The sequence below is a fragment of the Sphaerimonospora thailandensis genome, from assembly GCF_016863115.1.
GTDB classification, from domain to species: Bacteria; Actinomycetota; Actinomycetes; order Streptosporangiales; family Streptosporangiaceae; genus Sphaerimonospora; species Sphaerimonospora cavernae.
On sequence record NZ_BOOG01000026.1, the window covers coordinates 1 to 57671 of the forward strand.

General features: G+C 69.6%; 49 protein-coding genes, 1 tRNA gene, 1 pseudogene and 1 riboswitch. Of the genes and pseudogenes, 33 read left to right on the forward strand and 18 right to left on the reverse strand.

Annotated elements, in window-relative coordinates; genetic code table 11:
* Window positions 1–667, forward strand: a pseudogene (locus Mth01_RS15255) (hypothetical protein); the annotation flags it as partial.
* Window positions 668–961: 294 nt separating this feature from the next.
* Here the strand turns inward: Mth01_RS15255 and Mth01_RS15260 are convergent.
* Entirely contained in the window at window positions 962–1147 is a 186-nt protein-coding gene (locus tag Mth01_RS15260) for a DUF5703 family protein (protein ID WP_055482469.1), read from the reverse strand.
* Window positions 1148–1428: 281 nt separating this feature from the next.
* Between Mth01_RS15260 and topA the strand changes: the two genes are divergently transcribed.
* The 7 genes from topA (at window position 1429) to Mth01_RS15295 (ending at window position 12117) form a co-directional block, all read left to right on the forward strand.
* Entirely contained in the window at window positions 1429–4137 is a 2709-nt protein-coding gene (gene topA / locus Mth01_RS15265; protein WP_204016519.1) for a type I DNA topoisomerase, read from the forward strand.
* A gap of 134 nt (window positions 4138–4271) precedes the next feature.
* Window positions 4272–5651 carry a metallophosphoesterase gene (locus Mth01_RS15270; protein ID WP_239089682.1) on the forward strand — a complete coding sequence of 460 codons (1380 nt, stop codon included), beginning with the start codon at window positions 4272–4274 and terminating at the stop codon, window positions 5649–5651.
* A gap of 124 nt (window positions 5652–5775) precedes the next feature.
* The gene (tmk, locus tag Mth01_RS15275) at window positions 5776–7851 is read left to right on the forward strand and encodes a dTMP kinase (RefSeq protein ID WP_204016520.1); all 2076 of its coding nucleotides are present in this window, start codon (window positions 5776–5778) and stop codon (window positions 7849–7851) included.
* A 57-nt stretch (window positions 7852–7908) separates the two neighbouring features.
* The gene (locus Mth01_RS15280; protein WP_239089683.1) at window positions 7909–9102 is read left to right on the forward strand and encodes a DNA polymerase III subunit delta'; all 1194 of its coding nucleotides are present in this window, start codon (window positions 7909–7911) and stop codon (window positions 9100–9102) included.
* Window positions 9103–9224: 122 nt separating this feature from the next.
* Entirely contained in the window at window positions 9225–10061 is an 837-nt protein-coding gene (locus Mth01_RS15285) for a PSP1 domain-containing protein (RefSeq protein WP_204016589.1), read from the forward strand.
* Window positions 10062–10257: 196 nt separating this feature from the next.
* Entirely contained in the window at window positions 10258–11952 is a 1695-nt protein-coding gene (locus tag Mth01_RS15290; protein ID WP_204016522.1) for an alpha/beta hydrolase, read from the forward strand.
* Between the two features lie 88 nt (window positions 11953–12040).
* Window positions 12041–12117 (forward strand) — tRNA-Thr (locus Mth01_RS15295).
* Window positions 12118–12230: 113 nt separating this feature from the next.
* Here Mth01_RS15295 and Mth01_RS15300 read toward each other — a convergent pair.
* Window positions 12231–12383, reverse strand: a complete 153-nt coding sequence (locus tag Mth01_RS15300; protein ID WP_204016523.1) for a hypothetical protein — start codon at window positions 12381–12383, stop codon at window positions 12231–12233.
* Between the two features lie 216 nt (window positions 12384–12599).
* On the opposite strand from Mth01_RS15300, the gene Mth01_RS15305 reads away from it, so the two are divergent.
* Complete coding sequence (locus tag Mth01_RS15305; protein WP_204016524.1) at window positions 12600–13043, forward strand: hypothetical protein; 444 nt, start codon at window positions 12600–12602, stop codon at window positions 13041–13043.
* A 189-nt stretch (window positions 13044–13232) separates the two neighbouring features.
* On the opposite strand, the gene Mth01_RS15310 is transcribed toward Mth01_RS15305, so the two are convergent.
* From Mth01_RS15310 to Mth01_RS15325, 4 genes are all read right to left on the reverse strand, one after another.
* The gene (locus tag Mth01_RS15310) at window positions 13233–14627 is read right to left on the reverse strand and encodes an aldehyde dehydrogenase family protein (protein WP_239089684.1); all 1395 of its coding nucleotides are present in this window, start codon (window positions 14625–14627) and stop codon (window positions 13233–13235) included.
* On the reverse strand, window positions 14628–15707 hold the full coding sequence (locus tag Mth01_RS15315) for a phenazine antibiotic biosynthesis protein (protein ID WP_239089685.1): 1080 nt from the start codon (window positions 15705–15707) through the stop codon (window positions 14628–14630).
* A gap of 206 nt (window positions 15708–15913) precedes the next feature.
* A complete protein-coding gene (locus Mth01_RS15320; protein WP_204016526.1) occupies window positions 15914–16327 on the reverse strand; it encodes a PIN domain-containing protein in 414 nt (137 codons plus the stop codon).
* Entirely contained in the window at window positions 16324–16590 is a 267-nt protein-coding gene (locus Mth01_RS15325) for a CopG family transcriptional regulator (RefSeq protein ID WP_204016527.1), read from the reverse strand. Before Mth01_RS15325 ends, Mth01_RS15320 begins: the two co-directional genes overlap by 4 nt.
* A gap of 288 nt (window positions 16591–16878) precedes the next feature.
* Here Mth01_RS15325 and Mth01_RS15330 point away from each other — a divergent pair, with 288 nt between their 5' ends.
* From Mth01_RS15330 to Mth01_RS29735, 6 genes are all read left to right on the forward strand, one after another.
* Window positions 16879–18132 carry an ATP-binding protein gene (locus Mth01_RS15330; protein WP_204016528.1) on the forward strand — a complete coding sequence of 418 codons (1254 nt, stop codon included), beginning with the start codon at window positions 16879–16881 and terminating at the stop codon, window positions 18130–18132.
* A gap of 310 nt (window positions 18133–18442) precedes the next feature.
* Window positions 18443–20053, forward strand: coding sequence for an ABC-F family ATP-binding cassette domain-containing protein (locus tag Mth01_RS15335; protein ID WP_204016529.1), 1611 nt, complete (start codon window positions 18443–18445; stop codon window positions 20051–20053).
* Window positions 20054–20186: 133 nt separating this feature from the next.
* The gene (locus Mth01_RS15340; protein ID WP_239089686.1) at window positions 20187–20966 is read left to right on the forward strand and encodes a hypothetical protein; all 780 of its coding nucleotides are present in this window, start codon (window positions 20187–20189) and stop codon (window positions 20964–20966) included.
* 83 nt (window positions 20967–21049) lie between these two features.
* Window positions 21050–22150: a saccharopine dehydrogenase NADP-binding domain-containing protein gene (locus Mth01_RS15345; protein ID WP_204016531.1), complete on the forward strand. Its 1101-nt coding sequence runs from the start codon at window positions 21050–21052 to the stop codon at window positions 22148–22150.
* A gap of 184 nt (window positions 22151–22334) precedes the next feature.
* Window positions 22335–24416, forward strand: a complete 2082-nt coding sequence (locus tag Mth01_RS15350) for a sigma-70 family RNA polymerase sigma factor (protein ID WP_204016532.1) — start codon at window positions 22335–22337, stop codon at window positions 24414–24416.
* Between the two features lie 141 nt (window positions 24417–24557).
* Window positions 24558–25748 carry a C40 family peptidase gene (locus Mth01_RS29735; RefSeq protein WP_239089687.1) on the forward strand — a complete coding sequence of 397 codons (1191 nt, stop codon included), beginning with the start codon at window positions 24558–24560 and terminating at the stop codon, window positions 25746–25748.
* Between the two features lie 41 nt (window positions 25749–25789).
* Here Mth01_RS29735 and Mth01_RS15360 read toward each other — a convergent pair whose 3' ends face one another.
* Window positions 25790–26293, reverse strand: a complete 504-nt coding sequence (locus tag Mth01_RS15360; RefSeq protein WP_204016533.1) for an inorganic diphosphatase — start codon at window positions 26291–26293, stop codon at window positions 25790–25792.
* Between the two features lie 86 nt (window positions 26294–26379).
* Here Mth01_RS15360 and dacB point away from each other — a divergent pair, with 86 nt between their 5' ends.
* The 11 genes from dacB to Mth01_RS15415 all read left to right on the forward strand — a co-directional run bounded on the left by dacB (window position 26380) and on the right by Mth01_RS15415 (window position 36435).
* Window positions 26380–27897: a D-alanyl-D-alanine carboxypeptidase/D-alanyl-D-alanine endopeptidase gene (dacB, locus tag Mth01_RS15365; RefSeq protein WP_204016534.1), complete on the forward strand. Its 1518-nt coding sequence runs from the start codon at window positions 26380–26382 to the stop codon at window positions 27895–27897.
* Between the two features lie 51 nt (window positions 27898–27948).
* On the forward strand, window positions 27949–28998 hold the full coding sequence (locus Mth01_RS15370) for a zinc-dependent metalloprotease (protein WP_204016535.1): 1050 nt from the start codon (window positions 27949–27951) through the stop codon (window positions 28996–28998).
* A gap of 36 nt (window positions 28999–29034) precedes the next feature.
* Window positions 29035–30129 carry a tRNA lysidine(34) synthetase TilS gene (gene tilS / locus Mth01_RS15375; protein ID WP_204016536.1) on the forward strand — a complete coding sequence of 365 codons (1095 nt, stop codon included), beginning with the start codon at window positions 29035–29037 and terminating at the stop codon, window positions 30127–30129.
* Window positions 30130–30141: 12 nt separating this feature from the next.
* Entirely contained in the window at window positions 30142–30699 is a 558-nt protein-coding gene (gene hpt / locus Mth01_RS15380; protein ID WP_239089688.1) for a hypoxanthine phosphoribosyltransferase, read from the forward strand.
* Between the two features lie 269 nt (window positions 30700–30968).
* A complete protein-coding gene (gene ftsH / locus Mth01_RS15385; RefSeq protein WP_204016537.1) occupies window positions 30969–33002 on the forward strand; it encodes an ATP-dependent zinc metalloprotease FtsH in 2034 nt (677 codons plus the stop codon).
* A 2-nt stretch (window positions 33003–33004) separates the two neighbouring features.
* Window positions 33005–33589: a GTP cyclohydrolase I FolE gene (folE, locus tag Mth01_RS15390; protein ID WP_204016538.1), complete on the forward strand. Its 585-nt coding sequence runs from the start codon at window positions 33005–33007 to the stop codon at window positions 33587–33589.
* A gap of 100 nt (window positions 33590–33689) precedes the next feature.
* Entirely contained in the window at window positions 33690–34592 is a 903-nt protein-coding gene (gene folP, locus Mth01_RS15395) for a dihydropteroate synthase (RefSeq protein ID WP_239089689.1), read from the forward strand.
* Between the two features lie 6 nt (window positions 34593–34598).
* The gene (locus Mth01_RS15400) at window positions 34599–35048 is read left to right on the forward strand and encodes a nuclear transport factor 2 family protein (RefSeq protein WP_204016539.1); all 450 of its coding nucleotides are present in this window, start codon (window positions 34599–34601) and stop codon (window positions 35046–35048) included.
* Window positions 35038–35403: a dihydroneopterin aldolase gene (folB, locus tag Mth01_RS15405; protein WP_204016540.1), complete on the forward strand. Its 366-nt coding sequence runs from the start codon at window positions 35038–35040 to the stop codon at window positions 35401–35403. The genes Mth01_RS15400 and folB overlap by 11 nt, the downstream gene beginning before the upstream one ends.
* Window positions 35400–35900: a 2-amino-4-hydroxy-6-hydroxymethyldihydropteridine diphosphokinase gene (folK, locus tag Mth01_RS15410; protein ID WP_204016541.1), complete on the forward strand. Its 501-nt coding sequence runs from the start codon at window positions 35400–35402 to the stop codon at window positions 35898–35900. Before folB ends, folK begins: the two co-directional genes overlap by 4 nt.
* A 67-nt stretch (window positions 35901–35967) precedes the next feature.
* Window positions 35968–36435, forward strand: a complete 468-nt coding sequence (locus tag Mth01_RS15415) for a DUF3180 domain-containing protein (RefSeq protein WP_204016542.1) — start codon at window positions 35968–35970, stop codon at window positions 36433–36435.
* Window positions 36436–36437: 2 nt separating this feature from the next.
* On the opposite strand, the gene Mth01_RS15420 is transcribed toward Mth01_RS15415, so the two are convergent.
* Window positions 36438–37652, reverse strand: coding sequence for an NADH-quinone oxidoreductase subunit D (locus Mth01_RS15420; RefSeq protein ID WP_239089690.1), 1215 nt, complete (start codon window positions 37650–37652; stop codon window positions 36438–36440).
* Window positions 37653–37716: 64 nt separating this feature from the next.
* Window positions 37717–38229: an NUDIX domain-containing protein gene (locus tag Mth01_RS15425; protein ID WP_204016543.1), complete on the reverse strand. Its 513-nt coding sequence runs from the start codon at window positions 38227–38229 to the stop codon at window positions 37717–37719.
* A 296-nt stretch (window positions 38230–38525) separates the two neighbouring features.
* On the opposite strand from Mth01_RS15425, the gene Mth01_RS15430 reads away from it, so the two are divergent.
* Window positions 38526–40169, forward strand: coding sequence for an ABC transporter substrate-binding protein (locus tag Mth01_RS15430; protein WP_204016544.1), 1644 nt, complete (start codon window positions 38526–38528; stop codon window positions 40167–40169).
* 89 nt (window positions 40170–40258) lie between these two features.
* Here the strand turns inward: Mth01_RS15430 and Mth01_RS15435 are convergent, their stop codons facing one another.
* From Mth01_RS15435 to Mth01_RS15465, 7 genes are all read right to left on the reverse strand, one after another.
* Window positions 40259–41683: an amidase gene (locus tag Mth01_RS15435; protein WP_204016545.1), complete on the reverse strand. Its 1425-nt coding sequence runs from the start codon at window positions 41681–41683 to the stop codon at window positions 40259–40261.
* A gap of 51 nt (window positions 41684–41734) precedes the next feature.
* On the reverse strand, window positions 41735–42736 hold the full coding sequence (locus Mth01_RS15440) for an ABC transporter ATP-binding protein (protein ID WP_204016546.1): 1002 nt from the start codon (window positions 42734–42736) through the stop codon (window positions 41735–41737).
* Entirely contained in the window at window positions 42736–43857 is a 1122-nt protein-coding gene (locus tag Mth01_RS15445) for an ABC transporter ATP-binding protein (protein ID WP_239089691.1), read from the reverse strand. The genes Mth01_RS15440 and Mth01_RS15445 overlap by 1 nt, the downstream gene beginning before the upstream one ends.
* A complete protein-coding gene (locus Mth01_RS15450) occupies window positions 43854–44882 on the reverse strand; it encodes an ABC transporter permease (protein WP_204016547.1) in 1029 nt (342 codons plus the stop codon). Before Mth01_RS15450 ends, Mth01_RS15445 begins: the two co-directional genes overlap by 4 nt.
* Window positions 44875–45828, reverse strand: a complete 954-nt coding sequence (locus tag Mth01_RS15455; protein ID WP_204016548.1) for an ABC transporter permease — start codon at window positions 45826–45828, stop codon at window positions 44875–44877. The genes Mth01_RS15450 and Mth01_RS15455 overlap by 8 nt, the downstream gene beginning before the upstream one ends.
* A 160-nt stretch (window positions 45829–45988) precedes the next feature.
* Window positions 45989–46678 carry a pentapeptide repeat-containing protein gene (locus tag Mth01_RS15460; protein ID WP_204016549.1) on the reverse strand — a complete coding sequence of 230 codons (690 nt, stop codon included), beginning with the start codon at window positions 46676–46678 and terminating at the stop codon, window positions 45989–45991.
* A 66-nt stretch (window positions 46679–46744) separates the two neighbouring features.
* Window positions 46745–48067, reverse strand: coding sequence for an aminotransferase class V-fold PLP-dependent enzyme (locus Mth01_RS15465; RefSeq protein ID WP_407695950.1), 1323 nt, complete (start codon window positions 48065–48067; stop codon window positions 46745–46747).
* A 50-nt stretch (window positions 48068–48117) separates the two neighbouring features.
* Window positions 48118–48233, reverse strand: a riboswitch (SAM riboswitch).
* Window positions 48234–48398: 165 nt separating this feature from the next.
* Here Mth01_RS15465 and Mth01_RS15470 point away from each other — a divergent pair.
* On the forward strand, window positions 48399–49598 hold the full coding sequence (locus Mth01_RS15470; RefSeq protein WP_204016550.1) for a cytochrome P450: 1200 nt from the start codon (window positions 48399–48401) through the stop codon (window positions 49596–49598).
* On the opposite strand, the gene Mth01_RS15475 is transcribed toward Mth01_RS15470, so the two are convergent.
* Window positions 49588–50565: an SAM-dependent methyltransferase gene (locus Mth01_RS15475; RefSeq protein ID WP_204016551.1), complete on the reverse strand. Its 978-nt coding sequence runs from the start codon at window positions 50563–50565 to the stop codon at window positions 49588–49590. The genes Mth01_RS15470 and Mth01_RS15475 overlap by 11 nt on opposite strands.
* 158 nt (window positions 50566–50723) lie before the next feature.
* Between Mth01_RS15475 and Mth01_RS15480 the strand changes: the two genes are divergently transcribed.
* From Mth01_RS15480 to Mth01_RS15500, 5 genes are all read left to right on the forward strand, one after another.
* Entirely contained in the window at window positions 50724–51614 is an 891-nt protein-coding gene (locus Mth01_RS15480; RefSeq protein WP_204016552.1) for a Rossmann-like and DUF2520 domain-containing protein, read from the forward strand.
* Window positions 51605–52516 carry a pantoate--beta-alanine ligase gene (panC, locus tag Mth01_RS15485; RefSeq protein ID WP_204016553.1) on the forward strand — a complete coding sequence of 304 codons (912 nt, stop codon included), beginning with the start codon at window positions 51605–51607 and terminating at the stop codon, window positions 52514–52516. Before Mth01_RS15480 ends, panC begins: the two co-directional genes overlap by 10 nt.
* Before the next feature lie 101 nt (window positions 52517–52617).
* Window positions 52618–55332 carry an L-aspartate oxidase gene (locus Mth01_RS15490; protein WP_204016554.1) on the forward strand — a complete coding sequence of 905 codons (2715 nt, stop codon included), beginning with the start codon at window positions 52618–52620 and terminating at the stop codon, window positions 55330–55332.
* A 7-nt stretch (window positions 55333–55339) separates the two neighbouring features.
* Window positions 55340–56122 carry a type III pantothenate kinase gene (locus Mth01_RS15495; protein WP_204016555.1) on the forward strand — a complete coding sequence of 261 codons (783 nt, stop codon included), beginning with the start codon at window positions 55340–55342 and terminating at the stop codon, window positions 56120–56122.
* Window positions 56123–56241: 119 nt separating this feature from the next.
* Window positions 56242–56502 carry a helix-turn-helix domain-containing protein gene (locus Mth01_RS15500; protein ID WP_239089692.1) on the forward strand — a complete coding sequence of 87 codons (261 nt, stop codon included), beginning with the start codon at window positions 56242–56244 and terminating at the stop codon, window positions 56500–56502.
* 16 nt (window positions 56503–56518) lie between these two features.
* Here the strand turns inward: Mth01_RS15500 and Mth01_RS15505 are convergent, their stop codons facing one another.
* A complete protein-coding gene (locus tag Mth01_RS15505) occupies window positions 56519–57535 on the reverse strand; it encodes a patatin-like phospholipase family protein (protein ID WP_204016556.1) in 1017 nt (338 codons plus the stop codon).
* Window positions 57536–57671 lie beyond the last annotated feature (136 nt).

Here is a 57671-nt window from a genome sequence, read left to right on the forward strand (position 1 = left end):
GTTGGTGGCGCCGATCACCGCGCCGATCAACGTCTGCGGCAACGCGGTCGCCGTTCTCGGCGACGCCGCCGCCGGATGCCTGGGCGGCGCCCGGGTCGGCGGCGACGCGGGGCGCGGTGGCCACCACTACTGGACCAAGGCAGCGAGCTCCAAGCGCGCCGGGATCATGCGTGAGACGCCCGCACTGCCGATGCTGTCCGGCCTCAAGGAGGCCAGCGGCCTTCGCCAGGCGATGAGCTCGGCCGCCGCTCCGTCGGCGCCGGTCCTCGGCGACCTGCCGAACATGAAGGGCATGTCGGGCCTGCCGAGCCTGCCCGTCGCCGACACCGTGCTGGCCAAGTCGGGCACCACGAAGGGCAAGACCTCGGTCGCCTCGCAGCCCACTGGTTCGCTCCCGACCCGCGACGCGCTCGGCCAGGCGACCCAGACGCTGCAGGCGAACAAGACGGTCCAGAACGCCACCGGCACGCTGCCGCTCAGTGGCGTGACCCGCAACCTGCCGACCGGGGGTCTGCTCGACAACATCGGGCTGATGAGCGCCGAGCAGCCGGTCGGCCTGACCGGCATGAACTCCGGTTCGCTCGCCGCGCTGGTCCTGGGCTCACTGTTCGCCGCCTCGGCGAGCCTGTTCGCCCTCACCCGCCGCGTCCGCTTCCGCCGCAAGTAGTCCCGCCGCGAGCAGTCCCGCCGCGAGCAGGACGCCGCAAGCAGGACGTTCGGGAAGCGCACGTCTGATCTGCTGCTTCCGCTTCCCGCGGAAGCAGCACCCATCCGCACACTCACCCCCGGCCTTCGCCGCGGCGGAGGTCAGGAATAACACTCGCCCACGCCTGGTGCCGGCGGGGTGACGCTGGACGCTCCTCCCTCCGGGGGTGAGCAAGGATGCTTTGCCCGTTCCGGGGGCGCGGCCCGGAGCGGGCAAAGCGCTTTTGACCCACGACTCGCACCGGAGTGGTGTCGCTCACATCGTCCGCGCGGCGCGTATGATCTTGCGGCGTAGTCGGACACGCCTGCTGCCATCGGGATACAGGCGCAGGCGCTCCAGCTCCCAGTTCCCGTACTCAGCGTGTTCCGTCAGCATTTGCCGGGCCACCTCCCGCGAGGTGCCCCGGGGCAGATACAGGTCCAAGTAGGAGTAGTCGAGCACAGCGATTAGTCTCCGAGGGCGTGCCAGAGAACCTGATGGGCTCTATTCTGCGTCCTCGTGGATAACAGGTCCAGGCGGGTTAGATTCCCGGATATAACCGGGTAGCCCGAGGGGAAGGGACTTGCGGTGGCAGGTACCTTCAAAAACGGCCCTCCGGGGTAGCGGGACCGACCCGGCCTGGTCCAGACGGACCGGTGCCGAGCCGGGAGGACGCGGGCCACGAAACCGGGGAGCACTCGGAAGTACGGGGAACGACAGCGGACAGCGAGGTAGGAAGCAGCGTGCCAGCCAACAACGGCAACGCCGGCGGAACCCGCCTGGTGATCGTGGAGTCGCCTGCGAAGGCGAAGACGATCGCCGGGTACCTCGGGCGCGGCTACATCGTGGAGTCGAGCATCGGTCACATTCGCGATCTTCCGGAGAAGGCCGACGACATCCCGGAGAAGTACAAGGGACAGACCTGGGCGCGTCTGGGCGTGAACGTCGATCACGAGTTCGAGCCGCTCTACATCGTCAACCCGGACAAGAAGTCCCAGGTCTCCAAGCTCAAGCAGCTCCTCAAGGAGGCCGACGAGCTCTACCTCGCCACTGACGAGGACCGGGAGGGCGAGGCCATCGCCTGGCACCTGCGCGAGGTGCTCAAGCCCAAGATCCCGGTCCACCGCATGGTCTTCCACGAGATCACCCCGCATGCGATCCAGGCAGCCGTGGCCAACCCGCGTGCCCTGAACCTGCGGCTCGTCGACGCCCAGGAGACCCGCCGGATTCTCGACCGCCTCTACGGCTACGAGGTCAGTCCGGTCCTGTGGAAGAAGGTCAAGCCGCGGCTGTCGGCCGGCCGGGTGCAGTCGGTCGCCACCCGTCTTGTCGTCGAGCGCGAGCGGGAGCGCATGGCGTTCACCGTGGCCAACTACTGGGATCTGCAGGCCGTGTTCGACACCGGCCGCGCGCAGGACGATCCGAGGACGTTCGGCGCCACGCTCACCGGTGTGAACGGCAGGCGTGTCGCCCAGGGCCGCGACTTCGCCTCGACCGGCAGGCTCAAGAGCGCCGATGTTCTCCACCTCGACGAGGCCGCCGCCACGGCGCTGGCCGCAAGTCTCGGCGCCGCCGCCTACTCCGTCAGGTCGGTGGAGCGCAAGCCGTACACGCGTAAGCCGTACGCGCCGTTCCGGACGACGACCCTGCAGCAGGAGGCGAGCCGCAAGCTGGGCTTCTCCGCCAAGTACACGATGCAGATCGCGCAGCGGCTGTACGAGAACGGCTACATCACCTACATGCGAACCGACAGCATCACGCTGTCGGAGACCGCGGTCGCGGCCGCCCGCAGCCAGGCCGTCAAGCTGTACGGCTCGGCGTACGTGCCGGACAAACCGCGCGTCTACGCGAGCAAGGTGAAGAACGCGCAGGAGGCGCACGAGGCGATCCGCCCGGCCGGGGAGGAGTTCCGCACGCCGGGCGAGACCGGCCTGAGCGGGGACATGTTCCGGCTGTACGAACTGATCTGGCAGCGGACCGTCGCATCCCAGATGAAGGACGCGGTCGGCGAGTCGGTCTCCGTGAAGGTCGACGGCGTCGTCGCCGGCGCGGAGAACGCGACCGCCGGGTCGCAGACCTTGAACGCGCAGTTCAGCGCGAGCGGACGCACGATCACCTTCTACGGCTTCCTGAAGGCGTACGTGGAAGGCGCCGACGACCCGGCGACCGACCGGGACGACTCGGAGAAGAGGCTGCCCACGCTCGCCGAGGGCGACCGGCTCACGGCGGCGGACCTGACGGCGGTCGGCCACTCGACGAAGCCGCCGTCGCGTTACACGGAGGCCTCGCTCGTCAAGGAACTGGAGGAGCGGGAGATCGGCCGGCCGTCGACGTACGCGTCGATCATCGGGACGATCCTCGACCGGGGATACGTGACCAAGAAGGGCACCGCGCTGGTGCCGTCGTTCCTCGCGTTCGCCGTCGTCAACCTGCTGGAGCAGCACTTCGGCAACCTCGTCGACTACGACTTCACCGCCGAGATGGAGAAGGTCCTCGACGACATCGCCAACGACCGGGCGGAGCGGCTGCCGGAGCTGCGCCGGTTCTACTTCGGGCAGGACGGCGGTGAGGGCCTCAAGGAGATGGTCACCGACCTCGGCGAGATCGACGCCAAGGAGATCAGCTCCTTCCCGATCAGGGGCACCGACATCGTGATCAGGGTGGGGCGCTACGGGCCGTACCTCGACCGCGACGGCGCCCGGGTGAACATCCCGGAGGACATGGCACCCGACGAGCTGACCGCCGAGAAGGCCGAGGAGCTGTTCTCCCGGCCCAGTGGTGATCGTGAGCTCGGCAAAGATCCGGTGACCGGCCGCGTGATCGTGGCGAAGGACGGGCGGTTCGGCCCGTACGTCACGGAGATCCTGCCCGAGGAGCCTCCCGCGCCGACCGAAGGTAAGAAGCGGACAAAGAAGGCGGACGCCCCCAAACCGCGCACCAGCTCGCTCTTCAAGTCGATGTCGCTGGACACGATCACGCTGGAGCAGGCGCTGGAGCTGCTGCGTCTGCCGCGCGTCGTCGGGGAGATCGACGGCGAGGAGGTGACCGCGCAGAACGGCAGGTTCGGGCCCTACATCAAGAAGGGCACGGACTCGCGCTCGCTCGCCGCCGAGGAGGACCTGCTCACGGTCACGGTCGAGCAGGCCAAGGAGCTGTTCGCGCAGCCGAAGGCCCGCGGGCGCGGCCGGGCCGCCGCCGCACCGCCGCTGCGCGAGCTGGGCGAGGACCCGAACTCGAAGAAGCCGATCGTGGTGAAGGAAGGCCGGTTCGGTCCATACGTCACCGACGGCGAGACCAACGCGTCCCTGCGCAAGGGCGACACGGTGGAGGACATCACGCTCGAGCGGGCGGCCGAGTTGCTGGCCGAGCGGCGGGAGCGGGCGCCGGCGCCGCGCAAGCGCGCCACGACGACCCGGGCCAAGACGGCCAAGAAGCCCGCGGCCAAGTCCTGATGCACTGATCTCCTGGAGGCTCCGCTGACCGGCGCTTCGGCGCCGGTCTCGCGCTGTCCGCGGCGCCGTACGGGCGTGCGCGGCGAGAACCCGGACCTCGTAGCATCTTCCCAGCGGGCCGAGGGGAGATCGCGGTGGGGTTTCTGGTCACGATCCTGGTGACCGTGGTCGTCGTACACTACTACCTGTGGCGGCGGCTGGTCAGATCGACGACCCTGCCCGGATCGCGCTCACGCCGGTGGTCGACCTGGGCGCTGGTCGCGCTCGCCGCGCTGCTGCCGCTGACCCTCGTGGGCGGCCGGGCCTTCGGTCAGGGGGTCGGGCACGTCCTGGCCTGGCCGGGCTACCTGTGGCTGGCGATCATGTTCTATCTGTTCGTGTTCTCGCTGGTCCTGGAGATCCCCCGGGCGATCGCCCTGCTGACCGTCCGGCGGGCCCGGCGGCCGTCATCGGCCACGGTCGCTCCGGTGATCGTCGGCAGTCCGGTGAGCGCAGGGGGTTCCGCTGTCGCGGCCGCCGAGACCGCTGTCCAGACCGGGCCCGGGGCCGACGCCGACAACGGCCTCGCCCACCCGTTCGATCGCGAGCCCGGCCCGGCCGATCGCGAGCCCGGCCCGGACGCCGCGATGATCGGCAGGCGGTTGTTCATCTCCCGTACGACCGCGGCCGCCGTGGGGGTCGGCGCGCTGGCCACCGTGGGGTACGGCATGCGCGTGGCCCAGGGCGATCCGGTCATCGAGCGGGTCCCCGTGCGCCTGGCCCGGCTTGATCCGAGGATGAACGGACTGCGGTTCGCCGTGGTCAGCGACATCCATCTCGGGCCTCTTACGGGCCGCGGCCACACCGAGCGCATCGTCCGTATGATCAACAGCCTTCAGGCCGACGTCGTCGCGATCGTCGGGGACCTGGTCGACGGCACGGTGGCCGAGCTGGGTCCGTTGGCGACCCCGCTGAGGTCCCTGGAGTCGCGCTACGGGGCATATTTCGTGACCGGCAACCATGAGTACTACACGGCCAACGGTCCGCAGGAGTGGATCGACGAGCTCGGCTCCCTCGGCGTGCGTTCGCTGCGCAACGAGCGGGTGGAGATCCGCCACGCGGGAGCCGTACTCGATCTCGCCGGGGTGAACGACCTGAACGGCCAGGTGATGGGAGACGGACCGGACATGGCCAAGGCGCTGACCGGCCGAGATCCGGGGCGTCCCGTCGTACTGCTCGCGCACCAGCCGCTGCAGGTGGAGCAGGCCGCCGAGCACGGCGTCGATCTGCAGCTTTCCGGGCACACCCACGGTGGGCAGATGGTGCCGTTCAACCTGCTCGTGCCGCTGCAGCAGCCGATGGTGGCCGGTCTGGCCGAGGTCCCCCGCCCGGCGACCGGTGCCGCCGCCGACGCCCGGGGCGCCCGCCCCGACGTCACCCAGGTCTACGTGACCCGCGGCGCTGGATTCTGGGGCCCACCCGTACGGGTGGGCGCCCCACCCGAGATCACCCTGCTCGAACTCCGTCCCTCGTGACCGGACTGCGCGGGGACGGGGAACGTAATACGCTCAGGCGACGAGTGGGGTGGGCAAATCGGTCCGCTCCATCGTTCCCACGGGGACAGACCTAGCCCAGCGAGCACCTGGATACGCTGACATCATGAGCACCCCTGGCCGGGCCGGCGCGCGACGCAAGACGCCGCACGTGCTGGCGAACGCGCCGTACCGCAGGCTGTGGACCGCCATGTCGGTCGGCGGCCTCGGTGACTGGCTCACCATCATCGCGCTGACGGCCCTGGCAGCCCACCTCACCGCCGGGTCCGGCTACCGGACGCAGAGCCTCGCCATCGGCGGGGTCTTCGCGGCCAAGCTGCTTCCCTCGATCTTGCTCGGTCCCCTCGTCGGGGCCCTGGCCGAGCGGTTCGACCGCAGGGCGACGATGGCCATGGCGGACCTCGTCCGCTTCGCCGTGGTGCTGTCGATCCCGTTCGTCGGCGGCTACCAGTGGTCGATCATCGCGATGCTCCTGGTCGAGTGCGCGTCCCTCTTCTGGGTGCCGGCCAGAGACACGGCCCTGGCCGGCGTGGTGCCGAAGGAGCGCCTGGGGGAGGCCGACCGGCTGAACCTTCTGGCGGCGTACGGCACCGCCCCGATCGCGGCGGCGCTGTTCACGGTCGTGGCGGCCGTGGTCGGCGCGATCACGACGGTGGCACGGACGGCGTCCCTGCCGGCCGCCGGCATCGCGCTCGGCGGGGGCGCCCTGGCCTACCTCGTCTCCGCCGCCCTGATCTTCACGCTGCGCGGCGCTCCCGGTGATCGCGGCCCGCAGGTGCCGCCGCCCTCGCGGCAGATCTCGGTGTTCCGGCAGATCGCGGACGGCCGCCGCCGCACCGGCGGCGGCGCGGCGGCGCGCGGGGCGGTCACCGGCATGGCGGCCGTGCTCGCGGCGGGAGCCGCGGTGGTCGCCGTGGCCGGGCCGTACGTCCAGGCGTTGCACGGTGGCGACGCCGGCTACGGAGCGGTGTTCTGCGCGGTCTTCCTCGGTGTCGGGTACGGCATGTTCTTCGGGCCGCGGCTGCTGGCGGGGCTGTCGCGCCGCCGGCTGTTCGGGCTGGCGGTCGTCGTGGCGGGTCTCACCCTGGCCGCGGCCGCGCTGATCCAGAACCTGGTGATCGTCGTCATGCTGGCCGCGCTTCTCGGCGCCTGTGCCGGGGTGGCGTGGATCATCGGCTACCAGGTGGTCGACCTCGAGTTCGGCGACGGGCAGCCAAGCCGTACGCTGCCGTATCTGCGGTCGCTCGGCCGCGTCGTGCTGCTGGTGGTACTGGCCGTCGCGTGCGCGCTGGCCGGGCTCTTCGGCGGCCACCCGACATCGGAGCCGGGTCTCGGCTACCGGTTCGACGGGGCCAATCTGGTGCTTCTGGTGGCCGCTCTGCTCGTGGTCGTCGCCGGGTTGCGCGCGCTCAGCCGGCTGGACGACCGGCGCGGCGTGCCCCTCGGCGCCGACCTGCTGGCGGCGCTGCGCGGCGAGAAGTACGCGCCAGAGGCGGCGGTCGCGACCGAGTCGCGCGGCCTGTTCGTGGCGTTCGAGGGCGGTGAGGGCTCCGGCAAGACCACCCAGTCGCGGCTGCTCGCCATCTGGCTGCGTGACCAGGGGTTCGACGTCGTGCAGACCCGTGAGCCGGGGGCGACCAAGGTCGGCATGCGGCTGCGGGCGATCCTGCTCGACGCCGCCCATCAGGGCCTGTCCGCCCGCTCAGAGGCCATGCTCTACGCCGCCGACCGGGCCGAGCACGTGGAGAAGGTCATCAGGCCCGCGCTCCAGCGGGGCACGACCGTCATCTCGGACCGGTACGTCGACTCGTCCCTGGCGTACCAGGGCGCCGGCCGGTCGCTCGACTCGGGCGAGGTGGTGAGGATCAACGCCTGGGCGACGGGCGGCCTCGTGCCCGACCTGACCGTGCTGATCGACGTGCCGCCGTCGGTGGGGCTGCGCCGCATAGCGTCCGCGGCGGACCGGATCGAGGCCGAGCCGATGGACTTCCACGAGCGGGTCCGGCGCGAGTTCCGTGGGCTGGCGGCGGCCGACCCCGAGCGCTACCTGGTCGTCGACGGCACGCTGCCGCAGCAGGAGGTGTCGCGCCTCATCCAGGACCGGGTGCGCGAGATCCTGCCCGACCCCGTGCCGCACGAGGCGGAGGCCGCCACCGGCACGATGCCCGCCATCCGGGACTGATCAGGGGCTGATCCGGGGCTGATCCGGGACTAGGGAGGGGGCTCAGAAGTGGGCGGGGTGTTCGCTGAACTGGTGGGGCAGGACCAGGCGGTCGACGTGCTCCGGAGGGCGGCGGCCGCGGCCGCCGAGGCGGTCGCGGGGGGTCGCGGCACGGGCATGACCCATGCCTGGCTGTTCACCGGCCCCCCGGGCTCTGGCAGATCGAACGCGGCCCGGGCCTTCGCGGCGGCGCTGCTCTGCGACGACGCCCTGTCCGCTGATCGGGGGTGCGGCAACTGCGGCGCCTGCCATCAGGTCGAGGTCGGCTCGCACCCCGACCTGACGCGGGTGCGCCCCGAGGGCCTGTCGTACGGCGTCCGGCAGACCCGTGATCTGGTGCTCAAGGCGGCGGGGGCGCCGACGCTCGGCCGCTGGCGGATCGTCCTGTTCGAAGACGCCGACCGCGTGACCGAGGCGGCCGCCAACGCGCTGCTGAAGGCGATCGAGGAGCCGCCGCCCCGGACCGTGTGGCTGCTCTGCGCGCCCTCGCCGGACGACATGATCATCACGATCCGGTCCCGCTGCCGCGTGGTGACGCTGCGCACCCCCCCGGCCGAGGCGGTCGCCAGGGTCCTGACCGAGCGTGACGGCGTCCCGCTCGACATGGCGCTGTTCGCCGCCCGGGCCGCGCGGGGGCACATCGGCCGGGCGCGCCGGCTCGCCCTCGATGAGGAGGTACGGCGGCGTCGCGCCGACGTGTTGTCGATCCCCGCCTCTCTCAGCGGGGTGGGAGCCTGCGTCACCGCCGCCGAACGCCTGGTCAAGACCTCGACCGAGGAGGCCGACGCCGCTACCGCCGAGCTCAACGAGACCGAGACGGCCGAGCTGCGCAAGGTGTACGGCGAGGGCTCGTCCGGCAAGGGCCTCAACAAGGGGTTGGTACGCGGCGGCGCGGGGGCTCTGAAGGAGCTGGAGACGCTGCAGAAGTCCCGCGCGACCAGGATCAAGCGTGACTCCCTGGATCTCGCCCTGCTCGATCTGGTGGCGTTCTACCGTGATGTGCTCGCAGTGCAGTTCGGTGCGGGCGTGGAGTTGGCGAACGAGGACCGCAGGCGGGAGATCGAGACGATGGCGCGCGGTTCTTCACCGGAGGACACGCTGCGCCGCACTCAGGCCATCATGAGGTGCCGCGAACGGCTCGCGGCGAACGTCAACCCTCAGATCGCGGTGGAGGCCATGACCCTCGCCCTCCGATCGCCCGGCCTCGCGTAGACCGCGATATATCGGCATATATTCGCCCATTGTCGGGCCGTGACCTGTCCTTGGTGTCGGCGCGTATCGTGGGATGCGGGCGAAAGCCGTACCGGGATCTGAGGAGGGCCGGGCTCTTGGGCATGATCATGGCCGTGAGCTTCACGCGCTACGGACGGCTCTACTACCTCGATCCCGGCGGTCACTCCCCGAAGGTGGGGGACAAGGTGCTCGTGCCCACCGACGCCGGGCCGGAGGTGGCCGAGTGCGTGTGGGCCCCGCAGTACGTCAGTGAGGACATCGACGGCCTGCCCGTCTGTCAGGGGCTCGCGGCCGATCAGCACCTGGCCCGCGACGAGAGCAACCGCCGCCGCAGAGCGGAGGCGCGCAGTGTGTCGAAGCGTCTCATCAAGCGGCACGAACTGCCGATGAAGGTGGTCGGCGTTGACTACCTGGACGTCGACAACGTCTTCACCGTCTATTTCTCGGCGCCGCATCGGGTGGACTTCCGCGCGCTCGTCCGCGATCTGGCCAGGAACCTCCGCGCCCGGGTCGAACTGCGGCAGATCGGGCCGCGGGACGAGGCCAGACTGCAGGGCGGGATCGGGCCGTGCGGGCGTGACCTGTGCTGCGCGACGTTCCTCAAGGACTTCGAGCCGGTCTCGGTCCGGATGGCGAAGGACCAGGATCTGCCGGTGAATCCGCTCAGAATCGCCGGCGCGTGCGGGCGTCTGATGTGCTGCCTGAAATATGAGCATCCGCTCTATCAGGAGTTCCGGGCCTCCGCGCCCCGAACGGGGACGGCCGTGGACACCCCGGAGGGCTCCGGCACGGTCGTCGGCCACAATGTGCCGGGCGACTCGGTGATCGTCCGCCTGAACGACGGAGGCCGCCGGTGCGCCTGCTCCAGGGCGAGCGTGTGCTCCCCTCGTAAACAGCACGACGAGATGTACGGCAAAGCGGGCGATCCGGAAGAGTAGTCGTACGTCGGCTGCGCGCGGGGGAGCGACCTGGGAAAGAGCTGGAGCCGCAAGAACGTTTCTGCTGGCTCACGCTCCCAGTTGGCGGCATGCTGGTCGGCGGTAATGCGATCGGCCGCGTGCGGCCGTGTGACCGGTGACCGTGCGTTCGGCTGGACGTTCGGCTGGGTTTTTCTGAGGCGGGGGACCGGGGGCTATGGGGCGGGCGGACGACAGGGACGATGTCGCCGGGTGGTGGCGGGGAGAACGGCGTTTCCTTACGCGGCGTTTCCTTACGCGGCGTTTCCCCGAGCCCGGGGCCTGGCCGGGGACGCGTGGTGACCGCGGCGACCGCGGCGACCCCGGCGTGATCCGCCGCGTCGCCGTCGCGTCCGTCGCCGCGACATTGCTCGTCGCCGGTTGCACCTCCGCGGCCAGGGGGGACGGCGACTCGCCGGAATCGGGCAAGGCAGACCGGAACGCGGCGGCCGAGGCCCCCACGCCCGCGCTTCAGCCGTTCTACGGCCAGCGGGCGGGGTGGCGCGACTGCGGCGGGGGCTTCGAGTGCGCGAAGATCCAGGTCCCGCTCGACTACGCCGACCCGTCCGGCGAACGGATCGAACTGAGCGTGATCCGCCTGCCCGCCTCGGGCAAGCGGATGGGCTCGCTGCTCATCAACCCCGGCGGGCCCGGCGGTTCGGGTGTGGACTACACCCGCATGGCCCGCAACGTGCTCACCGACGGGCTACGCGCCCGGTTCGACATCGTCGGCTTCGACCCTCGCGGAGTCGGGGAGTCGACTCCGATCCGGTGCATGTCGGGCAAGGAACTGGACGCCTACGTGGCGATGGACACCAGCCCCGACACCCCCGCCGAGGTCGCGGCGCTGAAGACCGGCTCGAAGGCGTTCGCGGACCGGTGCGGCGCCAAGGCGCGCCGCCTGCTCCCGTTCGTCGGCACGCCGGACGCGGCCAGGGACATGGACGTGCTGCGCGCGGTCCTTGGCGACTCCGGTCTCACCTATCTCGGCAAGTCGTACGGCACGTACCTGGGCGCGGTGTACGCGGATCTCTTCCCGAAGCGGGTGCGGGCCCTGGTGCTCGACGGGGCCGTCGACCCGGCCGTCCCGTCGCTGAAATCCGAACTCGTCCAGGCCCGGGGGTTCGAGGTGGCCCTGAAGGCGTTCGTGGAGGACTGCTTCAAGGATGCTTCCTGCCCCTTCACCAGCCGTACGGTCGACGGCGCGATGAGGGAGATCACCGTCCTGCTCAAGCGCGCCGACGAGCACCCACTGAAGAACGATCTGAAGGACGGTCGCGAGGTCAACGAGTCATGGACGATCCTCGGCATCGTCACCCCGCTGTACGAGCGTGAGGCGTGGCCGTTGCTGCGCCGGGCTCTCGGCAGTGCCCTCGTCCACGGCAACGGGACGGACCTGCTGCGCATGGCCGACCTGCTGGTCGAGCGTAAGTCCGACGGGTCGTACTCAAACCAGACCGAGGCGAACCTGGCGATCAACTGCCTGGACCATCCGTACCCGAAGGACATGGCGGCCTTCCGGAAGGCCGCCGGCGAGGCGGCCAAGGTGTCCCCGCATTTCGGGAGCTTCGTGGTGTGGGGCTCGCTGACCTGCGCGTACTGGCCGATCCCGGCCAAGAGCGACGACAAGCCGATCAAGGCCGAGGGGGCGCCGCCGATCCTCGTGATCGGCACCGTGCGCGACCCGGCCACGCCGTACGAATGGGCGCAGGGGCTGGCCTCGGAACTGACGTCCGGCGTGCTGCTCGGATACGACGGGGACGGCCACACGGCCTACCGGACCGGATCGAAGTGCGTCGACCGGGCCGTCGACGACTACCTGATCTCGCTGCGGGTGCCCGCCGCCGGCACGGTCTGTCCGAACGCGGAATAGCCGCGCACGAGCCGTACGAGCCGGTATTCCGCACTGTGCGCGGGGATCCCGGTGAACATGTAGACTAACCTCGCCGTCGTACGGCATCGCCGCCTTAGCTCAGTCGGCCAGAGCGACGCACTCGTAATGCGTAGGTCAAGGGTTCGATTCCCTTAGGCGGCTCCACTCGCACCAGGGCGTTCCTTGATTCCAAGGGGCGCCCTTTCGATCTTGCTGCCAGAGTGCCGCAGCCAGGTGCCAGTCGATCACTCGCAGGGGTGCCAGGAGGTGCCACGCGATCACGTGTTGGCGCGAACGACCCACACCGACACGTGATCGTCGCCGTAGGTGTAGCGCAGTGTGTACGAGTCCGCCACGATCTCGAACGCGGTCGGGATGCCGCCGTACGGCCGCGCGCCAGGCGCAGAATAGGCGATCTTAGAAGCGGACATTAATGGACAAAAGGGATTTTAGTGGTTTAATCTAGGATATAGAACGACAAGGCTGGATAAAACCGTTATGCGGCGGTTTGTGGTGGGATCGTGCCGGTAATCAAGCAGGTGCAGGAAAATAGTCCGTTAGGGGGCTGCGGAGGCGTTTCTCCTGTGAGGCTACAGAAACGCCTCCGAAAATTAAGGGCAATCGAATCCTGTCAAGGGGGACACGTAATGCCCGCTTTCAAGAACATCATCGCCGGGCTGGCGCTGGGCACCGCGATCACAGGTGGCGCGCTCACTCTGGGCGCCACCGCTGCCAGCGCCACCGTCATGCCGGCCTGGGGCGGCGGCTTCGGTGGCTGGGGCGGCGGCTGGGGCGGCGGCTTCGGCTGCGGCGGCGGAGGCGGCTTCGGGGGCGGAGGCGGCTTCGGCGGCGGTGGGTTCGGAAACTGCAACATGGGCTGGTCGAACAACAACCTCTGGAACCAGAACCAGTTCAACGATCAGTTCAACGACGAGTCTGCCTTCGCGGTTTCCAACGGTGTCTCGACCATCGCCTTCCAGGGCAGGACGAACTCGAACACCAACTGGTGGAACAACACCAGGCTCAACAACAACATGGGATTCGGTAGCAGTAACTGGTTCAACAACGGCAACAACAACAATTGGTGGTGAGAACGAACTCAACTGTGACGGCCGGCGGAACCACCGGCCGATGGCCCGATGGCGCATGGTCGCCCTGGTGGGCGCCTGACGGTGCGGTGCGAATGCCGAGCACGACTCGGCCGGGCACGAGCGGTTGAGAAAAGGGCCCCGGCGGAAACTCCTCCGCCGGGGCCCTGCCCGTTCGAAGCTTCTATGCGCTCAGTCCCGGATGACGCCCTTGGTACGCATGAGAAACTCGGCGAGATAACGGTCGTGCGGCACCCAGGGTGCCATCCAGTGGGTCGGATGATCGCCGACGTAGACGTTGCCGATCGTCGGTTCCGCCATCAGGCGGTCGATCAGCCCCTCGTCCCCGGTGATCGCGGTCAGCACCAGAGTGTCCTTCAGCGGCCCGATGCCGTCGTCATATGACCAGGGCGCCACCCAGACGCAGGGGAAGGACAGCTCGATGCCGGTCTGCGGGGCGTCCGCGCGGTCGACCCGCATGACCGCGGGGCGCAGGACCCCGATGCCGTCCCCGAGATCGTCGACGATGCCGCCGCCACCGAGCAGGATCTCGGCGTCCCCAACGTGATCGAACAGGTACTTTTCCACGGCCCGGGCGTTGGCGAGAGACTGCGCGGGCAGCACGGCCCCGTCGTCTTCCGGCGGGAGGCTCGGGATGGCGGACAGCCGCTCGGCCACGGCCTCGCCCAACGGACGGGGGTCGCCCGCCACGAAGACCGCCGTCGTGTTCACGCACGCGGTTCCGCCCTGCGAGCTGACCGAGTCGACGACGACGTCCAGGTGCGGGGTCCAGTCCTCCTCCGCGATCAGGATCTTCGACCGCCCCGGGCCCTGTGGGAGCACGTTGGTGTTCCGGCCGTACTTGCTCACCACGTCCTCGCCGCCGTACACCATCGCGAGGTCGGCATCGCGGATGATGTCGTCGGCCACCGCGTGGTCGGTGGGCAGGAAGACCACCTGGTCGTCGCCGAAGCCGGCCTCCCGCAGCGCCGTGATCAGACGGTGGGGAGTGAAGGGCTCCCGCCGGGAGGGCCGGACGGCGACCCGATATCCCAGCGCCACCGCCTCCAGCCACAGCGTGTGCACGGCCGGGTGATTGCCCGCCGCGTGTACGGCGAAGACATCGCCGCGCCGAGTCCACAGCGCACGGCCGTCTCGGGTGATCGGGTCCCGCCAGTCGGTGACGGCCCCGTTCGGCCTGGCGTACTGCGTCGAGCCGTACGCCTGGGCCGCGCTGCGCGCGATCGCGTCGGTCGCGGCCCGGACCACCGAGATCGGCATTCCGCAGACTCGGCTCACGAGCCGCTGGTAGTGCTCGGCGGAAAGCCCGTTGACGGGCCCGGTGGCGAACAGCCGACCGGCTCGCGCGAGGGCCTTGGCCCGCTCCCCGGGCGGCATGGGCCGCGCCCGGTGCAGTGCCGCCATGGTGCGCTGCACGTAGAGCCGCGGCACCAGGCTGAGCTCGGCTACCGGGTTTCCGGTGAGATCCGGAACGGTCACGTGCTTGCGGGTACGGTACGGACCGCTCGGGCCGAGCGCGTCGAGCCGGATCGGTTCGGTCGACAGCGTGCTCATCAGCGCGGCCATTCAGTACACCCCCTCGATGACCCGCTCGTCCTCGAAGACGGCGAGCGGTGCGACGTCGGCGACGGCATCGCCGAGCTGACCCGGTGGCGGCTGGACCCGCAGTGCCGTGTCCCGTTCGAGATTGTTGGGCAGCAGCAGGTTCTTGCTGAGGTGGTGCATCACGACCTGTCCGCGCTCGCCGTACGGGACCTCCCGCCTGGTCTCCGGGTCGACGACGGAGAAGGAGATGTACGGAGAGAACGGGTCGAAGACACAGGGGTCGTCGTCGTCCAGGCCTGTCCGTTCGCTCACCGACCCCATGATCATCGTACTTCCGTAGTTTCCGATGATCTTGACGTCCGGGAACACCTCGTCGCGCAGCAGCGCGCGCGTGTCGGGGTCCAGGTGCGCCCCGGCCCACACGATGACCCGGACCTTCTCGTTGATGAGGGCGACCAGCTCGTCTCGGCGGCTGAGCCGTACCAGCAGCGGCGGCGTGGTCACGAGGACTCCGATGTCCTGGGTGCGCAGCGCGTAGGCGCTCTGGTCGATCAGGTGCTCCGCGTAGCGGCCGGCCTCGTCGAGGCGGTTCTCGGAGATGAGCTTCTTCACCCAGCGCGGGTCGAGGTCGACGGAGAACCTGAAACCACCACGCCTGCGGACCTGCTGCCTGATCAGCTCGCCGAAGATGTGCGGCCCGCTCGGACCCAGTGACAGCCAGTTGGCTACCCGCGGGTAACCATGCTCGTCCATGAGACGGTTGTGGTGGTGCATCAGCCGGTCCATCCAGTCGGCGAGCAGGACCACCAGCTTCGGCGGGCCGGTCGTGCCGCCGCTCTCGAAGACGCCGATCACCTCGGGCCGGGAGCCGTACCCTTTGGGCACGAGATCCTCGACGCGGACGTCACGGAACTCGTTGACCACGTTGGGGAAGAGTCGCAGGTCGGCGAAGGTGTGCACGTCGGTCAGCGGATCGAAGTCGAGGTTTTCCGCCCGCTTCAGCCAGAACGGCGAGCCTGTCTGAGGATCGAAGTGCCAGCGCATGGCCGCCTCGACGAACTCCCGGCCGTCCGGCACCTGATCGACGGGGCAGTCAAGCACGTCAAGGACTGGATCCGTGGCATTCGACATGTCGTCTCCCGTTGCCCCGGGGCACGTCCGAACAGACTATTTCGGTTTAAGTCACTTATGTACCAAATCTCTCCATCTATCCCGTTCGGTGGACGGAAAAATCTCGGGCGGCGCCGGCGTGAGCGCGAGTCGCGCCTACCTGACCCTGTCGCCAGGCCGTGGGCATGTTGTCCAGATCAGATTTTGATCACGGTGACTCGGCCGCGGCACATGGCGGAGATGTCGTCGGGGTCGGAGGTGAGGACGGTCGTCGGACCCGGGGCCGCGAGCGCGGTGGCGGACAGCATGGCGTCGATGGCGTACTTGTGTCCGTGTAATCCGGCATCGGCGAGCAGGGCCGCCGCTTTTCGGGCGATCGGCTCGGTGACGGGTTCGATCACGATTCGCGACAGGATCCAATCGAGCGCTGAGCGATTTATTCGGGGATGTATGACCTCTACCAGCGTGGCGGTACTGGTGATGACACGGAGGTCGTCCGTACGGGCCAGCGCGAGCCAGGCGGTGACGTCGCGGTCGCGGAGCACGGCCTTGGCCAAGCCCTCGCTGTCGAGGAGGAGGGTGCCGCCAGGTGTGGCGGAGGGCCGGGTCACGCGGCAGACGTTCTGGAGGAGCCGTGCTGATTCTCGCGGGCACGCCGAAGGATGTCGCGCTTCTGATTGATTTCCTCATCGGTGATGGGACCGTGGTCGGCCTCTGCGACCGCGATGAGCTCGTTGAGGTTGTCGCGTTCGATCTGCCTGGCGACTGCGGCGGCCACATAGGCGGACAGGCCGGAGGGGCCGCTGCGCACGCGAGCGGCCTCTGCGACGTCGCGGGGCATGGTGATCGAGTACTTCTGGGTAGGCTCGCTCATGCTCTTTATGCTACCGCGGATACCCCAGCATCGGCAGGAGAACACCGTGGGACACGTCGAGGTCGGGCACCTCACGCGCAAACCATGACCTCCTTGAGATAGATCAATCACGGAAAGGATGCCCCTCGCTCACCCCGGGGCTCAGCAGGGCAGCTTCACCAGCTTCGTGGTCTGTCGGTATTTGACTCCGTCATATGTCGTTGATCGTTGTTGGGTCTGCCGGTTTCAGGAGCCGTCAAATGTCGATCTGGCCTATGCTGGGCTCGATCGCCGCGGAGGGGAGCTGCAATGCCCGAGCTGGTCTCACGTCGCATAACCGGTCATGCCGAGGAGTTCCTCGACGCCTTCAGAGTGGTGATCGTGAACGGACCGAGGCAGTCGGGCAAGACTACTCTGCTTCAGCAGTTCAACGAGGGGAGAGAGGGGACGTATCTCACTCTTGATGACGGCCCCTTGAGATCGGCCGCGCAGGCCGATCCTGCTGTCTTCATCGCCGACGGGTCGCGTCCGATGATGATCGACGAGATCCAGCGGGGGGGAGACGACCTGATCCTCGCGATCAAGGCGGAGGTCGATCGGAAGGCCGAACGCGGGCAGTTCGTCCTGGCGGGTTCCACGAGGTTTCTGTCCACGCCGTCGTTGAGCGAATCACTTGCCGGGCGCGCGGGCATCCTCGAACTCTGGCCATTCGCCCAGGAGGAGCTTGCCGGAACCGGTGAATCCTTTCTTGTGACGGCCTTCAACGATCCCGAAGCGTTGCGGTCTTCATCGCTCAGCGACTACAGCCGAAGGGACTACTTCGAGTTGGTCTGCCGAGGTTTCTACCCGGAGGCAGTCACGATGAGGTCGGAGTTCACTCGAGACAGGTGGTACCGGACCTATGTTCAGTCGATCATCGATACCGACATCAGGGAGATGGCGCGAGTCGATGAGCCGAGCAGTCTCCGGCAACTACTCACCCTTGTTGCGGCGAGTACGGCGCAAGAGCCGAACATGGTCAAGATCGGCAGTGATCTCCAGCTCCATCGAAGTACGGTCAACCGTTATGTCGGCCTGCTGGAGACCGTCTTCCTGATCCGTCAGGTTCCGGCGTGGTCTCGAAATCTTGTGGCCCGGGCGGTTCGCCGTCCCAAGCTGCACGTCACCGATACCGGCCTCGCCTCTCATCTGATCGGTGTCGACGCGGACGGCCTGGCTGCCAGGGTCTCGCCCGCACGAGGCCCTCTCATCGAGTCGTTCATCGTCAACGAGATCGCGAAGCAGGCCACGTGGGCGCCGTTCCGAGTAGGACTCCATCACTGGAGAGTCAGCCAGGGGGCTGAGGTCGACCTCGTACTTGAACGGAACAACGGGCGGATCGTCGGTGTGGAGGCCAAAGCCACCGACTCTGTCAATCAGGCCGATTTCAAGGGCCTTGTAGCTCTACGCGAGAGCCTCGGCGAGGATTTCCTTCACGGCTTTGTCTTCTACACCGGAGTGAGATCGCTGTCGTTCGGAGACCGGCTGACAGCGTTGCCCATCAGCGCCCTCTGGGACAGGTAGAGCTTCGAGGGCGGCCCGGGCGTGGGCGAGCAGATGGCCCAGCCTTCATCAGGAGGTCCGGCAGGTAGGCCCGGTAGTGGCAAGGCCGGCGCTCTGCCCGTGTCGCGCCGCTCGGAGTCCCCGGCCATGACATGGCGATGTACTCAGCCACAAGTGTTCCCTCCGCCCGGCCATACGAACACTTAAAGGCTAACCGTTCGTATGGCTCCGAGGTGGGAACGCCGCCAACCCGGGGGAGGCTGGCGGAAAACGAGATGCCCGGGGGCGAAGCCGCTGGATAGCCTGCGTGCGAGCGTGGGAGGAGAACACCGTGGGACACGTCGAGGTCGGGCATCTCACGCATGTGCTGCCCGATGGCAGGCCGCTGCTGGACGACGTCTCGTTCCGGATCGGGGAGGGTGTCAAGGCCGCCCTCGTCGGCCCCAACGGAGCGGGCAAGACGACGCTGATCCGTCTGATCTCCGGTGATCTCCAGCCGGTCGAGGGCTCGGTGGCGCACTCCGGCGGTCTCGGCGTGATGCGCCAGTTCATCGGCGGAATCCGCGACGGCAGCACGGTCCACGACCTGCTGCTCGGGGTCGCGCCCACGCGGGTGCGGGAGGCCGCGGCCCGGCTCCACGACGCCGAGCTCGCGATGATGGAGCGCGACGACGAGAAGACCCAGATGCGGTACGCCCAGGCGATCACCGACTACACCGACGCCGGCGGCTACGACGCCGAGGTGCTCTGGGACGCCTGTACGGTCGCCGCCCTCGGCCTGCCGTACGACAAGGTGAAATACCGTGACGTGGGGACGCTCTCGGGGGGTGAGCAGAAGCGGCTCGTGCTGGAGGCGCTGCTGCGCGGGCCGGATCAGACCCTGCTGCTCGACGAGCCGGACAACTACCTCGACGTGCCGGGCAAGCTCTGGCTGGAGCAGGCGCTGCGGGAGACCCCGAAGACGGTCCTGCTCGTCTCCCACGACAGGCAGCTCCTGGCCAACGCGGCGGACCGGATCGTCACCGTCGAGTCCGGGAACATCTGGGTCCACGGCGGCGGATTCGCTACGTACGCCGAGGCCCGGAGGGAACGCAACGAGCGGCTCGACGAGCTGCGCCGCCGCTGGGACGAGGAGCACGCCAAGCTCAGGCGCCTGGTGAACATGCTCAAACAGAAGGCGCGCTACAACGACGGCATGGCCCCGGCCTATCACGCGGCGCAGACGCGTCTGCGCAGGTTCGAGGAGGCGGGGCCGCCCGAGCTCGCGCCCAAGGACCAGCTCATCAGCATGCGCCTGCACGGCGGCCGCACCGGCAAACGCGCCATCATCTGCGAGAACCTCGAACTCAGCGGCCTGATGAAGCCGTTCGATCTGGAAGTCTGGTATGGCGAGCGCGTCGCCGTACTCGGCTCCAACGGGTCGGGCAAGTCCCACTTCCTGCGGCTGCTCTCGGGCGAGGAGATCCGGCACACCGGGGCGGCCCGGCTCGGCGCAAGGGTCGTTCCCGGGCATTTCGCTCAGACGCATGCCCGTCCTGAGCTGTTCGGGCGTACGCCGTGCGAGATCGTGATGACCGAGCACGCCCGGCTCAGGAACGAGGCGATGAAGGCCCTGGCCCGTTACGAACTGGCCGGACGGGTCGCCGACCAGCGGTTCGAGACGCTGTCGGGAGGTCAGCAGGCCAGGCTGCAGATCCTGCTGCTCGAGCTGTCCGGCGCCACGCTGCTGCTGCTCGACGAGCCGACCGACAACCTCGACCTGGCCAGCGCGGAGGCGCTTCAGGAAGGCCTGGACTCCTTCGACGGCACCGTGCTGGCGGTGACCCACGACCGATGGTTCGCCGCCGATTTCGACCGTTACCTGGTCTTCGGCGCCGACGGGCGGGTCTACGAATCGCCCGAGCCGGTCTGGGACGAACGTAGGGTCGCCCGCCCGAGATAGCGATGCCGGGCCGGGAACGCCCGTCGGAAACAGCCAGGTGAAAGCCCGTAAAGATACCGTACGGCCTGCGCGTGTCCGAGGCCTCGCCGCCCGTTTCAGGGGTTATGACGTCTAAGTGACTCGACGTAGCCGAATGACGATCGCCCTCGCTCTCGCCCTAGCCGGCCTGGCGCCGGCGGCGTGCGGCGAAGACAAGCAGGCGGATATCCGGCCGCTCGTCCTCAAGGAGCAGGTCTCCTCCATCGCGAAGTCCGGCGCCGGCTATGTGGTGAGCTGGGCGGGCGTGCTCAGCAACGCCAACCGCTGGCACTTCGGGGAGCACGCGATCGCGACCGTCACCGCTGTGGACGCGGCGGGCAAGCAGGTCGCCCACCTGGAGCAACCGCTGGACGCGGTGCCACCGGGGAGGTCCGTGGCGTTCAGCGGCCAGACGACGGCCACCGGGCAGCCGGTCCGGGTGAAGATCGAATGCGGCCACGCGACCTGGCATCTCGTTCCGCGCATTCCGTCGGCCTTCCTGACGTTCCCGATCTCCGATGTCGTCACCGAACGGCTGCACGAGGGCAGCTATCTGATCACGGGCTACGTGCTCGATCCCTTCCTCAAGGCGGCGAGCGGCGTCGCGGTGACGGCCCTGTTGAGAGACGCCGCGGGCAAGCTGGCCGGGGGCGGCACCGCCTACCTCGAGAAGGTCCAGTCGAACCTCAAACGCCGCTTCGTGATCACGATCGACGGTGTGACCGGCGGCACGGTCGCCAAGACCGACGTGCGTGCCAGGACGTGGGGGACGACCGCCAAGCCGTACATCGACCTGGCCCTCGCCGGGGCGGTTCCGATCCACACCGTCGCGCCGAGCACCAAGCCGTTCGACAAGGACCGCGGCTATCAGGTGCTCGCCGATCGGCGGCAGTGAGCGGCGCGCGGCGAGCAGCGGATCACGGGCGGGGACCGGCGCCACCACCGGCACCGGCAGCCGGGGCAGGTTACCGTGAGGGCATGAGAACCCCGAGGATCGTGCTCTTCGGAGCCACCGGGTTCACCGGCCGGCTCGCGGCGGCGGCGCTGATCGCGCGCGGAGCCCGGCCGCTGCTCGTGGGGCGCGACCCCGCCAGACTGGATGCCTTCGCCGCGTCTCTGCCGGTCCGGCCGCCGACGGCGGTCGCCGACGTGAGCCGCCCGGAGTCGGTTCGCAGAACCGTCGGCCCGGGTGACGTGCTGATCTCGGCGGTCGGACCGTTCATGCGCTGGGGGGAGGCGGCGGTCGCGGCGGCGACCGAGGCGGGCGCCGTCTACCTGGACACCGCGGGCGAGCCCCCGTTCATCAAGCGGATCTTCCAGCGGTACGGCCCGGCCGCCGGCGCGGGCGGCGCCACACTGATCACCGCCTTCGGATACGACTACGTGCCCGGCAACCTGGCCGCGGCCCTGGCTCTGCACAAGGCGGGCTCCGAGGCCGTGCGGGTGGACATCGGCTACTTCGTGCGCGGCGACCTGGCCGCCCGCCTCAGCCCCGGCACGCGCGCCTCCGCGCTCGGCGTCCTTCTCGATCCGATGTACGGCTTCCGCGAGGGCCGCATCGTCCGAGAACACGGCCGCACCCGTGCCTTCGTCGTCGGGGGACGCCGGCGGTACGGCATGGCCGTGGGGACCTCGGAGCACTTCGCGCTGCCGCCGGCCCATCCCGGCCTGCGTGAAGTCAACGTCTACCTCGGCTGGCTGGGCAGGTTGACCCGGGCCGCGGGGACGCTGGCCCGGGCGACTCCGGTGCTCGCCGCCATGCCGGGCGCCAGGCGGGTGACGGACGCGTTGGTCGATCGGGTCATCCGCTCGGGGCGGCCACCCGGCCACGCCGCGCCGGCGGTCTCCTCCCAGATCGTCGCGGAGGCGTACGACGCGAGAGGGCGCCTGCTCGCCGCCGTGGAGCTCAACGGAGGAGACCCGTACGACTTCACCGCGCGGATCCTGGCCTGGGGCGCGACCACCGCACTCGCCGAGGGCGTACGAGGCACGGGCGCACTCGGCCCGGTGGACGCCTTCGGTCTTGAGGCGCTCACCCGGGGGTGTGCGGAGGCCGGGCTCGGGGCGGAGACTCGCTGAGGCGCTATGTGCGGGATTTGCCCGATCAATACTGATTTTTACCGCTAGTTAAACAAATAAATCCCTGAACCGGCAAATAAGTAGACAATTTTGGTGGGGAGATCGGGGGTGATTTCACCGCGTTCTGGGCGCGCTTCGGGGAAAGGGTAGAGCGGGTAGTTACCGAGCATTTACTCTGAGTTATATGAATGATGGCGTCCTGGTCGAGGCGTTGCGTGCACGCGATCCGGGTGCTCTCGCCGCGCTCTATGACATGTATGCGGAGAGCATCTACCGATACTGCCGGATGATGCTGGACGGTCCCGACAACGCCCAGGTCGCGTTAAGAGACACTTTGATCGCCGCCGAGGCCCTCGTCGGTTCGCTGACGGACCACGAGTCGTTCCGGCCGTGGTTGTACGCCCTGGCGCGCGGGGAGTGCCTGCGCCGCAGGACACCGGGTACGTCGCCGGACGACCGGACCCGTAACGGCGATCAGGCGAGCGATCAGGCGAGTGATCCGGGGGCCGCGCCGAGCACGATGCCGTTCGGCGTCACGCCGTTCCACGCCGCGCAGTTCCAAACGGGACAGTTCGGTACAGGAAAGTTCGCGGCAGTGCCGTACGGTACTGCCGACGTCACCGGCCCGGTGGGTTCCACCGACGCGGTGGCGGCCGATCTGCGGGTGGTGGCCCAGGGCGCCGTGTCCGCGCTGGCGTCGGAGTACCGCGAGGTTCTCGAGTTGACCACGCGGCACGACCTGTCGACGGCCGAGGTGGCGACTATGTTCGGCACCGGCCAGCGTTATGTGGAGGGATTGCGTGAGTCGGCGGCCGACCGGCTGCGCGACGCGATCACGGCCGAGATCCTCGCGAGGAAGAACGCGACCGGCTGCGATCGGGCCGACAAGATGCTCGAGGGGTTCTCCGGTCGGCTCACCTCTCAGACGCGCCAGCGGTTGATCAAGCATCTGGCGCGGTGCGAAAGCTGTTCCAGGCACCGGATCCGCCAGGTCTCTCCGGCCAAGGTCTTCGCTCAACTACCCGAGACCGCCCTGCCCGACACGCTGCGCGTCCGGGTGCTGAGCTGCTTCGTCGATCCCGAGCTCGTTCCCTATCGGCGGTTCGTCGCGAAACGGGTGGGTGCGCTCGATCCGTCGGGTTTTCCCAGGGCGGGCACCCGGCGGGAGGGTCGGTTGGCGCAGGCGGTGGCTGGGGCGGTGGCCACGATAGCGGCCGCGGCGGCGATCGCCCTGGTCTTCGCACAGTTCTCCGGTGACATCACGGATTCGGCCACCGGGGGCATCGCGCGGCGGTGGCCCGTCGCCGGCGGGGTCGTCGGCCAGACGCCGGGTACGCCGGGTACGCCGGGGCCTGACAGCACCTCGGAGGGCGCCGACGCCCGCGCCCAGCATCCGCCTCAGCCCGAGCCCGAGTCTCAGCCCGGCCACTACGACCTGGCCGAGCCGGTGATCCCAGTGATCCCGGCCGGCCCGGTTCCGCTGCCGGCTCCCGCGCCCCGCCCGGCTCCGCCTCCATCCGAACCCCCACACCCGTCACCCCCACACTCATCTCACCCACGCTCGCCGCGACCGGCGCCGAACCCGTCCGCGGAGCCGTCCGGCCCGGAGCCGATGCCGCCAGGCGAGGAGCCGGAGGACATTCCCCCGAGTGACACCGGGTCCACTCCATCGCCCAAGCCGCCCTCCGGGTTCCCGTCCGAAGGCCCCCCACCACACCGGCCCGGTCACAGGCCACCGCCGCACCGTCCAGGACCCTGGCCGGGCGGTCACCATCCCGGACCCTGGCCGGATCACGGTCACTGGCCGGGCCGCGATCACCAGCACCACCGTTGGCCGCATAAGGACTGGGACGAGACGCCCCGGCCGACGGTGCGACCTTCACCCACTCCGACGTCCCCGCCGAGTAGCGCCATGCCGCGGACCCCTTCGGCCCGGCCGTACCCGCCCGGTTCGCGCCGCTGGTTCCGCTACGGCGGGAGCAGAGCGGACCGCTACGGCGGGGGCAGAGCGGACCGGGCCGGGACGGTGAAAACCGGAGCAGCGAGCGGAGCGCGGGACGAGCGGCGGGTGCCGCGGGCGGAGCGTTCCGCGTCTTCCGCGTCTTCCGCGTCTTCCGCGTCTTCCGCGTCTTCCGCGTCATCCGAGCCCTCCGCGCCGAGCGGGAGGCCGACACCGGAACCCGAGCCAGGGCCGGCCCCGCCGCCTGCACCGCAGATCACCCCGCAGGCCGAGGCGCGGCCGACGCCGCAGCCGTCATCTTCCTGATGGCCCGGCTGTCCCGGTCGATTTCGCCGCTGTACTTATCGGGACGATCTCCTACATATGGCGATTACTCTATGTACTCAAGATGTGTACGCAGAGTAATCACAGGGAACTTGGGGGAGTGGACGCACGGAAGGGGTAGTAATGCCACTCCTCAGAGCATCGGGGCTCGTCGCTGGACTGGGAACGGGCCTGGTCCTGACCCTGGGCGGCGCGGCCGGCGCGGATCCGAGACCGTCCGCCGAAGATGTGGCGAAGGCCCGGGCGACCGCCCAGGAGCGAGCCCACGAACTGGACAAGGTGGGAGCCGACCTGGTCGCGGCGCGGGCCCGTCAGGACGATCTGGCACAGGACGCCGAAGGGCTCGTCGAGGCGTACAACGGTGAGCTCGTCCGGCTTGAGGCGATAAAGGCGAGCTATGAGCAGGCGACACGGCGGCTGCGCGGCGCGGCCGATCAGGTCCGGGAGGCCCGCGCCGCGGTCGCTGCCGAGGCGACGGCGAGTTACGGGGGCGTGAGTTATGGGGCGCTGGACCTCTCCGTGCCGGGTGTCCTCGTCGAGGGCCTGGGCGACATCGGGGATCTGCTGCAGCGGGCCAGCCTGCTGACGCATATGTCGGACGCACGAGTCGCCACCCTGGAGCGGCTGCGCGACACCCTGCGGGTTCACGAGATTCTCCGCGCCCAGGCCGCCCAGGCGTACACCGCGCAGCTTCGCGCGACCGAGCGGGTACGGCTGGCCAGGGACACGGCGCAGGAGGCCGTGGACCGGCAGATGGAGACGACTCGGCGGATCGAACAGGAGAAACGGGAGCTGTCCCGGCGTCTCGAGGCCGCCCGTTCTCGGGTCGACGAGCTGAGACGCGCCAAACGGGAGCCGCGGCGACATCCGGCGCGAGAACCCTCGGCGGCCGGCCGTCGCGGAGGCAGGAACAAGATTCTGGCGTGGGTCGGCCGCCTGGGAGCGGGCCGGGGCGGGCTCGCCGCCCAATGGGCGCTCAAACAGCTCGGCAAACCGTACGTCTGGGCGGCCGACGGGCCCTCGGGCTTCGACTGCTCAGGACTGACCATGAGAGCCTGGCAGCGGGCGGGGGTCTCACTCGACCACTGGACCGGCACCCAGTGGACGTCGGGACGCCATGTGTCGCTGAAGAACCTGCGCACCGGGGATCTGGTGTTCTACGGCAGTTTGAGCCGAGATCCGGGCACCATCCGTCACGTGGGGATCTACATCGGGCGAGGACTGATGGTCCACGCCCCCCGGACGGGGGACGTGGTACGCATCTCACCAATCTGGCGGCACGATCTGGTGGGCGCCACCAGGCCCGACACCTGACCCGCCGCCCGACCTACCGCCTGACCTGTGGGACGGTCGGCTCAGTGCTCCTCGGCGATTCCCTCTTCTTCCTCGCACCGCTTGAAAGACGCGATGATCTCGGCCTCGGCCTCCGTCCGGCCGACCCAGTTGGCGCCCTCGACGGACTTGCCGGGCTCCAGGTCCTTGTAGACCTCGAAGAAGTGCTGGATCTCCAGCCGATCGAACTCGGCGACATGGTGGATGTCGCGGATGTGCTCCATGCGAGGGTCCGTGGCCGGGACGCACAGCACCTTGTCGTCGCCGCCCTTCTCGTCGGTCATGCGGAACATGCCCACCGCGCGGCAGCTGATCAGGCAGCCGGGGAAGGTCGGCTCCGAGAGCAGCACCAGCGCGTCAAGCGGATCTCCGTCCTCACCCAGCGTGTTCTCTATGAAGCCATAGTCCGCGGGGTACTGGGTCGACGTGAAGAGCAGGCGATCCAACCGGATGCGGCCAGTCTTGTGGTCCACTTCGTACTTGTTCCGTTGTCCTTTGGGAATCTCCACGACAACGTCGAACTCCACTGGTTCCTCCGCTCAAGCCCCCGGTGTCCCGGGTGGGCATTAATGTCTCGTAGGCGTGGTTCCGGTCGGCGCGAAATGAGGGTCTCGTGGTACTGCGACGTGAGCGGTGGATGGTGTTGGCCACCCTCGCCCTGCTGCAGATCTTCGTCGTCGTCGCGGGTGTCTATGGCTACGTGGTCATCCATGACGCCACCCGGACGCCGGCCCCGATCGCGTCCCCGGAACCGACCCCCACCCCCATCATCACCGCCGGCCCGGTTCTGGCCGCGGCTGGGGACGGGGTCCTTCCCGCCAAGGGTACTTTGACCTCCCGATTGCGTGGCGCGATGGGTGCCCCGGGACTGGGCAGGAACGTGGCGGGGATCGTTCTCGACGCCAGGACCGGGGAGACGCTCTTCGACGGCCGTTCGACGGCGCCGACCACGCCGGCCTCGACGACCAAGGTCGTCACCGCGTTGGCCGTGCTGGCCGCGGTGGGGCCCGACGCCCGGTTCGCGACGCGAGTCGTCCAGGGCGAGGCGAAGAACTCGATCGTCCTGGTCGGGGGTGGGGACCCCACCCTCGCGGGTCTCCGAGGTACGGGGAAGGGCGGCTATCCACGTCCGGCCTCCCTCGCCCAGCTCGCCTCGCGTACGGCCAAGGCGCTCAAAGCGGCCCGGACCACCCGGGTGACCCTGTCGTACGACGCGTCCCTGTTCGCCGGTCCGCGGTTGGCGCCCGGCTGGAAGCCGAACTACATCCCGGAGGGCAGCGTGGCGCCGGTCGCCGCGCTCACGATGGACGAGGGCCGGACGGCCGGCGGCGGGCTGCTGGCCGACCCCCCGCGGGAAACCGCCGCCGCCTTCGCCGCGCTGCTGCGGCGCAACGGCGTCAAGGTCGGCGACAAGATCGCGCCCGCCGACGCGCCCCCCACCGACCAGGTGGTCAGCGGCTCGCCCGGCACGGACGCGTCGAACGCCGACGGGCAGGACGGTGCCGCGCAGAACGGTGTCGGGCAGAACAGGGCCGGGCAGAACAGGGCCGGGCAGGGAGCTGGGGCGCGAGTCGGTCAGGAACTCGCACGGGTGGAGTCGCCGCCGGTCTACGCCCTGGTCGAACGCATGCTCACACTCAGTGACAACGATCTCGCCGAGGCGCTGGCCCGTCAGGTGGCGGTGCAGGAGGGCACGCCGCACACCTTCACGGGAGCCACGGACGCGATCCACCGGGTGCTGGCCCGACTGAAGCTGGACGAGGGCGTCGAGGTCCATGACGGCAGTGGCCTGTCCACGCGCAACCGCATCACTCCGGCCGCCCTGGGCCGCCTGCTGGCGGCCGCCGCCTCTCCCGCCAACCCGGCGCTGCACTCGTTGATCAGTGGACTGCCCGTCGCCGGGTTCACCGGCACCCTGCACGGCAGGTACGGAAAATCCGACTCCGCGGCCGGCGCCGGATTGGTCCGCGCGAAGACGGGGACGCTCAACGGGGTGAACACCCTCGCGGGCATCTCGTACACGACCAACGGGCGACTGGTGACGTTCGCGTTCATGGCGGACGAGGTGGCCGATGCGCACGGGGCGATAGTCGCGCTCGACAAGATGGCCACGATCGTCTCCCAGAGTTGATTCCGCGTTCCCTTCGCGCGGCGGGAACGCGGAGAACGTACGGTGGTGGGTATGCAGGTGATCGACTGGGATCTGGCCGTCGCGACCGGAGTTCGCCTCGTGCGCCCCGGGCCACAGGTGAGCCGTGAGGAGGCCAGGCAGGCGGTCGCCGACCTGCGGCGGCTGTCGCGGGACGCGGAAGGACACGTGCGGGAGTTCACCCGCCTCGACTCGGCGCCGCCCGAGGCGGCGACGATCGTGGACCGACCCGGCTGGATCAGAGCCAACGTGGACGGGTTCCGCGTGGTGCTGGAGCCGCTCACCGAGAAGATGTCGAGCATGCCGGCGATCGTGGGCGCGGTCGGGTCTCGCATCACCGGGCTCGAGGTGGGCGCCGTGCTGGCATTCCTGGCCTCCCGGGTGCTGGGGCAGTACGAGCTGTTCCTCCCGCCCGACCCCGGCGGGGTCGCCCCGGCGGGACGTCTGACGCTGGTCGCGCCCAACATCGTGCACGCCGAGCGCGAACTCGCCGTCGATCCGCGCGACTTCCGCCTGTGGGTGTGCCTGCACGAGGAGACCCACCGGGTCCAGTTCACCGGAGTGCCGTGGCTGAGGGAATACGTCCGGGGCCAGATGACCGAGTTCCTGCTGGCCTCCGAGATGGATCTCACGACCCTGCTGGAGCGGCTTCGGGCGGCCTCGGACGCGGTCGCCGACGCTTTCAGAGGTGGGGACGGCAACCTGATCGAGGCCATCCAGACCCCTGAGCAGCGGGCCGTCCTCGACCGGGTCACCGCGGTGATGACGCTGGTGGAGGGGCACGGCGACTACGTGATGGACGCGGTGGGACCGTCGGTGGTGCCGTCCGTCGCCGAGATCAGGGCCAAGTTCCAGCGCCGCCGGGAGGGCGGATCACGCATGGACCAGCTCGTCCGGCGGCTGCTGGGCATCGAGCTCAAGATGAAGCAGTACGCCGAAGGCTCCAGGTTCGTCCGGACCGTGGTCGAGGAGGCCGGGATGGACGGGTTCAACCGGGTCTGGACCTCGCCCGAGACGCTTCCCGATCGCGACGAGATCGCCGACCCCAACGCCTGGATGTCCCGCGTCCTCACCGGGGTGTGACTTCCGACCGGAGATCACCGCGGGAGAATGGGAGGCATGGGTCCGCATCCCGCCGTGGCCGACGTGCGACGTGCCGTACGGCTGTGCCTCGCCGATCTGTCGAACCGTAAGCCCGGCAAGTCGGGCAAGTCCGGTAAGTCCGGTAAGTCCGATGAGCGGGGGCAGGGTCCGCTTGTGCTGGTCGCGTGCAGCGGCGGGGCCGACTCGCTCGCGCTCGCCGCTGCCCTCGGATTCTGTGCGCCGCGTCTCGGCCTGCGCGCCGGGCTGCTGACCGTCGATCACGGTCTCCAGGAGGGTTCGGCCGAGCGGGCCCGGGAGGTCGTACGGCTCGCGCCCGCGCTCGGCCTGGAGTCCGCCGAAGCTCTGACCGTCGTCGTGGGCGGGGCCGGTGGCCCGGAGGCTGCGGCGCGTGAGGCGCGCTACGAGGCGTTGTCGCGGGCTGCGCGGCGCCTCGATGCGGCGGTCGTACTGCTCGGCCATACGCTGGACGACCAGGCCGAGACCGTGCTCCTGCGATTGGCTCGCGGTAGCGGCACCCGATCGCTGGCCGGCATGCCGGAAATTTCCGGCATCTATCGCCGCCCGCTGCTGGGTCTCGCCCGGGTGAGAACCAGGCAGGCGTGCGCCGCGCTGGGCCTGTCGCCCTGGGATGATCCGCACAACGCCGACCCCGCGTACACCAGGCCGAGGGTCAGGCACGAGGTCCTGCCGGTGCTCGAGGCCGCGCTGGGGCCGGGCGTCACCGAGGCGCTCGCCCGTACGGCACGGCTCTGCCGGGACGACGCGGACGCCCTGGACGAGTGGGCCGGCGACGTCTACGTCAAGTCGCTGGAGGCGGGCGGCGGGGCGGCGGGTGTCGGGGAGGCGGGTGTCGGGGAGGTGGATGGCGGACTGTCGGCGGCCGTGCTGGCGGAGGCGCCCGCGGCCGTCCGGCGGCGGGTCCTGCGGCGGGCGGCCGTGGCCGCCGGGTCCTCGGCGTCGGCGCTGGCGGCCGTCCACATCGAGGAGGTGGATCGTCTGGTGACGGGCTGGCACGGTCAGAAGGGGGTCGACCTGCCCGGCGGGATCGGAGTGGTCCGGCGCTATGGCACCCTGTACTTCGTCGGGAAGCTCGTCGACAACCTCGCGTAAGGAAACCCCCAGGTGGATGCAGCCGACATGGGCAAGGACCTCTCCAGCGTCCTCATTTCGGAAGCAGAGCTCCAAGCCAAGATCAAAGAGCTCGCCGGCCAGATAGACACCGACTACGCCGGACAGGAACTCCTGCTCGTCGGTGTGCTCAAGGGCGCCGTCATGGTGATGGCGGACCTCGCGCGGGCGCTGCACGTTCCGGTGCAGATGGACTGGATGGCCGTTTCGTCCTACGGCGCCGGGACCAGGTCATCCGGGGTGGTCCGGGTGCTCAAGGATCTCGACACCGACATCGCGGGCCGGCACGTGCTCGTGGTCGAGGACATCATCGACTCAGGTCTGACGCTGTCATGGCTGATGAACAACCTGAAGTCACGCGACCCCGCCTCTGTGGAGATCTGCGCCCTCCTGCGCAAGCCGGAGGCCGTGAAGGTGCCGCTCGATGTGCGATATGTGGGGTTCGACATCCCCAACGAGTTCGTCATCGGCTATGGGCTCGACTACGCGGAGCAGTACCGTAACCTGCCGTTCATCGGCACCCTCGCGCCACACGTCTATGGGGGCGAGTAAGCCCTGAGCGAATCCCTCTTCCGAATTGAGCGTGATTCGCGCCCAGGTAGGGGAACACGGGAATGCCTGACGTACGTTGGAATGGCAAAGCCGGACGCCGCGCGGGCGGTTACCCCGAGCGGCGCGCGGGTGTACCTTCGGATATCCATAGGGTGCCTGAGGGTAGCCTCCGGTAGTCAGTAGGAGCGGTAAGGGATGCCGCGACCCCGGGACCTCCCGGGGCCAGGCCTCGGTCAGGAAGGAACGGGCCCCCCGGGGTTCCGCAACGGATGGATCTCAAGCGATTTACACGTGGGCCACTGCTGTGGATCCTGGGCATAGGTTTGCTCATCCTGCTCGTCACCACGATGTTCGGGGGCGACGGCAACTACACGCCCGCCGACACCTCCACGGTCGTCCAGCAGATTCAGCAGGGCAATGTCAAGAACGCGACCGTCGTCGACAAGGAGCAGCAGGCGAAGCTGACTCTGAACTCGCCGATCTCGGTCGGGGGCAAGCAGACCGACCGCATCCAGTCCGCTTGGGTCTACGGACAGGGTCCCGAGCTCACCAAGGCGCTGGAGGCGGCCAAGCCGAAGCAGGGCTGGACGGTCGAGGTCCCCAAGGACAACTTCCTTGTCAGCCTGCTGGTCAGTTTCCTGCCCATCATCATCATCGTCCTGATCTTCCTGTTCATCATGAACCAGATGCAGGGCGGCGGCTCCCGGGTGATGAACTTCGGGAAGTCGAAGGCGAAGCTGATCACCAAGGACACCCCGAAGAGCACGTTCGCCGACGTCGCCGGGGCTGACGAGGCGATCGAGGAGCTCCAGGAGATCAAAGAGTTCCTGCAGGCTCCGGCCAAGTTCCAGGCGATCGGCGCGAAGATCCCCAAGGGCGTGCTGCTGTACGGCCCGCCCGGCACAGGTAAGACCCTGCTGGCCAGGGCCGTCGCCGGTGAGGCCGGCGTGCCGTTCTACTCGATCTCGGGTTCCGACTTCGTGGAGATGTTCGTCGGTGTCGGCGCCTCCCGGGTCCGCGACCTGTTCGAGCAGGCGAAGGCCAACGCTCCGGCGATCATCTTCATCGACGAGATCGACGCCGTCGGCCGACACCGCGGCGCGGGCCTCGGCGGCGGCCACGACGAGCGCGAGCAGACGCTGAACCAGCTCCTCGTCGAGATGGACGGCTTCGACGTGAAGGGCGGCGTGATCCTGATCGCCGCGACCAACCGGCCGGACATCCTCGACCCCGCCCTGCTGCGTCCCGGCCGGTTCGACCGTCAGGTCACCGTCGACCGGCCCGACCTGGAGGGCCGCAAGGGCATCCTGAAGGTCCACGGCCGCGGCAAGCCGTTCGCGCAGGACGTCGACCTCGACACGATCGCCCGCCGGACCCCCGGCTTCACCGGAGCCGACCTGGCGAACGTGATCAACGAGGCGGCCCTGCTCACCGCGCGGCAGGACCAGAAGCTGATCAGCATGAACACGCTCGAGGAGTCCATCGACCGCGTCATGGCCGGCCCCGAGCGCAAGTCCCGGGTCATGTCGGACCAGGAGAAGAAGATCATCGCGTACCACGAGGGCGGACACGCCCTGGTGGCGCACGCGCTGCCCAACTCCGACCCGGTCCACAAGATCACAATTCTCTCGCGCGGTCGCGCCCTCGGCTACACGATGACGCTGCCGATGGAGGACAAGTTCCTCGCGACCCGGTCCGAGATGATGGACCAGCTCGCCATGCTGCTCGGCGGGCGCACCGCAGAGGAGCTCGTCTTCCACGAGCCGACCACCGGCGCGTCCAACGACATCGAGAAGGCGACCTCGATCGCCCGCCGCATGGTCACCGAGTACGGCATGAGCGAACGGCTCGGCGCACGCAAGTTCGGCAGCGGCAACGGCGAGGTCTTCCTCGGCCGTGAGATGGGCCACGAGCGCGACTACTCCGAGCAGATCGCGTCCGCGATCGACGAGGAGGTCCGCCGCCTCATCGAGAGCGCGCACGACCAGGCGTGGGAGATCCTCGTCCAGTACCGCGACGTGCTCGACAACCTGGTCCTCGAACTAATGGAGAAGGAGACCCTCTCCCGCGAGCAGGTCCTGGAGATCTTCGCGCCCGTGGTCATCAGGGAGAAGCGGCCCTCCTACGCCGGGTACGGCAAGCGCCTCCCGTCCGACCGTCCCCCGGTCATCACGCCCAAGGAGCGCGCGAACGGCAACGGTTCGGCGCTACCGGCCGGCGGCGGTGTGAGCGGTGTGAGCGGTGTGAGCCCCGCGCCGTGGGCGGGGGCCGGCGAACAGTCCGCTCAGCGAGACGAGGCCTGACGATGGTCCACCCCTACCCGGGCTTCGACCATGATCGAATCGAGAAGGCCGTTCGCGAGATCCTGCTCGCCATCGGCGAAGACCCGGATCGTGACGGACTGCGCGACACCCCCGCGCGTGTCGCCCGCGCGTACGCCGAGCAGTTCGCCGGGCTCGGTCAGCGGCCGGAGGACGCGCTGACCACGCTGTTCGACGCGGATCACGACGAGATGGTGCTCGTGAAGGACATCGAGGTGATGTCCACCTGCGAGCACCACCTCCTGCCGTTCCACGGCGTCGCGCACATCGGCTACACACCGAACGAGAAGGGGCAGATCACCGGCCTGTCGAAGCTGGCCAGGCTGGTGGACGTCTACGCCCGGCGTCCGCAGGTGCAGGAGCGGATGACCTCACAGATAGCGGACGGCCTGATGGCTGTGCTGGAGCCGCGCGGGGTGATCGTGGTCATCGAGGCCGAGCACATGTGCATGACGATGCGCGGAGTCCGCAAGCCGGGCGCCAAGACGATCACGTCTGCGGTCCGCGGCGACTTCCGCACGTGCGAGGCGACCCGGGCCGAGGCCATGTCGCTGATCCTGCGCGGTTGATCGCCGCACGGCCCGTTTCCGATTCCATCAGGCCCTGCCTGTCCACAGGGCGGACCCCCACGGGACCGATCGTGACCTCTCAACATCTAGGCTTGACTTCATGACCGGATGGAGCGTGCCTGGGATGCCGGAACCCGGCCGCTGTCTGGTCATGGGTGTTGTGAACGTGACCCCTGACTCCTTCTCTGACGGAGGGCGGTGGTTCGACCCCGACATCGCGATCCGGCACGGCCTCGACCTCGTGGCCGAGGGGGCCGACATCGTCGATGTGGGAGGGGAGTCCACCCGTCCCGGTGCCGCCAGGGTCTCGCTCGAGGAGGAACTGCGCCGGATCGAGCCGGTGATCCGCGCTCTCTCGGCGGAGGGGGTGACGGTCAGCGTCGACACCATGCGTGCCGAGGTGGCCGAGGTGGCGGTCGCGGCCGGCGCCCGGCTCGTCAACGACGTGAGCGGCGGTCTCGCCGATCCCGACATGCCACGGGTGGTGGCCGCGACGGGCGTGCCGTACGTGGTGATGCACTGGCGCGGCCACAGCCGTGACATGGACAGCCGCGCCCGCTACCACGACGTGGTGACCGAGGTCGCCGAGGAGCTGCGCAAGCGGGTCGATTCCGTGCTCGACGAAGGTGTCGGAGAGGAGCAGATCATCCTCGATCCGGGGCTCGGCTTCTCCAAGCAGGCGAAGCACAACTGGGCCGTGCTGGCCGGCATCGACACGCTCAACCGACTCGGCCGTCCACTGATCATCGGGGCGTCGCGCAAGCGTTTCCTCGGCCGCCTCCTCGCGGACGCCGAGGGCACGCCACGGCCGTTCGAGCACGGCGACGACGCCACTCTCGCCGTCACCGCACTCGCCGCACGAGCGGGCGCGTGGTGCGTGCGGGTGCACAAGGTCGGCCCCAACGCGGACGCCGTACGCGTCGCCGCCGCGTGGCTGGCAGCCGAAAGAGGCGATGCCGGCGCGAACGCCGATAGGCGCGAGCCTGACGAGGGACGGCGATGAAAGAGGATGATGAAAGAGGATATCGAGCAGATCGAGGCGCTCAACGAGGCGTTCTATCACGCGTTTGAGAGCGGTGACCTCGACAAGATGTCCGAGGTCTGGATCGAGGACACCGATGACCGGGTCGCGATGTGCGTGCATCCCGGCTGGGCGATGCTGGCCGGGCGTTCCTCCGTGCTGCGCTCGTGGGCGCTGTTCATGGCGAACACGACGTACATCCAGTTCGTGCTGAGCGACGTGCGCACCATGCTGAGCGGCGACGTCGCGGTCGTGACCTGCACCGAGGACGTCCTGGTCCCGGCCGGGACCGACGAACTGGGCTTCGCGGCCGGCGTCGTCGTCGCCACCAACACCTTCATCAGGACCGAGTCGGGCTGGCGGCTCTGGCTGCACCACGGCTCTCCCGTCATGCAGGACGAGGACGAGGACGAGGGCGAGGGCGGCCATGAGCAGTGACACCATCCGGCTCGCCGGGCTGCGGGTGCGCGGCAGGCACGGGTGCCTTCCCGCCGAACGCGAACTCGGTCAGGAGTTCGTCGTCGATGTGACGCTCTTCCTGAACACCGCGCCGGCCGCCGCGCACGACGACCTGAGCAGGACCGTCGACTACGGCGCTCTCGCCGTACGGCTCGCCGAGATCGTGGCGGGTGAACCCGTCGACCTGATCGAGACTCTCGCCGACCGCCTGGCGTCCGCATGCCTGGCACACGACGTGGTAGAGGAGGCGGAGGTGAGTGTGCACAAACCGGCGGCGCCGATCCCGCTGTCGTTCGATGACGTGGTGGTGACCATCAGAAGGAGCCGCGCATGAGGGTCGTGCTCTCGCTCGGTAGCAACCTGGGCCGCCGGATCGACTGTCTCCAGGGTGCGCTGGATGTGCTTTTCGACGCTCCGGGACTGACGTTCGTGGCGGTGTCCCCCGTGTACGAGACCGACCCGGTGGGCGGTCCCGAGCAGGGGCCCTACCTCAATGCCGTCGTGATCGCCGAGGGAATGCAGGACCCGCGCACGCTGCTGGAGCGGGCGCAGGGCGTTGAGACCGCTTTCGGCCGCAGACGCGAGGAGCGGTGGGGGCCGCGTACGCTGGACGTCGACCTGATCACCGTGGACGGTGTGGTGTCGGATGATCCGGAGCTGACGCTGCCCCATCCCCGGGCGCACGAGCGGGCGTTCGTCCTGGTCCCGTGGGCCCAGATCGATCCGGACGCGGTGCTTCCCGGCCACGGACCGGTCGGGGCGCTACTGGCCGATCTGGACCAGAGCGGCGTACGGCTGCGGCCCGACCTCGCGCTGGAACCGCCCGGCTGAACGGACAGAACCGCATCAGCCCCATGAGCCCCAGCAGCCCCGTCAGCTCCAGAAGAGCGGAGTGTGCGTGAAACCCAGCAACCCCGGCGTCCTGGTCGGTCTGGTGGTGGTGTTCGGGCTTGTAACGTGGGGTGTGCTGCAGCAGGCCTACGCGGTGCTGCCGACCGTCCCGTGGACGGCCATCCCCACCACGTTGCTGCTCGCGCTCGGCGAGGCGTACACCGGCTGGCTGACGCGCGCGCGGATCTTGCGCAGGCCGGACACCAAGCCCGTCGAGCCGCTGGCCGTGGCCAGGCTGGCGGCGCTGGCCAAGGCCACGGCGTACGCGGGGGCGGTGTTCGGCGGGGTGTTCGCCGGGTTCGTGCTCCGCGTGGTCGACATGCTCGACCTGCCCAAGCCGCGCCAGGACGCGCTGGTCGCGGGGGGATCATTCCTGTCGTGCGTGATTCTGGTCTGCGCGGCGCTGTTCCTGGAATACTGCTGCCGCGTCCCCCGCAAACCTGAAGATCGCGCTCCCGGCAAGCCAGACGATTAGGGTTATTTGTCGATGTCCCCGACGACGAAGAACATCGAGCCGAGGATGGCCACCATGTCGGAGACCAGGTGTCCCGGCAGCATCTCCCGCAGCACCTGGATGTTGTTGTACGAGGCGCTGCGGAGCTTGAGCCGCCAAGGAGTCTTCTCGCCCCGGGACACCAGGTAGTAGCCGTTGAGGCCGAGCGGGTTCTCGGTCCAGGCGTAGGTGTGGCCCTCCGGGACCTTGAGCACCTTCGGCAACCGCTGGTTGATCGGCCCCGGCGGCAGGTCCCGCAGCCGCGCCACGCAGGCGTCGGCCAGGTCCAGGGACACCCTGACCTGATCGAGGAGCACCTGGAACCGGGCGTTGCAGTCACCGGCCGAACGGGTCACCACCTTGACCGGCAGCTCGCCGTAGGCCAGGTACGGCTCGTCGCGCCGTAGGTCGAGATCGACGCCCGAGGCCCGGGCGACAGGGCCGCTCACGCCGTACTGCATGATCGTCTCGCGGTCGAGAACGCCGATGCCTCTGGTCCTGGCCAGGAAGATCTCGTTACCGAAGATCAGCTCTTCGATGTCCGGCAGGCGGCGCCGTACGTCTGCGACGGCGTGGGCCACCCGGTCGAGCCAGCCGAGCGGGAGGTCCTCCTTCAGTCCACCGACCCGGTTGAACATGTAGTGCATGCGGCCGCCGGAGATCTCCTCCATGACGTGCTGCAGCGTCTCCCGCTCGCGGAAGGCGTAGAAGACCGGGGTGATCGCGCCGAGCTCGAGGGGATAGGAACCGAGGAACATGAGATGGTTGAGCACGCGGTTGAGCTCGGCCAGCAGCGTACGTGCCCACACTGCCCGCCGCGGGACCTCCATCCCGAGCATGCGCTCGACCGCCAGCACCACCCCCAGCTCGTTGGCGAAGGCCGACAGCCAGTCGTGCCGGTTGGCGAGGACGATGATCTGCCGGTAGTCGCGTACCTCGAACAGCTTCTCCGCGCCCCGGTGCATGTACCCGACGATCGGCTCGGCGGCGGCGATCCGCTCACCGTCGAGCGTGAGCCGCAGCCGCAGCACACCGTGCGTGGACGGATGCTGCGGGCCGATGTTGAGGACCATGTCCTCGGTGGCCAATTCCTTCGAGGTGGCCGGGTCTTTCGGGGTGCACAGCTCCCTCGGCTGGACGGCGTCCGCGCCGGCGCCGATCCCGACCACGCGCTCCCGCCGCATGCCCTCCTCGGTCATACGGCCATGCTCCCACGCCGTACGGCACAGCGAAGTGCCCGTACGGCACCGCGAAGGGCCGCCGTCACGGCGCACCCTCCACGATGTGGCTCCACGGTGCGGCTTCATGAGGCAGGTAGACGGCACGTTGGTCTTTCCTGGCCCGGCGGGCGGCGGGCAGACGCGGGGCGGTGGTGACCGGCAGCAGGGCGGAGGCCTGCTCCCAGGGGAAGAACCCGAGGTCGTCCAGCTCCTCCTCCTGTAGCCGGAGCGGCGTGCCGTCACTGATCGTGCCGCCGTCGAAGAGGAAGTTGACCATCGAGCGCGGCCGCTCGCCGAGCGGCGGCGCCCAGTCCAGGACGAGCAGCGCACCGGCCTCTACCCGGAGGTCGAGCTCTTCGTAGATCTCGCGGCGGGCACCGTCGTGGGGCGACTCGCCGTCTTCGACGATGCCACCGGGGATCGCCCACCCCGGCCGGTAGTTGGGCTTGACCAGCAGGACCCGGTCGTGGACGTCGGTGAGCAGCACGCACGCCGAGGCGAACACGGTGGGCAGGGTGGCGAACCACTCCGTTGGTTCGAGATAAGGGTTGCTCATCGGCTCACGCTACCCCGGCCGATCCCGGCCCAACCGGCACCTGCTCGTACTCCTCATGTCAGACCGGCGGAGATGCGTGATGGCGGAGGAATGGTGGTCACAAAATTCTGGACAGAGTCCACATCATCCGACTATTGCCCCAAGCATCACATCGGGTCGCCATTCAGCGCGCGTGATCCCGTTCAGTGGGACGGGCGGGGCGGGCCATCCGGGCTCCGCGTCAGTGTGATGGTGCACACAATGGCCAGGTGAGCGGCGCCGGTCGGTCCCTGCGCTTTTCCTTTCAAGGAGCAGTAGTGAGATCACACATTCCGCTCCGTTCCCGCATTACGGCAGCGCTTCTCGCGAGTTGTCTGATCGTCACCGGATGCGCGAACTCGTCATCGAAGAATGAGGGAGTCGATCGGGGCGGCTCCGCCGGGCCCTCCGAGGGCCCGAGCAAGGCCGAGATCTACACCACCGGGCTCGTCAACGCCGACGACGCCGGGACTCCCGTCAAGGGCGGCACGCTGACCGTCGCCGAGTACGCGGAGGCCCGGAGTCTGAACCCGGTCGAGACCTATGCCAACGGCGCCACGGGAGGCAGCGCCATGGCGGCGGTCTACGACGAGCTGATGCGCTACGACTACAAGACGGACAGTTTCGAACCCTGGCTCGCCGAATCGCTCACGTCCGACGACAACGTCACATGGACGTTGAAACTCCGGGACGGAGTGAAGTTCACCGACGGTACGCCGCTGAATGCCAAGGCGGTCGTCGGGAGTATCGGCTTCTACCAGAAGAACTACGCCTACAACTCACTGCTCCTGCTGGGCAACATCGCCGAGATGAAGGCGACGGACGACCTTACCGTTGTGTTCAAGGCACGCGCCCCGTGGGCCAAGTTCCCGAACATGCTCGCGCAGGGCCCCGGCATGATCATGGCTCCCGCCGCTTACAAGGACCCCAAGAACTTCAAGCCGATCGGCGCCGGCCCCTTCATGCTCGACCATTACTCGCCGGGCGAGGAACTGGTGCTGAAGGCCAACCCGGGGTACTGGAACGGCGCGCCCAATCTGGACGCGCTGCGTTTCGTGTGGGTGGGCGGCGCCGACGACACCGCCAAGCTCGACTCGCTCAAGAACGGGGACGTCGACGCCGTTTTCATGCGGGACGCCACGGCGGTGGAGGAGGCCCGCCGTGCGGGTTACCCGGGGATGATGTTCGTGACCGGCATGGGCGGCAACCTGTGGATCAACGTGCGTAAGGGCCGCCCGGGGGCGGATGTCCGCGTCCGGCAGGCCATCGACTACGCGTTCGACCCGAAGGCGTACATGGACCGGTTGGACGAAGGCGCCGGTCTGCCCGCCAAGGCGCTCTTCCCGGAGACCTCGCCCTGGCGCACCGGTGTCGAGCCGAACAAGGCCGACCCCGAGAAGGCCAAGAGCCTTCTCCAGGCCGCCATGGCGGACGGATTCGACGGGAAGATCAGCTACTCCCACTCGACGGATGCGTCCTCGCAGGCCGCCGCGGTCGCGATCAAGGCCGTGCTGGAGGCGGTCGGCTTCAAGGTGACCCTCGTGCCGCTGCGTACGGTCGCCGACCAGGTGCAGAAGCTGTACGTCGACCACGACTTCGACCTCGCGGTGGCCGGTACGACGATCCCCGACGAGGATCCTTACTCCCGGCTGTCGGGTGTCCTGGGCAGCGAGTCCCCCTCGAACACCTCGGGCTACTCCAACCCCGAGATGGACAAGCTGCTGGGAGAGCTTCGGGCCGCCTCGGGACCGCAGGACGGCAAGGCGGTCCTGGCCAAGATCGAGGAGCTCTGGAAGAAGGAGGTGCCCGGCATCGGCATCGAGGTCGGCGGCACCTTCCAGGCCTGGCAGAAGAACGTGCACGGGCTGATCCCCACCAGCGAGACGATGTTCCTCTACAGCAAGGCGTGGAAGAGCGAGTAACCCGCATCGCCCGCTCAACCGCGCAAACCGCGAGGACCGCCATCCGTGTGGGGATGGCGGTCCGCGCCGTCAACCGAGCGATCCAGTCGTTACTTCGCGTAACCGGATGCCAGGCGCCGCCACGGCGACGCCTGCTCCAGTTGGGCGGCCAGTGAGAGAAGCAGCTCCTCGCCCCCCAGGTCCGCGGCGAACTGCACCCCCAGTGGCATGCCCCGCTGGTCGGCGGCGAGCGGAAGGGACATGGCCGGCATGCCGGTGACGTTGAACGGGCTGGTCCAGCAGGAGAACAGCGGGGCGGACTCGTACATCGTCTCGGCACGGCCGGTGTCCAACACGCCGTGCTCGGGCGTCGGCCGCGCGAGGGTCGGGGTGAGCAGGACGTCGAAGGTGTCGAATTTCGTGCCGAGCTTCCAGCCGATCTCCTGGACCCCGCGCATGGCCCGGGTCACGTCGGCGCCGCTGAGCCGACGGTACTGCTCCAGCAGGAAATGAGTGAACGGCTCGAGGTCGTCGTCGCGCAGTTCGCGGCCCAGGAAGGCCAGCCAGTCGTCGATCGCCACCACGAGTTCGGTGCCCATGGCCGTCGCCGAGGTTGTCGCGGCTTCGGCGTAGTCGAACCCGCAGTCGGTCTCGGTCACCTCGTGGCCGAGTCGCTCGCAGAGCGTCGCGACGCGCTCGACCGCGGCGACACACTCGGCGTCCGTTTCCGGGCCGTTGGTCTGCTTGACGGCCATGCCGATGCGCAGCCTGCCGGGGTCCCGCCTGGTGGCGTCGAGGAAGCTGGTACGCGGAGCCGGCGCCGAGAAGGCCTCACCCTTCATCGGCCCGGCCGCGATGTCGAGCAGCAGCGCGCTGTCGCGCACGGTGGTGGTGAGCGCGTGGTTCACCGACACGGGCCCGGCGAGCGTCCCGGGGTCGGGAAAGCCGGTGACGCGGCCGCGGCTCGGCTTGAGCCCGAACAGGCCGCACATGGCCGCCGGGATGCGGATCGACCCGCCGCCGTCGCTGGCGTGCGCGACCGGCACCATGCCCCCGGCCACGGCCGCAGCGGAACCTCCACTCGACCCGCCGGGTGAGAAGCCTCGCCGGTGGGGATTGTGGGTCGGGCCGAACAGGGCGGGCTCGGTGCTCGCGTTCAGGCCGAGCTCGGGGGTGTTGGTGGTGCCGAGCACGACCATTCCGGCCTGACGGTAGCGGCGGACGAGTTCGCTGTCGTGCTCGGGCACGTAGTTCGCGAACAACCGGCTGCCGCTGGTGCTCGGCAGCCCGGCGACGTCGGCGCCGAGGTTCTTGATGAGAACGGGCACGCCGGTCAGCGGACCCTCGGGCAGGCCAGCCTCGACCTCATCGAGCGCTTCCTCGAACCGGAAGCCCACGACCGCGTTCAGTGCCGGGTTGTGCTTCTCGATGCGGGCGATGGCGTCCTCGACGGCCTCCCTCGCGCTGATCTCACCGGAGCGGATGGCGGCCGCGAGGGCGACGGCATCGCGCGGTGCGTCAGCAGAGCCTTCCAACATGGCGTTCCTTTCGTTCGGTGGCGTGCCGCCTGGCCGTACCGGGCTCTTTCAGGCCGTGGGGACGTGCGCCGCATCGACGTGGTGACAGGCGACGAAGTGGCCGGGGCCGAGTTCGCGAAGCACCGGTTCCTCGGCAGCGCACCGATCAGTGGCCAGCGGACACCGCGTGCGGAACCGGCAACCCGAGGGCGGGTCGAGCGGCGAGGGCAGCTCTGTCGCGGGCTGCGTCTGCCGCGATCCGCCCTCGGTCGCCTCGGGCACCGAGGCGAGGAGGAGCCGGGTGTAGGGGTGGACGGCGCGGGTGTCGAGGTGCGCCGACGGCAGGACCTCGCAGGTCTTGCCGAGATAGAGCACCATCACCCGGTCGCTGATGTTCTTGACCACGGCGACGTCATGGGCGATGAACACCAGGCTGAGCAGGTGGCTGCGCTTGCTGCGCTCCAGCAGATTCAGGATCTGCGCCTGCACCGAGACGTCGAGGCTGGCGACCGGCTCGTCGCAGATCAGCACGGACGGCTTCAGCATCAGGGCACGCGCGATGCAGACCCGCTGGCACTGCCCGCCGGACAGCTCATGCGGCCGACGGTTCCACACCACCTCGGGTTCCAGACCGACCGCGTGCAGCGTCTCCCGGATCAGCCGGTCCTCATCTTCGCCCTCGAATCCCCAGATGGAAAGCCCCTCGGCGACCAGGTCCCTGACTCTGCGCCGCGGATTCAGCGAGGAGACCGGGTCCTGCATGATCATCTGCATCTTGGCCCGGGCCCGCCTAAGCTCGCGGGACCTGAGGCGGGTGAGTTCCGTGCCGTGCAGCAGTACGGATCCCGAAGTCGGCGGGGGCATCTGCATGAAGGCGCGTCCGGCGCTGGACTTACCGCAGCCGGACTCGCCGAGGATGCCCAACGTCTCTCCCGCGAGCAGGTCGAGGTTCAGCCCGGAGACGGCGTGCACCTTCTGCCGCCGCCCGACGGGGAACTCCACCACCAGGTCCCGGACCGACAGAACCGGCTGCTCAGACTCCCGCAAATGTACGGTGCCGCTGCCTGCCATCAGTCGTCTCCCCCGTTCATCGAGTCGGCGTTCCCCGAGTCGGCGTTCCCCGAGTCGGCGTTCGGCGCGGGCAGCAGAGGCGCGTGGCAGGCCACGCTGTGGCGCGCGTCGTACGCCAGCGGCTCGTGCGGCGGCGGAGCCTCCTCGCGACAGCGCTCGAAGGCGTGAACGCATCGTGGCGCGAAGCGGCAACCGGGCGGCGGCGCCGACATGTCGGGCGGGTTGCCGTCGATCACCCGCAACTCGGCGTGCGGTTCGTTCGACAGTCGTGGGATCGAGCCGATGAGCGCGTCGGTGTAGGGGTGGAGCGGATGCTCGAACACGGCGGCCGTGGCGGCGGTCTCGGCGATCCGTCCCGCGTACATCACCGCCACCCGGTCCGTGCGGCCCGCGATCACGCCGAGGTCGTGGCTGATCAGGATCGTCGCCATGTCCAGGCGCTCCGCCAGCGTGCCCAGCAGGTCGAGGATCTGCTTCTGCACCGTGACGTCGAGCGCCGTCGTCGGTTCGTCCGCGATCAGCAGCTTCGGGGAGCAGGCCAGCGCCAGGGCGATCACCACTCGTTGGCGCATGCCGCCCGAGAGTTCGTGCGGGAACTGTCTCACCCGGCGGCGAGGCTCCGGGATGCCCACCTGTACGAGCAGCTCGATCGCGCGGTCGGCGGCCGCCCCGCGACGGAGACCGAGGTGCAGACGGAGGGTTTCGGTGAGATGGGTGCCGATCCGCTTCGTCGGGTTCAACGACGTCATCGGGTCCTGGAACACCATGGCGACCTCGGGCCCCCAGAGCCGTCGGCGCTCGCCGGGAGCGAGAGCGTGGACGTCCCGGCCACCTATCCGCACCGTTCCCTGGACCTCGGTGGCCGGGCCGGCGGAGATCAACCCCATGATGGTGCGGCCCAGCACGGACTTGCCCGAACCGGACTCGCCGACGACCCCGATCGTCTCGCCCGCGGACAGTCGCAACGAGACGCCGTCGACGGCGCGCACCGCGCCTCGCGGGGTGTGAAAGGTGGTGCGCAGGTCGTCAACTTCGAGAAGGGGCGTGGCGGTCGACCCCACGGTCACGGGCGGCTCCGGGGTCATGGGCGGCTCTTGGGACATGGGCGGTTCTGGGGTCACGAGGCGGCGCTCCTGGGGTTCCAGCGCTTCTGTGCCTTCTCGCCGAGTACGTTGAACGCGAAGACGGTCAGGAACAGGAAGGTTCCGGGCACCAGCACCATGGACGGGTGCTTCTGAAGGACCCCGCCCTGTGCTTCGGCGATCATGTTCCCCCAGGTGGGCTCGGGCGGCCGGACGCCGAGGCCGAGGAAGCTCAGCGACGCCTCCGCGACGATAAGACCCGAGATGACCACGACCGCCATCGACAGCAGCGGCGGCAACACGTTCGGCACCAGTTCCCTGGCCATGATCCGTAGGCGGCCGGCTCCCATGGCCTCCGCCGCGAACACGAACTCGCGTTGCCGGAAGGAAATGGTGTTGGCACGGGCGAGGCGGATCATGCTCGGCACGGTGAGCAGCGACAGGACCAGCACCATGTTCCGGATGCTGGGTTCCAGCAGGGTGGACAGCGCGATGAGCAGGATCAGCGGGGGTACGGCCAGAAGCGCGTTCGTGAGCACACCGATGACGCTGTCCACGCCCCGTCGGTAGTAGCCCGCGATCACTCCGATCGCGCCTCCGAGAACCGTGCCGATGGTGACTGCGAGCAGGGACACGGTCAGTGAGGTGCGGGCGCCGTACAGGCACCGGGCGAGCATGTCGAGACCGGCGCTGTTGGTGCCCAACGGATGGTCGTAGTAGCGCAACGGCTCCAGGTAGACCGGCTCCAGGAGCGTGGCGGCCACGTCCCGGTGCTCTTTCAGCGGAAGGACCGGTGCCAGCACCGCGGCGACGATCAGCACGGCCAGCCAGGCCAGGCAGACCCAGGGCAGGAGGTCCACCCGCTGCCGCCGCAGCCCCCAGACCAGCCGCGACACACCGGAGAAGGCGGTCACCACCCCCGCGAGTGCCAGGAGCACGCGGACGGCCACGATGAGCGGGGCGACAAGCCCGAGGGCGAGCAGGAATACGCCGACGGCCGTCAGCCCGGCCCCAAGGCTGATCAGCCGGCGCCGGGGGATCATGGTGGTGGTCTCCCTAGGCATGAACACGACGCGTCCTCGGGTCAAGGAATCCGTAGGCGAGGTCGATACCGATGTTGACGAGCACGTACGCCGCGGCGATGAGCAGGGTGGCCCCCTGCACCATGGGGAAGTCGCCCTGGTTGGCCGCGTTGACCACGAGTGACCCCATGCCCGGAAGGGCGAACAGGGTTTCGACGATGACGGTGCTGCCGATGAGGCTGCCGAAGCTCAGGCCGAGCAGGGTGAGCAGCGAGAACGACGACGGCCGCAGTGCGTCGCCGACGAGGACACGCCACCGCGGCATGCCCCTCGCCCGCGCGGCGAGCACGAAGTCTTCGCGCAGGGTGACGACGAGGTCGCTGCGGAGGATGCGGGTGAACACCGCCGCCTCCGACAGCGCGATGACGACCGCCGGGAGCAGGGCGTGATGCAGGTTGCCGGTGATGCTCTCCGAGACCCTGACCCACTGGCCTCGGGGGAACCATCCGAGGCCGTTGACCAGCACCATGATGAGCAGGAGGCCGGACAGGAAGGACGGGACGGACAGGACGGCGAACGTCGAGGCGCCGATGGCCCGGTCGACGAGGCCGCCCTCGCGCGCCGCGGACCACATGGCCAGCGGGATGGCCAACGCCATCGCCAGCAGCAGTCCCAGGATCGCGAGTTCGGCGCTGACGGGAAGGGCCGCGAGCACCCGGTCGATCACGGCCGACCTGGGCGGCACTATGGAGTGACCCAGATCGCCGGTGAGCGCTCCTCCCAGCCAATCCAGGTAGCGGTTGAGGATCGGCTGGTCGAGGCCGAGTTCGGCACGGAGCGCGGCATAGTCCTCCGGCGGGTGCCCCTCGCCGAGGATGGCGACGGCGGGATCGCCGGGGATCAGAGCGACGAGGAGGAAGACTCCGAAGCTGACCAGGGCGAGCACGACGACCAGCTCACCCAAGCGGAGCAGAAGCTTGCGAGTCACCGGGCTCCTTGGGGTGTTTGCCGTGAATGCTGCAAATATGCGGCCGGTTGAACGCGCAGGCTAGGGCCCGTGAGCGGCGTCACATGCCCGTTGTCCCGCTCATCGGGATCGACGGGCGGTGTCCCCTCTAAAGACGTGAGAGCGGTGGGTGCGCCGCTTCTCAGTCGTCGCTCACGGTGACGCCCAGGAGGTGGGCGAACGCCGGGGCGAGCTCCATCAGTTGGAGGCCGCTGATGGTCGCGCCGCGCAGTGCGTCGTACCCGTCCGCGATGCCCAGCGCGGTGGCGCCGCGCAGATCGACCTCGGTCATCCGCGCCTTGTCGAACCGCACCCTTTCCAGGCTGGAGCCGGGGAAGGCGACACCGGTCAGCGTGGCACCGGCGAAGTCAACGTCGCGCAGCGTGCAGTCCACGAACGACACCTCACGCAACGCCGCGACGCGGAGGTTGACCGAGTCGAGCTTGCACCGGTGGAACACCACGCTGCGCATCCGGCAGTCCGGCATCGCCGTACCGGCGAGCACGCTCGCGATGATCTCGGCGTCCGCCAAGGAGGTCTCGGTGAAGTCGCCGCCCACCCACCGCACGGTGTTCAGCCACACGTCGCTGAACCGGGCGCGCCGGTAGCGCCCGCCGGTGAACGTCACCGACGTGAACGCCGACTCCATGAACCGGGCGTCGCGGGCGTCCTCCTCCTCGAACTCCTGTCCGTCGAACAGGACCGTGTCGTAGTCACCGCTCTGGGCCAGCCGGCCGCTGAACGGCTCGAGGTACCCCGCGTACGGCAGCGCGGCCAGTTCACGGGGCTCCGCAAAGGTGTGTTCACGGCGCTGTCCACGGCGTTTCGGCATCGCTCCAACCTATAAGGGGTGGCCGACAACTCATCGCCGGGCGGCGTTCGCCGGATCAGGGCCGGATCAGCGAGCGGCGATCTCCCGTAGGGCCTCGATGAGGCGGTCGACGTGCTCCGCTGTGGAGCCGATGCCGATCGACGCCCGGATCGCCCCGGTCGCGCCGTCTTCGCAGCCGCCGTCCCCGGCGCCACCATCCGAGAGGAGATGCCGGACGAACGGGTGGGCGCAGAACTTGCCGTCCCTGACGCCGATGCCGTGCTCGGCCGCCAGCGTCTCCGCGACCTCGCGGGCGTCCCGGCCGGCCACGGTGAACGACACGATGCCGACCCGTGGGTGGTCGGGGCCCCACAGCGACAGCTCACGTACGCCCTCGATCGTGGCGAGTCCGGCGCGCAGGCGGGCGAGCAGCCGCTTCTCCTCCCGGATCAGCGGCTTCCAGCCGGTGGCGTTCAGCGCGTCGCAGGCGGCGGCCAGCGCGACCGCGCCCAGCACGTTGGGGGTGCCCGCCTCGTGCCTGGCCTCGGGGTCGTCGCTCCACTCGAGGAGGTCGGGGGCGTCGCCGACGGCGCGCACCGCGCCCCCGCCCCGCAGGTACGGCTCGGCCCGCGCGAGCCAGTCCGGCCGGCCGATCAGCGCGCCCGCGCCGAAGGGAGCGTAGAGCTTGTGCCCGGAGAACGCGACGTAGTCGAGGTCGAGCGCGGTCAGGTTGAGCCGCCGGTGCGGGACGAGCTGGGCGGCGTCGACGGCGATGCGGGCGCCGTACCGGTGGGCGATGTGGGCCAGGCCCGCGATGGGCCACAGTTCGCCGGTGACGTTGGAGGCGGCGGTGACGACCAGCAGCGCCGGACCCTCGATCGACGCGAGCGCCTCGTCGGCCGCCCGGACCGCCTCGCCGGGGAACGCCGGCGGCGCGAGCCGTACGGCACGCGGCCAGGGCAGCAGGGAGGCGTGGTGCTCGGAGTCGAACACCACGACCGTGGTGCCCTCGGGCAGGCAGCGGGCCAGCAGGTTCATCGCGTCGGTCGTGTTGCGCGTGAAGATCAGCGCGTCGTCGGGCCGGGCGCCGACGAAGGCCCGCACGCTGTGCCTGGCCTGCTCGTACCGGGCCGTCGTGAGCTGCGAGGCGTACCCGGCCCCCCGATGGACGCTCGAGTAGGCCGGGAGCGCGGCGGCGACGGCGGCGCTCACCGGCTCGAGACAGGGCGCGCTGGCCGCGTAGTCCAGATTGGCGTACGGCACGAGCCTGCCGCCCTTGACGGGCACCCGCAGGTCGGCGCCCAGCACGGCCGGGATCTCACGGGAGCCGGCGGAAACGGGGACTGCGGCGGGATCATCGGCAGCGTGGTCACCGGCAGTGGGGGTGAGGATGCTGAGAACAGCGGACAACGCCAGGCCTCCTTGGAGTCGAGGACCCCGACCACGGCGTCGTACGGCGGAGCCCGCGCTTGTCCGGCACACCTCGTGCCGAACCCGGTCCTCACCCGGGGCACCCCGCCGCGGACGCGAGGGTTGCCGGCCAGCGAGCCGGGGCTTGGCGCTGGCACTCATGACCTGATCCGCACTATAACCCACCGGCCCACACCGCCACCCAAGCCCCCCACCTCCCACCCTCCACCCCTCCAAAAAGACCACCGTGATCTTGCACTTGGGGGAGGCGTCGACACGTTGAATGGTCCAGGGATAGGAGATGCCCGGTTGGATGCGTATGGTGTGCATTGTGAAGTTTGATCCCTGGAATCCCGAGTTCATCGCTCACCCGTACGACGCCTATCGTCACCTGCGCGAGAACGACCCAGTCGGCTTCTTCGAGCCGACCGGACAGTGGCTGATCGCCCGCCACGCCGACGTGAACGCGCTGCTGCGCGACCGGCGACTGGGCCGGTCCTATCTCCACATGGCCACCCATGAGGAGTTCGGCAGGCAGCCCGAGCCGGAGTTCCAGGAGCCGTTCTGGCGGGTCGTCCGCGCCGGGATGCTGGATGTCGAGCCGCCGGTCCACACCCGGCTGCGCCGCCTGGTGTCCAAGGCCTTCACCCCCCGGATGGTCGAGTCGCTCCGCCCCCGCGTACGGAAGATCGCGACGGAGTTGACCGAGGGACTGGTCGAGCGAGGCGGCGGCGACCTGCTGGCCGAGGTGGCCGAACCGCTGCCGGTGACCGTGATCGCCGAGATGCTCGGTGTGCCGGAGGCCGACCGGCACCTGCTGCGGCCGTGGTCGGCGGACATCTGCGGGATGTACGAGCTCAACCCCTCGCTGGAGGCACAGCACACGGCGGTGCGGGCGGCCCAGGAGTTCGCCGAATACCTGCGCGACCTCGCCCGGATACGCCGGGACCGGCCGGGCGACGACATGATCTCCGCGCTGGCCCAGGTCGTGGACGACGGGGACCGGCTCACCGAGGACGAGCTGGTCGGCACCTGTGTACTGCTGCTCAACGCCGGGCACGAGGCGACGGTCAACGCGACCGGCAGCGGGTGGTGGGCGCTGTTCCGTAACCCCGGTGAGCTGGAGCGCCTGCGTGCCGACCCCGGTCTGATGCCGACCGCCGTCGAGGAGTTGCTGCGCTGGGACACCCCGGCGCAGATGTTCGAGCGATGGGTGCTGGAGGACATCGAGGTCGGCGGGGTGACGATCCCCCGCGGGGTCGAGGTGGCACTGCTGTTCGGCTCGGCCAACCGGGACCCGGAGGTCTTCGCCGACCCCGATCGCCTCGACATCGGCCGGGTCGACAATCCGCACATCTCGTTCGGAGCCGGCATCCACTTCTGTCTCGGCGCGCCGCTCGCGCGGATCGAGATGGCGGAGTCGTTCGGCGCCCTCCTGCGGCTGGCTCCCAGGCTGGCGCTCGCCGAGGAGCCCGCCTGGAAGCCCAGCTACGTCATCCGCGGTCTGGAGTCGCTCAAGGTCACCGTTTGAGCTGGCTCAGCCAGCCGAAGCCGCCGAGGCCCGTGGGGTCGATCAGCTCGGCCTCCTCGGCCGCCCGACCGAGCGCCCGCACGTAGCCGAGTGGATCGGCGGAGGCGAGCTCGATCGGCGGCCGGGCGCCGGCGACCCCGAGATCGCGCAGCGCGGCCCGCTGGGTGGTCAGCGTCGTGGCAGTGGCGCCGGCCCGCTCGCCCGCCGCCGCGCACGCGTCCAGCGCGACGTGCGCGGTGACGTCGCACGACCCGTCCGGTACGGCCGGCACCACCGAGCCGTCCCGGTAGGCCGTGAGGCTGCCGAGGAGCGGACGGGCGCCGGCATGGTGGGCGTAGTCGACGGCGACGGCCGTACCGCGCCCGAGCCGTACGATCACCGAGGCCCAGGCCTCGTCGCGTGGGCGGCCGATCTCCGCCCGCCGGCCGTCGACATCGTCCAGATCGTTCAGCGGCCACCAGCGGTCCAGCCAGGCGAGATCCTCGGGGGCCGGAGGCGGGCCGAGGCGTTCGGCGCCGGTCTCGGGATCGACCAGCACGAGGCGCGGGCCCGACGGGGTCTGCTCGACGATGTCCACCGGGACGTTGTCCAGCCACTCGTTGGCGACGACCAGCCCTTCGACGCGGTCGGGCACGGCGTCGGCCCAGGAGATCCGTGCGTCCAGGTCCGCGGGTCGCGAGGAGAGGTCGACGGCGGTGATCCGCAGCCGCTCGGCCAGACCCGGCGGCGCGGACGCCAGGACGCGGGCGGGCAACAGGCCGTCGCCGCTGCCGACGTCGACGAGATCGAGCACGTCGGGACGGCCGAGGTCCGCGTCGACCCGGTCGATCAGACGGAGCAGCGCCCCGGCGAAGGCCGCGGACACGTGCACGGACGTCCGGAAATGCCGACCGGGCCGTTCCCTCAGATAGAAGCCCTCGTCACCGTAGAGCGCGCGCCGCGTGGCCGCGCGCCAGGTCAACCACACGCGCCTCACGTTACCCAGCGCGCCGAAGATGACGAAAAGTAATCACCTTCGTACTCGTGGCTCAACATGCCGCAGGGGGAAGTGGGACAAAATCTGACCATAGGGCAGGGCCGGGCAGGCCCGCCCGGCGACGCTACCCTGAGCCGTGGGGAGGCCTCATGGACACTAGCGACCGCCCTGCGCGGCTTGCCGTGGGAGTGCTCGGCGCGGGACGGGTGGGTTCGGTGCTCGGCGCCGCGCTCCGGCTCGCCGGACACCGGGTGGTGGCCGCGAGCGGAGTTTCCGACATGTCCCGGCGGCAGGCGGCGGACCGGCTCGGCGTGGGATTGAGCAGGCCCGAGGAGGTGATCCGGCAGGCCGAGCTCGTACTGCTGACCGTGCCGGACGACGTGCTCCCCGAGCTGGTCGCCGGCCTCGCCGCCACCGGTGCGGACCTGCGCGGCAAGCTGCTCGTCCACGCCAGCGGCGCGTACGGCCTGGCCGTGCTGGACCCGGCGGCCGAGGTGGGCGCGGTGCCGCTGGCGCTGCATCCGGTGATGACGTTCACCGGCCGCGATGACGATCTCACCAAGCTCAACGGGTGTTCCTTCGGGGTGACCGCACCGCTGATGCTGCGTCCGGTGGCCGAGGCACTCGTGATCGAGATGGGCGGCGAGCCCGTCTGGATCGCGGAGCAGGATCGTGCCCTCTATCACGCCGCCCTGGCCGGCGCCGCGAACCACATGATCACGCTGATCGCGGAGTCGCAGGAACTGCTCTCGAAGATCGGCGTCGAGCATCCGGGGAGGATGCTCGGCCCGCTGCTCGGCGCCGCGCTGGACAACGTGCTGCGCCTGGGCATCGGCGGGCTGACCGGGCCGGTGGTGCGTGGTGACGCCGGCACGGTCCGCAAGCACGTCGACGCGCTCATCCTGGCCGCCCCCGAGGCCGCCGACGCCTATGTGGCCCTCGCTAGGCTCACCGCGGACCGGGCGCTGGCCGCCGGGCTGCTGAAGCCCGAGGCGGCCGAGCGCCTCCTGGACGCGCTGGGAGGAAACATATGGACCTGACCGTGGCGGGCGACCGGACGGAACTCGCCAAGGCGCTGGAGGCACTCGCCGGCGGCCACGGTGAGGGCCGGACCGAGGGCGCAAGCGGAGGCCGAACCGGAGGCCGCGGTGCGGGCAGGGTCGCCCTGGTCCCCACGATGGGGGCGCTGCACGAGGGCCATCGGTCGCTGATCCGGCTGGCGCACGAGCACGCCGATCACGTGGTGGTGAGCGTGTTCGTCAATCCCCTCCAGTTCGGCCCAGGTGAGGATTTTTCCCGATATCCCCGGACGTTCGAGGCGGACCTGGCGGCCTGCGCGGAGGAGAACGTCTCGGTGGTCTTCGCGCCGGCGGCCGACGACCTCTACCTTCCGGACCGCCAGGTCGGGGTGTCGTCCGGCCACATGGGCACGGTCGTCGAGGGCGCCTACCGGCCGGGCCACTTCGACGGCATGCTGACCGTCGTGCTCAAGTTGTTCAACCTGGTCAGGCCGGACGTGGCGGTCTTCGGGCAGAAGGACGCCCAGCAGTTCGCGCTCATCCGCCGCATGGTCGCCGACCTCGATGTGCCCGTCTCCGTCGTCGCCGGGCCGACCCTGCGCGAGCCCGACGGCCTCGCCCTGTCGAGCCGCAACCGCTATCTCTCCCCCGAGGACCGGACCACCGCCCTCGCCCTGTCGCGTGCGCTCCAGGAGGGCGCGCGGTACGGCACACCGAAGGAGATCCTCCGCGCGGCCCGTGCCGTACTGGATGGGGCGGCCCGGGCGCGGCCGCCCCTCGTGCTCGACTATCTGGTGCTGGCCGATCCCGCCACGTTCGCCGAGGTCGGCGATGACCATCGAGGCGAGGCCGTGCTCGCGGTGGCCGCCAGGGTCGGCGCCACCCGCCTGATCGACAACGTGGTCGTACGGCTCCCCGGCTGAGGGCACAGCTGATCGGGCACGGCTGATCGAAACAGGCAGGGCGGGGACGCATCACCACGACCGGGGCGTTATCGTCATAGTGACGAAAGGGGAACCCCCGCATGGTGGCGATTCCGAGGAAGCTCACTGCCCCCGCTCCCGGATGGAGCGTGTACGCCGACGCCGTGGTCGTCGGGTCAGGGATCGCGGGCCTCACCGTGGCCCTGCGCTACACCGAGCTGACCCCCGCGGGGCGAGTGCTCGTCGTCACCAAGGACGTGCTCTCCGCCGGGTCCACCCGCTGGGCCCAGGGCGGCATCGCCGCGGTCCTCGACCCCGAGGACACCCCCGATGAGCACCTGAACGACACGCTCGTCGCCGGCGTCGGGCTCTGCGACGAGGACGCCGTACGGATCCTCGTCACGGAGGGCCCCGACGCGCTCAAGCGGCTCATCGACCACGGTGCCAGGTTCGACCGGGGCGTCGACGGGCAGCTTCAGCTCACCCGCGAGGGTGGCCACCGGCGCAACCGCATCGTTCACGCGGGCGGCGACGCGACCGGAGCAGAGGTGCAGCGCGCGCTGGTCGAGGCCGTGCTCGCCGAGCCCAGGATCGAGGTGATCGAGCATGCGCTCGCACTCGACCTGCTGCTCGACGCAGCCGGCCAGGCGCGTGGGGTCACCCTCCACGTCATGGGTGAGGGCGCCAGGGACGGCGTGGGCGCGGTGCGCGCCGGGGCCGTGATCCTGGCCAGCGGCGGCATGGGCCAGATCTACGCCGCGACGACGAACCCGTCCGTCTCCACCGGCGACGGCGTCGCGCTCGCCCTCCGGGCCGGAGCGGTGGTGCGTGATCTGGAGTTCGTGCAGTTCCACCCGACCGTGCTGTGGCTCGGCGAGGGTTCGACGGGCCAGCAGCCCCTCGTCTCCGAGGCGGTCAGGGGCGAGGGCGCGGTGCTCGTCGACGCGTCCGGCGATCGGTTCATGCGCGGCGTCCACGAACTGGCCGATCTCGCACCACGTGACGTGGTGGCCAAGGCCATCACCAGGAAGATGCGCGAGACCGGCGCCGATCACGTCTACCTGGACGCCCGCCACTTCGGCGAGGACAAGTGGCGGGCCAGATTCCCCACGATCCTGGCGGTCTGCCGCGAGCACGGAATCGATCCGGTCACACAGCCGATCCCGGTAGCGCCCGCGGCCCACTACGCGAGCGGCGGCGTACGGACCGACCTGTCCGGCCGGACCAGCGTTCCCGGGCTGTACGCCTGCGGAGAGGTCGCCTGCACCGGCGTACACGGCGCGAACCGGCTCGCCTCCAACTCCCTGCTGGAGGGGCTCGTCTTCGCCGAGCGCATCGCCTGCGATCTGGCGGCACGTGATTCGGACGGCCGGGATTCGACCGAGCCGGGCGAGTCGACCGAGCCGGGCGAGTCGGCCGAGCATGATGACCGCCCCGACGGGCTGGTCGATCCGCGTACCCGTGCCAGGATCCAGAACCACATGAGCCGGGGGGCCGGCGTTTTGCGCAGTGCGGGCAGCCTCGCCGAGGTGGCCCGCGCACTCGGGGACGCCAGGTGGACGCCCGTCGCGGTCGAGCCGTGCACCGAGTCGTGGGAGGCGACCAATCTCCTGACGGTGGCGTCCGCCCTGGTGGCCGCCGCCGCTGGCCGTGAGGAGACCCGTGGCTCGCACTGGCGTGAGGATCACCCTGACCGTGACGACGACCGTTGGCGGGCGCACGTTGACATCGCCCTGGGAGCGAAAGGACTGACCATGCGGCACGCGCCCCACGCCGAGCAGCCGGAGCAGGCACAGGAACCGGAGCAGGCACAGGAACCGGAGCAAGCACAGGAACCGGAGCAGGCACTGCCACCGGAGCAGTCGGCACAGCTGGAGCGGGAGGACCCGCTCTGGGCCGAGCTCGCCGGGCTCGGCATCGACCCGGACGGGCTGTTCCGCCTCGTGCACACCGCGCTCGCCGAGGACCTCGCGGGCGGCCAGGACGTGACCTCGGCCGCCACCATCCCGGCCGGGCTGACGGCGGTGGCCGACGTGGTCGCGCGCAAGGAGGGTGTGGTGGCCGGCCTGCCGGTCGTCGAGGCCGTCTTCCGCTGTGCCGACTCAGGCTTCCACCGGGCCGACTCAGGCTTCCACCGGGCCGACTCAGGCTTCCGCCGGGCCGCCGAGCCGGTGACGGTCGAACGGCGCGCGGCCGACGGCGATCGGGTCGCTCCCGGCGACGTCCTCATGACGGTGCGCGGTCCGGTGGCCGACCTGCTCACGCTGGAGCGGACCGCGCTGAACTTCCTCACCCACCTGTCGGGGGTCGCCACCCTCACCCGGCGCTGGGTGGACGCGGTGGACGGCACCGGGGCCCGCATCCGTGACAGCCGCAAGACGCTGCCCGGGTTGCGCGCGTTGGAGAAGTACGCGGTGCGCCGCGGTGGCGGGGTCAACCATCGCATGGGCCTGCACGACGCCGCGCTGATCAAGGACAACCACGTCGTGGCCGCGGGCGGGGTCGCCGCCGCGTTCCGTGCCGTACGGCAGGCCTTCCCCGGCCTGCCGATCGAGGTGGAGGTCGACCGGATCGACCAGATCGAGCCCGTTCTGGCCGAGGGGGCGGACGAGATCCTGCTCGACAACTTCACCGTGGAGCAGCTCGCCGAGGCCGTACGCCTGGTGAACGGGCGGGCGCGGCTGGAGTCGAGCGGCGGGCTCACCCTGGACACGGCGCGGGCGGTGGCCGAGACCGGGGTCGACTACCTGGCGGTCGGTGCGCTGACCCATTCGGCACCGGCTCTCGATATCGGTCTGGATCTTCGTGGTGCATAATCGGGGAATGCTGCTCACCATCGACGTCAGCAACACCCATACGGTGCTTGGCCTGTTCGAGGGTGAAGAGGTGATCGAGCACTGGCGGATCGCGACCGATCCCCGCCGCACGGCGGACGAGATAGCGGTCGTGCTGCAGGGCCTGCTCGGGCAGTCGCCGATCCTGAAGGACGCCGACATCGGCGGCATCGCGATCTGCTCGACGGTCCCGTCGGTGCTGAACGAGATGCGAGAGATGTCCCGGCGCTACTTCGGGGATGTCACGACCGTGGTCGTCGAGCCGGGCGTCCGCACCGGCGTCCCGGTGCGGATGGACAACCCCAAGGAGGTCGGCAGCGACCGCATCGTCAACGCGCTCGCCGCCGCCACCCTGTACGGCGGGCCGTGCGTGATCGTGGACTTCGGCACGGCGACGTCGTTCGACGCGGTCTCGGGCCGGGGAGAGTACGTCGGCGCCGTCACGGCCCCCGGCCTGGAGATCTCGGTGGACGCGCTCGCCGAGGCCGGCGCGCAACTCCACAAGGTCGAGTTGATCCGCCCGAGGTCGGTCATCGCGAAGAACACGGTGGAGGCGGTGCAGTCCGGCATAATCTACGGCTTCGCCGGGCTGGTCGACGGCATCGTGGACCGGATGACGGCGGAGTTGGCCGCCGACCCCGACGACGTCACCGTGGTGGCCACCGGCACCGGTGCCCCGCTGGTCGTCGGGGAGGCCCGCACGATCGACGTGCACGAGCCGTGGCTCACGCTGATCGGACTCCGCCTGGTCTATGCCCGCAACACCTCCTGAGGTCCGGTGTTACGGAGAAGTGCGGAGTCCCACCCCGACACTTGACGACTCTGGTGGGAGATGTTTACCTTCCTTCGAGGATGGGTTCGGCCATTCGTCGCCGTGGGGAGGGACTGACGATGGGGTTTCCCGACGTCGTCTCCAGCTCGTCAGCGCTGGGTGACGATCTCGCCCGGGACCTTGACGGTGCCGATCTCACCGACGACGATCTGCTGCTTCTCGCCGAGCTCGCCAAGGGGGTCAGCGCTGACCGGGTGGGGCGCCGCCTCGACGTGAGCGGTCGGACCGTACGGCGGCGCCTGCGCGGCATCTGCGACAGGATCGGCGTGGAGACCGCGATCGAGGCGGTCGCGTGGGCGGCCCGCCGTCGGCTGATCTGATCGTCCGAAACACTCCCTAGTCGGCCGTCAGCGGCGTGCGTGCATCCCTTGAGGGAACAGGCGCGGCGCGCGCCGAGGGGCCGTCGTCCGTCACGGAGTCGTAGAGGGGCCGTGCCAGACCCGGCTTCGGTTCGTGACGCTCGAGCCAGTGCAGGGTCGACTCGGTGGCCCGCTCGATCAGGCCGGCCGTCTGGCGGAAATCTATCGGCAGCACCTCGACCGGGTACAGCGGCGGGAGCACGTGTATCGCCGTGCGGTCCTGGTTGCGTCTGATGGAGGCGCTGATCCGCAGCTCGCTGAGCAGATTGAAGCCATGCAGGGCCATGGCGATCACCGTGGACGGCGGCTCCGGCAGCGGGCAGGAGAAGCCGGCGGAGAGCACATAGACCTCGTCGGCCCCCGCGTTGACGGCCTGATCCAGGACCGTCCGGTCGGCCACGCCGCCGTCCATCAGCACCCGGTCGCCGATCCGCACGTTGGGATAGATCGCGGGCATGGCGGTGCTGGCCAGCAGCGCGGGCAGCGCCGGTCCGCGGGAGAGCAGGACGGCCTGACCGCTGAGGACGTCGGTGGTCAGCACCGACAGCGGGAGCCGGGCGTCCTCCAGGTTCTCGACCGGGAGGATGCGCTCCAGAAACCGGCGCAGCGAGTGGTTGTCGAACAGGTGGTTGCGGCCGCCGAGCAGTCCGCCGACGAACGTCAGCGGGTTGAAAGGGAAGGTGTAGTTCAGCGTGCCGAACGCCTGCAGCGCGCCCCGCAACGGGTGGAAGGGAAGGCTGTCCACCAGGGTGCGCAGCGCGTCCCGGCTGCTGAGCGGGTACACGTCATGGCCGCTGACCGAGAGCCACAGGCGCGCGAGATCCTCGACTCCCTCGGCATCGGGGCGTGCCGCGTAGTAGGCGCCGTTGAGCGCGCCCACCGAGGCGCCCACCACCATGTCGGCGCGCACTCCGCGAGCCGTCAGCGCGCGCAACATGCCCACCTGGGCCGCTCCCACGCTGCCGCCGCCCCACAGTACGAAGACCGTCGTCATCGTCGCTCCTCTCACGAGAGCGAAACGGCTGGGAATTCGGAGCGCGCGGAGCACACTCCGGTATTCATTGTCGGTTCCCGGCCGATGTCCCGGCGAATCGGGTCGCGATGGTCAGCCTGCCGGAGCCGCGTCGGAG

Bases quoted from the DNA above. Each gene is read 5' to 3' on its own strand.
- tmk (WP_204016520.1), top strand. From the start codon at position 5,776: ATGAGCACCCCTGGCCGGGCCGGCGCGCGACGCAAGACGCCGCACGTG.
- Mth01_RS15285 (WP_204016589.1), top strand. From the start codon at position 9,225: ATGATCATGGCCGTGAGCTTCACGCGCTACGGACGGCTCTACTACCTC.
- Mth01_RS15290 (WP_204016522.1), top strand. From the start codon at position 10,258: ATGGGGCGGGCGGACGACAGGGACGATGTCGCCGGGTGGTGGCGGGGA.
- Mth01_RS15300 (WP_204016523.1), bottom strand. From the start codon at position 12,383: ATGTCCGCTTCTAAGATCGCCTATTCTGCGCCTGGCGCGCGGCCGTAC.
- Mth01_RS15305 (WP_204016524.1), top strand. From the start codon at position 12,600: ATGCCCGCTTTCAAGAACATCATCGCCGGGCTGGCGCTGGGCACCGCG.
- Mth01_RS15310 (WP_239089684.1), bottom strand. From the start codon at position 14,627: ATGGCCGCGCTGATGAGCACGCTGTCGACCGAACCGATCCGGCTCGAC.
- Mth01_RS15325 (WP_204016527.1), bottom strand. From the start codon at position 16,590: ATGAGCGAGCCTACCCAGAAGTACTCGATCACCATGCCCCGCGACGTC.
- Mth01_RS15330 (WP_204016528.1), top strand. From the start codon at position 16,879: ATGCCCGAGCTGGTCTCACGTCGCATAACCGGTCATGCCGAGGAGTTC.
- Mth01_RS15340 (WP_239089686.1), top strand. From the start codon at position 20,187: ATGACGATCGCCCTCGCTCTCGCCCTAGCCGGCCTGGCGCCGGCGGCG.
- Mth01_RS15345 (WP_204016531.1), top strand. From the start codon at position 21,050: ATGAGAACCCCGAGGATCGTGCTCTTCGGAGCCACCGGGTTCACCGGC.
- Mth01_RS15350 (WP_204016532.1), top strand. From the start codon at position 22,335: ATGAATGATGGCGTCCTGGTCGAGGCGTTGCGTGCACGCGATCCGGGT.
- Mth01_RS29735 (WP_239089687.1), top strand. From the start codon at position 24,558: ATGCCACTCCTCAGAGCATCGGGGCTCGTCGCTGGACTGGGAACGGGC.
- Mth01_RS15370 (WP_204016535.1), top strand. From the start codon at position 27,949: ATGCAGGTGATCGACTGGGATCTGGCCGTCGCGACCGGAGTTCGCCTC.
- tilS (WP_204016536.1), top strand. From the start codon at position 29,035: ATGGGTCCGCATCCCGCCGTGGCCGACGTGCGACGTGCCGTACGGCTG.
- ftsH (WP_204016537.1), top strand. From the start codon at position 30,969: ATGGATCTCAAGCGATTTACACGTGGGCCACTGCTGTGGATCCTGGGC.
- folE (WP_204016538.1), top strand. From the start codon at position 33,005: ATGGTCCACCCCTACCCGGGCTTCGACCATGATCGAATCGAGAAGGCC.
- folP (WP_239089689.1), top strand. From the start codon at position 33,690: ATGACCGGATGGAGCGTGCCTGGGATGCCGGAACCCGGCCGCTGTCTG.
- Mth01_RS15400 (WP_204016539.1), top strand. From the start codon at position 34,599: ATGATGAAAGAGGATATCGAGCAGATCGAGGCGCTCAACGAGGCGTTC.
- folB (WP_204016540.1), top strand. From the start codon at position 35,038: ATGAGCAGTGACACCATCCGGCTCGCCGGGCTGCGGGTGCGCGGCAGG.
- folK (WP_204016541.1), top strand. From the start codon at position 35,400: ATGAGGGTCGTGCTCTCGCTCGGTAGCAACCTGGGCCGCCGGATCGAC.
- Mth01_RS15420 (WP_239089690.1), bottom strand. From the start codon at position 37,652: ATGACCGAGGAGGGCATGCGGCGGGAGCGCGTGGTCGGGATCGGCGCC.
- Mth01_RS15425 (WP_204016543.1), bottom strand. From the start codon at position 38,229: ATGAGCAACCCTTATCTCGAACCAACGGAGTGGTTCGCCACCCTGCCC.
- Mth01_RS15440 (WP_204016546.1), bottom strand. From the start codon at position 42,736: ATGGCAGGCAGCGGCACCGTACATTTGCGGGAGTCTGAGCAGCCGGTT.
- Mth01_RS15450 (WP_204016547.1), bottom strand. From the start codon at position 44,882: ATGCCTAGGGAGACCACCACCATGATCCCCCGGCGCCGGCTGATCAGC.
- Mth01_RS15460 (WP_204016549.1), bottom strand. From the start codon at position 46,678: ATGCCGAAACGCCGTGGACAGCGCCGTGAACACACCTTTGCGGAGCCC.
- Mth01_RS15480 (WP_204016552.1), top strand. From the start codon at position 50,724: ATGGACACTAGCGACCGCCCTGCGCGGCTTGCCGTGGGAGTGCTCGGC.
- panC (WP_204016553.1), top strand. From the start codon at position 51,605: ATGGACCTGACCGTGGCGGGCGACCGGACGGAACTCGCCAAGGCGCTG.
- Mth01_RS15490 (WP_204016554.1), top strand. From the start codon at position 52,618: ATGGTGGCGATTCCGAGGAAGCTCACTGCCCCCGCTCCCGGATGGAGC.
- Mth01_RS15495 (WP_204016555.1), top strand. From the start codon at position 55,340: ATGCTGCTCACCATCGACGTCAGCAACACCCATACGGTGCTTGGCCTG.
- Mth01_RS15500 (WP_239089692.1), top strand. From the start codon at position 56,242: ATGGGGTTTCCCGACGTCGTCTCCAGCTCGTCAGCGCTGGGTGACGAT.
- Mth01_RS15505 (WP_204016556.1), bottom strand. From the start codon at position 57,535: ATGACGACGGTCTTCGTACTGTGGGGCGGCGGCAGCGTGGGAGCGGCC.